Annotated in this window: 50 protein-coding genes, 1 pseudogene and 1 riboswitch (1 of these 52 running past the window's edge); of the genes and pseudogenes, 16 read left to right on the forward strand and 35 right to left on the reverse strand. The window is 71.8% G+C overall.

All coding sequences use genetic code 11. The features are described from left to right. Positions 1-157: 157 nt before the first annotated feature. Positions 158-1,252 carry an ROK family protein gene (locus tag AB0A95_RS04510; protein WP_357554179.1) on the reverse strand — a complete coding sequence of 365 codons (1,095 nt, stop codon included), beginning with the start codon at positions 1,250-1,252 and terminating at the stop codon, positions 158-160. 50 nt (positions 1,253-1,302) lie between these two features. Here AB0A95_RS04510 and AB0A95_RS04515 point away from each other — a divergent pair, with 50 nt between their 5' ends. After that, positions 1,303-2,520 (forward strand): MFS transporter, encoded by a 1,218-nt coding sequence (locus tag AB0A95_RS04515; protein ID WP_357554181.1) that lies wholly within the window; start codon positions 1,303-1,305, stop codon positions 2,518-2,520. Between the two features lie 26 nt (positions 2,521-2,546). Here the strand turns inward: AB0A95_RS04515 and AB0A95_RS04520 are convergent, their stop codons facing one another. Beyond that, positions 2,547-3,875 carry an alpha/beta hydrolase gene (locus AB0A95_RS04520; protein ID WP_357554182.1) on the reverse strand — a complete coding sequence of 443 codons (1,329 nt, stop codon included), beginning with the start codon at positions 3,873-3,875 and terminating at the stop codon, positions 2,547-2,549. A gap of 97 nt (positions 3,876-3,972) precedes the next feature. Next, on the reverse strand, positions 3,973-4,719 hold the full coding sequence (locus AB0A95_RS04525; protein WP_357554184.1) for a serine hydrolase: 747 nt from the start codon (positions 4,717-4,719) through the stop codon (positions 3,973-3,975). A 501-nt stretch (positions 4,720-5,220) separates the two neighbouring features. Here AB0A95_RS04525 and AB0A95_RS04530 point away from each other — a divergent pair. Next, positions 5,221-6,597 carry an FAD-dependent oxidoreductase gene (locus AB0A95_RS04530; RefSeq protein ID WP_357554186.1) on the forward strand — a complete coding sequence of 459 codons (1,377 nt, stop codon included), beginning with the start codon at positions 5,221-5,223 and terminating at the stop codon, positions 6,595-6,597. 49 nt (positions 6,598-6,646) lie between these two features. On the opposite strand, the gene AB0A95_RS04535 is transcribed toward AB0A95_RS04530, so the two are convergent. From AB0A95_RS04535 to AB0A95_RS04560, 6 genes are all read right to left on the reverse strand, one after another. After that, positions 6,647-7,123 (reverse strand): heme-degrading domain-containing protein, encoded by a 477-nt coding sequence (locus tag AB0A95_RS04535; protein ID WP_357554187.1) that lies wholly within the window; start codon positions 7,121-7,123, stop codon positions 6,647-6,649. A 36-nt stretch (positions 7,124-7,159) separates the two neighbouring features. Further along, a complete protein-coding gene (locus AB0A95_RS04540; RefSeq protein WP_357554189.1) occupies positions 7,160-8,620 on the reverse strand; it encodes an SDR family NAD(P)-dependent oxidoreductase in 1,461 nt (486 codons plus the stop codon). Between the two features lie 126 nt (positions 8,621-8,746). Next, positions 8,747-9,652: a siderophore-interacting protein gene (locus AB0A95_RS04545; RefSeq protein WP_357554190.1), complete on the reverse strand. Its 906-nt coding sequence runs from the start codon at positions 9,650-9,652 to the stop codon at positions 8,747-8,749. Positions 9,653-9,679: 27 nt separating this feature from the next. Continuing rightward, positions 9,680-11,746, reverse strand: coding sequence for an iron ABC transporter permease (locus AB0A95_RS04550; protein WP_357554192.1), 2,067 nt, complete (start codon positions 11,744-11,746; stop codon positions 9,680-9,682). Between the two features lie 2 nt (positions 11,747-11,748). Then, positions 11,749-12,732: an iron-siderophore ABC transporter substrate-binding protein gene (locus AB0A95_RS04555; RefSeq protein ID WP_357554195.1), complete on the reverse strand. Its 984-nt coding sequence runs from the start codon at positions 12,730-12,732 to the stop codon at positions 11,749-11,751. Between the two features lie 33 nt (positions 12,733-12,765). After that, a complete protein-coding gene (locus AB0A95_RS04560) occupies positions 12,766-13,599 on the reverse strand; it encodes an ABC transporter ATP-binding protein (protein WP_357554196.1) in 834 nt (277 codons plus the stop codon). Positions 13,600-13,712: 113 nt separating this feature from the next. Between AB0A95_RS04560 and AB0A95_RS04565 the strand changes: the two genes are divergently transcribed. Next, positions 13,713-16,910: a BTAD domain-containing putative transcriptional regulator gene (locus AB0A95_RS04565; protein ID WP_357554197.1), complete on the forward strand. Its 3,198-nt coding sequence runs from the start codon at positions 13,713-13,715 to the stop codon at positions 16,908-16,910. A 50-nt stretch (positions 16,911-16,960) separates the two neighbouring features. On the opposite strand, the gene AB0A95_RS04570 is transcribed toward AB0A95_RS04565, so the two are convergent. Next, positions 16,961-17,296 (reverse strand): cupin domain-containing protein, encoded by a 336-nt coding sequence (locus AB0A95_RS04570; RefSeq protein WP_357554199.1) that lies wholly within the window; start codon positions 17,294-17,296, stop codon positions 16,961-16,963. Positions 17,297-17,367: 71 nt separating this feature from the next. Between AB0A95_RS04570 and AB0A95_RS04575 the strand changes: the two genes are divergently transcribed. Next, positions 17,368-18,285: a helix-turn-helix domain-containing protein gene (locus AB0A95_RS04575; protein WP_357554200.1), complete on the forward strand. Its 918-nt coding sequence runs from the start codon at positions 17,368-17,370 to the stop codon at positions 18,283-18,285. 147 nt (positions 18,286-18,432) lie between these two features. Here the strand turns inward: AB0A95_RS04575 and AB0A95_RS04580 are convergent, their stop codons facing one another. Next, entirely contained in the window at positions 18,433-19,260 is an 828-nt protein-coding gene (locus AB0A95_RS04580; RefSeq protein WP_357554202.1) for an ABC transporter permease, read from the reverse strand. Continuing rightward, a complete protein-coding gene (locus AB0A95_RS04585; protein ID WP_357554203.1) occupies positions 19,257-20,237 on the reverse strand; it encodes an ATP-binding cassette domain-containing protein in 981 nt (326 codons plus the stop codon). The genes AB0A95_RS04580 and AB0A95_RS04585 overlap by 4 nt, the downstream gene beginning before the upstream one ends. A gap of 211 nt (positions 20,238-20,448) precedes the next feature. Here AB0A95_RS04585 and AB0A95_RS04590 point away from each other — a divergent pair, with 211 nt between their 5' ends. The 5 genes from AB0A95_RS04590 (at position 20,449) to AB0A95_RS04610 (ending at position 23,897) form a co-directional block, all read left to right on the forward strand. Beyond that, the gene (locus AB0A95_RS04590) at positions 20,449-20,991 is read left to right on the forward strand and encodes a DinB family protein (protein ID WP_357554204.1); all 543 of its coding nucleotides are present in this window, start codon (positions 20,449-20,451) and stop codon (positions 20,989-20,991) included. Positions 20,992-21,051: 60 nt separating this feature from the next. Beyond that, a complete protein-coding gene (locus AB0A95_RS04595) occupies positions 21,052-21,240 on the forward strand; it encodes a hypothetical protein (RefSeq protein WP_357554205.1) in 189 nt (62 codons plus the stop codon). 313 nt (positions 21,241-21,553) lie between these two features. Next, entirely contained in the window at positions 21,554-21,685 is a 132-nt protein-coding gene (locus tag AB0A95_RS04600; RefSeq protein ID WP_357554206.1) for a hypothetical protein, read from the forward strand. Between the two features lie 72 nt (positions 21,686-21,757). Then, a complete protein-coding gene (locus AB0A95_RS04605; protein WP_357554207.1) occupies positions 21,758-22,495 on the forward strand; it encodes a hypothetical protein in 738 nt (245 codons plus the stop codon). A gap of 4 nt (positions 22,496-22,499) precedes the next feature. Beyond that, complete coding sequence (locus AB0A95_RS04610; RefSeq protein WP_357554209.1) at positions 22,500-23,897, forward strand: serpin family protein; 1,398 nt, start codon at positions 22,500-22,502, stop codon at positions 23,895-23,897. 216 nt (positions 23,898-24,113) lie between these two features. On the opposite strand, the gene AB0A95_RS04615 is transcribed toward AB0A95_RS04610, so the two are convergent. The 11 genes from AB0A95_RS04615 to AB0A95_RS04665 form a co-directional block, all read right to left on the reverse strand. Next, positions 24,114-24,923 carry a methyltransferase domain-containing protein gene (locus tag AB0A95_RS04615; protein WP_357554210.1) on the reverse strand — a complete coding sequence of 270 codons (810 nt, stop codon included), beginning with the start codon at positions 24,921-24,923 and terminating at the stop codon, positions 24,114-24,116. A 51-nt stretch (positions 24,924-24,974) separates the two neighbouring features. After that, on the reverse strand, positions 24,975-25,742 hold the full coding sequence (locus AB0A95_RS04620; RefSeq protein WP_357554211.1) for an ABC transporter ATP-binding protein: 768 nt from the start codon (positions 25,740-25,742) through the stop codon (positions 24,975-24,977). Continuing rightward, complete coding sequence (locus tag AB0A95_RS04625) at positions 25,742-26,452, reverse strand: ABC transporter ATP-binding protein (protein ID WP_357554213.1); 711 nt, start codon at positions 26,450-26,452, stop codon at positions 25,742-25,744. Before AB0A95_RS04625 ends, AB0A95_RS04620 begins: the two co-directional genes overlap by 1 nt. A 29-nt stretch (positions 26,453-26,481) precedes the next feature. After that, entirely contained in the window at positions 26,482-27,501 is a 1,020-nt protein-coding gene (locus tag AB0A95_RS04630) for a branched-chain amino acid ABC transporter permease (RefSeq protein ID WP_357554214.1), read from the reverse strand. Further along, positions 27,498-28,394, reverse strand: coding sequence for a branched-chain amino acid ABC transporter permease (locus tag AB0A95_RS04635; RefSeq protein ID WP_357554215.1), 897 nt, complete (start codon positions 28,392-28,394; stop codon positions 27,498-27,500). Before AB0A95_RS04635 ends, AB0A95_RS04630 begins: the two co-directional genes overlap by 4 nt. Next, entirely contained in the window at positions 28,391-29,584 is a 1,194-nt protein-coding gene (locus AB0A95_RS04640; protein ID WP_357554216.1) for an ABC transporter substrate-binding protein, read from the reverse strand. Before AB0A95_RS04640 ends, AB0A95_RS04635 begins: the two co-directional genes overlap by 4 nt. Before the next feature lie 47 nt (positions 29,585-29,631). Then, positions 29,632-30,036, reverse strand: a complete 405-nt coding sequence (locus tag AB0A95_RS04645; RefSeq protein ID WP_088989969.1) for a roadblock/LC7 domain-containing protein — start codon at positions 30,034-30,036, stop codon at positions 29,632-29,634. Between the two features lie 16 nt (positions 30,037-30,052). Beyond that, the gene (locus AB0A95_RS04650) at positions 30,053-32,494 is read right to left on the reverse strand and encodes a nitrate- and nitrite sensing domain-containing protein (protein WP_357554217.1); all 2,442 of its coding nucleotides are present in this window, start codon (positions 32,492-32,494) and stop codon (positions 30,053-30,055) included. A gap of 253 nt (positions 32,495-32,747) precedes the next feature. Further along, a complete protein-coding gene (locus tag AB0A95_RS04655) occupies positions 32,748-33,230 on the reverse strand; it encodes a helix-turn-helix transcriptional regulator (RefSeq protein ID WP_357554219.1) in 483 nt (160 codons plus the stop codon). A 253-nt stretch (positions 33,231-33,483) separates the two neighbouring features. After that, positions 33,484-34,776, reverse strand: a complete 1,293-nt coding sequence (locus tag AB0A95_RS04660; protein WP_357554221.1) for a cytochrome P450 — start codon at positions 34,774-34,776, stop codon at positions 33,484-33,486. Positions 34,777-35,283: 507 nt separating this feature from the next. Beyond that, on the reverse strand, positions 35,284-37,638 hold the full coding sequence (locus AB0A95_RS04665; protein ID WP_357554223.1) for an AbfB domain-containing protein: 2,355 nt from the start codon (positions 37,636-37,638) through the stop codon (positions 35,284-35,286). A 366-nt stretch (positions 37,639-38,004) separates the two neighbouring features. Between AB0A95_RS04665 and AB0A95_RS04670 the strand changes: the two genes are divergently transcribed. Both AB0A95_RS04670 and pdxY read left to right on the forward strand, forming a co-directional pair. Beyond that, the gene (locus AB0A95_RS04670; protein WP_357554224.1) at positions 38,005-38,799 is read left to right on the forward strand and encodes a serine protease; all 795 of its coding nucleotides are present in this window, start codon (positions 38,005-38,007) and stop codon (positions 38,797-38,799) included. Between the two features lie 137 nt (positions 38,800-38,936). Further along, positions 38,937-39,788: a pyridoxal kinase PdxY gene (gene pdxY / locus AB0A95_RS04675; protein ID WP_357554225.1), complete on the forward strand. Its 852-nt coding sequence runs from the start codon at positions 38,937-38,939 to the stop codon at positions 39,786-39,788. Positions 39,789-39,852: 64 nt separating this feature from the next. Here pdxY and AB0A95_RS04680 read toward each other — a convergent pair whose 3' ends face one another. From AB0A95_RS04680 to AB0A95_RS04725, 10 genes are all read right to left on the reverse strand, one after another. After that, entirely contained in the window at positions 39,853-40,185 is a 333-nt protein-coding gene (locus AB0A95_RS04680) for a putative quinol monooxygenase (RefSeq protein WP_357554227.1), read from the reverse strand. Positions 40,186-40,195: 10 nt separating this feature from the next. Next, a complete protein-coding gene (locus AB0A95_RS04685) occupies positions 40,196-43,612 on the reverse strand; it encodes a DUF87 domain-containing protein (RefSeq protein ID WP_357554228.1) in 3,417 nt (1,138 codons plus the stop codon). Then, complete coding sequence (locus AB0A95_RS04690; protein WP_357554229.1) at positions 43,609-44,319, reverse strand: hypothetical protein; 711 nt, start codon at positions 44,317-44,319, stop codon at positions 43,609-43,611. The genes AB0A95_RS04685 and AB0A95_RS04690 overlap by 4 nt, the downstream gene beginning before the upstream one ends. Further along, positions 44,316-45,074, reverse strand: coding sequence for a DUF559 domain-containing protein (locus AB0A95_RS04695; protein WP_357554230.1), 759 nt, complete (start codon positions 45,072-45,074; stop codon positions 44,316-44,318). The genes AB0A95_RS04690 and AB0A95_RS04695 overlap by 4 nt, the downstream gene beginning before the upstream one ends. Further along, positions 45,071-45,520: a hypothetical protein gene (locus AB0A95_RS04700; RefSeq protein ID WP_357554231.1), complete on the reverse strand. Its 450-nt coding sequence runs from the start codon at positions 45,518-45,520 to the stop codon at positions 45,071-45,073. Before AB0A95_RS04700 ends, AB0A95_RS04695 begins: the two co-directional genes overlap by 4 nt. 99 nt (positions 45,521-45,619) lie before the next feature. Then, on the reverse strand, positions 45,620-47,038 hold the full coding sequence (locus AB0A95_RS04705; RefSeq protein WP_357554232.1) for a PQQ-binding-like beta-propeller repeat protein: 1,419 nt from the start codon (positions 47,036-47,038) through the stop codon (positions 45,620-45,622). A 143-nt stretch (positions 47,039-47,181) separates the two neighbouring features. Then, positions 47,182-48,228 (reverse strand): polysaccharide deacetylase family protein, encoded by a 1,047-nt coding sequence (locus tag AB0A95_RS04710; protein WP_357554233.1) that lies wholly within the window; start codon positions 48,226-48,228, stop codon positions 47,182-47,184. Between the two features lie 403 nt (positions 48,229-48,631). Further along, complete coding sequence (locus AB0A95_RS04715; RefSeq protein ID WP_357554235.1) at positions 48,632-49,231, reverse strand: histidine phosphatase family protein; 600 nt, start codon at positions 49,229-49,231, stop codon at positions 48,632-48,634. After that, complete coding sequence (locus AB0A95_RS04720) at positions 49,228-49,998, reverse strand: CbtA family protein (RefSeq protein ID WP_357554236.1); 771 nt, start codon at positions 49,996-49,998, stop codon at positions 49,228-49,230. Before AB0A95_RS04720 ends, AB0A95_RS04715 begins: the two co-directional genes overlap by 4 nt. Then, on the reverse strand, positions 49,989-50,192 hold the full coding sequence (locus tag AB0A95_RS04725; protein WP_357076097.1) for a CbtB domain-containing protein: 204 nt from the start codon (positions 50,190-50,192) through the stop codon (positions 49,989-49,991). The genes AB0A95_RS04720 and AB0A95_RS04725 overlap by 10 nt, the downstream gene beginning before the upstream one ends. 57 nt (positions 50,193-50,249) lie before the next feature. Beyond that, positions 50,250-50,325: riboswitch (cobalamin riboswitch) on the reverse strand. Positions 50,326-50,615: 290 nt separating this feature from the next. Here AB0A95_RS04725 and AB0A95_RS04730 point away from each other — a divergent pair. From AB0A95_RS04730 to AB0A95_RS04745, 4 genes are all read left to right on the forward strand, one after another. Next, positions 50,616-51,494, forward strand: a complete 879-nt coding sequence (locus AB0A95_RS04730) for an amidohydrolase family protein (protein ID WP_357554238.1) — start codon at positions 50,616-50,618, stop codon at positions 51,492-51,494. 306 nt (positions 51,495-51,800) lie between these two features. Next, positions 51,801-52,808 (forward strand): ABC transporter permease, encoded by a 1,008-nt coding sequence (locus AB0A95_RS04735; protein WP_357554239.1) that lies wholly within the window; start codon positions 51,801-51,803, stop codon positions 52,806-52,808. Between the two features lie 40 nt (positions 52,809-52,848). Next, entirely contained in the window at positions 52,849-53,901 is a 1,053-nt protein-coding gene (locus tag AB0A95_RS04740) for an ABC transporter substrate-binding protein (RefSeq protein WP_357554241.1), read from the forward strand. Beyond that, a complete protein-coding gene (locus tag AB0A95_RS04745) occupies positions 53,901-54,713 on the forward strand; it encodes an ATP-binding cassette domain-containing protein (protein ID WP_357554242.1) in 813 nt (270 codons plus the stop codon). Before AB0A95_RS04740 ends, AB0A95_RS04745 begins: the two co-directional genes overlap by 1 nt. Before the next feature lie 253 nt (positions 54,714-54,966). On the opposite strand, the pseudogene AB0A95_RS04750 reads toward AB0A95_RS04745, so the two are convergent. Together AB0A95_RS04750 and AB0A95_RS04755 are read right to left on the reverse strand one after the other, a co-directional pair. Next, positions 54,967-55,182 (reverse strand): annotated as a pseudogene (locus AB0A95_RS04750) (vitamin B12 dependent-methionine synthase activation domain-containing protein); the annotation flags it as partial. After that, the gene (locus AB0A95_RS04755; RefSeq protein ID WP_357554509.1) at positions 55,155-55,622 is read right to left on the reverse strand and encodes a hypothetical protein; all 468 of its coding nucleotides are present in this window, start codon (positions 55,620-55,622) and stop codon (positions 55,155-55,157) included. The pseudogene AB0A95_RS04750 and the gene AB0A95_RS04755, both read right to left, overlap by 28 nt. A 568-nt stretch (positions 55,623-56,190) precedes the next feature. On the opposite strand from AB0A95_RS04755, the gene AB0A95_RS04760 reads away from it, so the two are divergent. Continuing rightward, on the forward strand, positions 56,191-56,777 hold the beginning of the coding sequence (locus tag AB0A95_RS04760) for a hypothetical protein (RefSeq protein ID WP_357554244.1). It continues 850 nt past the right edge of the window; only the first 587 of its 1,437 coding nucleotides appear in the window; it begins with the start codon at positions 56,191-56,193; the stop codon falls past the right edge of the window.

Below are 56,777 nucleotides of genomic sequence, written 5' to 3' on the forward strand. Positions count from 1 at the left end.
ACGGCGCCAGCACAGCCCACTCGTGATTCGTCAGATCGCCTCGTGCCACAACGGGTCTAACGAGCGAGATTCATGATCCGCGAGACAGAACCTAGGGGCGGTGTCGGCGCGCGGGAAGCGCCGGGATCGACGTGAGGGCCAACCGCGGTGCCGGCGGTCAGGTCGGGGCAAGCTCCGGGATGCCGTAGTGCTGGTCGAGGATCTGCATGGCGGCGCCGGCGGCGATGGCGTCCGCGCCGAGGCTGGACAGGGTGACCCGCGTGCTGAGCCAGTTCGCGCGTCGCGCGTCCGCCTGGACGGCCGCGGTGACCGCCGGGAGATAGGTGTCCGGGTGTCGGAGGAGATCCGCTCCCGCCAGCACCACGTGGGCGAGGTCGAGGGTCTGGAGCAGGTTGACGACGCCCACCGCCACGACACGGGCCGCACGTGCCATGTCTCCGGCGTCGGCGGCGTGCTGGTGCACGATCTCCAGGCATCCGTGTCGGCCGCAGACGCAGCGGGGGCCGTCCAGGTCGACGACCGTGTGGCCGAACTCTCCCGCGTTGGTGTGCGCGCCCCGGTGGGCCGCGCCACCCAGCCAGAAGCCTCCGCCGATCCCAGACTCGATCATGATGAGTGCCGCGTCGCCGAACGTCGCGCCGTGTCGCCAGGCTTCGGCAGTGATCCCCGCGGTGACGTCCTTGTCGAGGTGGACGGGCAGGCCCAGGTGCTTCTCGGCGATCTCGCGCAGCGGCACGTCGTGCCAGTGCCGCAGGCCGTGCGCGCCGCGAACCAGGCCGTGGGCGTGATCCAGTGGGCCGATCATGCCGATGCCGACGCCGGTGAGTCGGCCGCGCAGGTCGGGGCCGCCGGCCATCGCGTCGATGCCGGACCGTAGGGCGTCGAGGAGCTGCGGCGGGGTGAAGTCGCCGGGCAGGGGGCTGACCGCGGAGTGCCGCACGGTGCCGGCGAGGTCGACCAGGACCAGCCGCAGCGTGCGACGGGCGACGTGGGCGCCGATCGCGTACCGGCTGTCGGGGACGAGTTCGTAGACGACAGCGGGCTTGCCGACGCCCGGCCGCCGGACGTCGGTGGGACGGATCAGTCCCGCGGCGCTCAGCCGGGCGATGACCTTGGAGACCGCCTGTGGGGTCAGGCCGGTCGCCTCGACAACTGTCGACCGCTCGAACCGTCGGGCGGTACGCCCCACCGCCATGACCAGCGCCTGGTTGTAGCCGCGCAGGAATCTGACGTCCGCGGTGATGCGAGTCATCTCACCACCCTATTACGCAACGCTGTTGCTAAATTTTCTCGGTGATCGGGATGAGCAGTGGTCGACGGGTGGCGGCGCTTGTCGCCCTGGCACTGGGCGGCGTCGCCATCGGCCTCACCGAGTTCGTGGCGATGGGCCTGCTGCCCGACATCGCGCGCGATCTGCTCGCGCCGCAGTACGCCCAGTCGTCGGCGGGAGCGGTCGCGCGAGCCGGCTGGATGATCACCGCGTACGCGCTCGGCGTGGTCGTGGGCGCGCCCCTGATCGCCGCGCTGAGCGCGCGCCTGCCCCGCAAGAGGCTCGTGCTCGGACTGCTCGTGCTCTTCGCCGTCGGCACCGTCGGGTCCGCGATCGCCCCCACCTTCGACCTGGTGCTGGTGGCCCGGTTCGCGGCGGCGCTTCCGCACGGCGCGTACTTCGGAGCGGCCGGTCTGCTCGCGGCGACGCTGATGGGCCCCGGTAACGAGGCCCGGGGGTTCGCCACAGTGCTCAGCGGCCTGACCGTGAGCAACGTGGTCGGCGTACCCCTCATCACGCGGCTCGGGCAGGCGGCCGGCTGGCGCGTCGCGTACCTGGTCATCGCCGGTGTGTTCGTGCTCACGCTGCTGGCGGTGCTGGCCGTCGTCCCGGAGGTGGCCGCGGCGGTCGACGGGTCGCCGGCCGCCGAGTTGCGGTCGCTGCGAACCCCGCAGGTCTGGTTGGTCGCCGCGACCGGTGCTGTCGGTTTCGCCGGGTTCTTCGCGGTGGACAGCTACATCGCACCGGTCACCACCGACGTCGCCGGGCTCTCCGCCGCGACGGTGCCGTGGGTGCTCGTCGCGGTCGGTCTCGGCATGACCGTCGGCAACGCGCTCGGTGGCTGGTTCGCGGACCGCGACCTGCGGCGGAGCATGGTCATCGGGTTCGTCGCGATGATCGTGAGCATCGCCGCGTTCAGCCTCGTCGCGTCGACCCGGGTCGGGTTGTTCGGGGGCGCGTTCCTGGTCGGTGCGACGAGCCTCTACCTCGGCCCGGTCCTACAGGCGCGCCTGATCACCGTCGCACCGGGGGCGCAGTTGATGGGTGCGGCGGTCAACCAGTCGGCCATGAACATCGCGAACAGCCTGGGTGCCGCCCTGGGCAGTGTCGCCATCGCCGCCGGGCTCGGTTATCTGGCACCCGCCCGGGTGGGAGTGGTCCTCGGGATCATCGGGTTGGCCCTGGGGCTGGTCAGCTTCGCCGTCGGCCGACGGACGCGCGAGCGGGTCCCGGCCACCGTCGCGGGCTGAGGTGGCCGGACCACGCGTGGCTCTGGTCAGAAGTCGTCGACGGTCACCGTCACCCGATGGCTGCTCGACCTCCAGTTGGGCACGTTGACCACCTCGTAGCCGCCACCGCGTTGACCCACTGTGATCCCGACGAGGCCGAGGTGCGCCGGAGTGGCCGGGATGAACAGGTCCACGCCGGTGATGAAGGTCTGGCTGAAGAACTCCGGCAACGGGGCGGTCAGCTCGGTCACGCCGTCGCTGCCGGCGTCGAAGGCGAAGATGGCGATCGTCCGCTTGACGCGTGGCGTGTTCGCCGCGTTCAGGACGTCCCTGCCGTTGATCCAGAGGCTGTCGCCCGCGTCGCCCTGGTCGCCCCACCACTCCTTCTGGCGTTGGATGGTCAGCGCCGTGTGCCGGTCGCTGGTGTCGACGAGCGCGCTGAGGCCCTCGCCGGGCACGCCCGTCGCCAGGCGCAGGAACGAGTCCGAGCGCAGGAACGGCTGGACGTAGAAGTGGTGCGTCGCCGCGTCCGGGCGCACGATCGCGAACTCGTGGCGGGCCGTGGCGAGGACCGGGACGGGGCCGAACGAGCCGTCGCCGCTCAGGGGGATCCGGTGCGCGGGCCGCTGTGACAGCCGGCCGCCGGTCAGCGAGTCGACCGGGTAGACCTCGAGTGTCGCGTCGGTGACGCCCGCGTTGCTCGGGAAGAGCACCGCGCGGCCGGAGACCTGGGCCGTGCCGAAGAGCTGCGGCACGATCCGCGTGGTGTGCGGCGCGCGACCGCGCAGGAATCGGAAGATCTCGCCGAACGACTCCGGCGACGACACGGTCTGGGTGTGCGACTGCTCGGGGAGGTGCACGTTCGTCGCGCCGACGATGGCACGCGACGGGTCACCCTCACCCCAGATCGCGAGGGTGGGCACACCGCCGGGCGTGGCCGTCGCGGTGCGTCCGTCCAGGTTGACGTAGTGCGCCACCCGGGCGGCGCGCGCCGGTGAGCTGTTGAGATAGCCCTGCGTGAGGTAGGTGCCCAGCGAGTGCGCGAGCAGGTCGACGCGATCCGCGCCGGTGGCCGCCAGTAGGCGGGAGATCCGCGCGTCGAGTCCCGCGTACACCTGGGGCAGGATCGTGGCGATGTTCGGTGAGTCGTACTCGTGGGCCTCGATGATGTCGATCGGGTAGCCGTTACTGGCGAGACGCTTGGCCTGGGTCTGGAACTGCGCGGCCGATCCGGCGCTGCCGTGCACGAAGACCACCGGACGGTACGTCGGCGCGGCGGCGGCCTCGGCGGGACGCGGGACCGGGGCGACGGACAGGCTGGCGGCGAGCGCGAGCCCGGCCAGTGCGCAGAGCGTTCTGCGGCGAGATGTGTGCATCGGTCCTCCACCTTGAGCGACGAAGTATTTGCACTACTAGCGCAATTATCGTGTCAGGGTGGGGGCCGGCGGTCCACACCTTCCGGTCGGCTCTCGGTCAGTTGACCTCCTTGGCGAGCAGGTCGCCGACCGCCGCGCGGACCGGATCGGGGTTCGACCAACTCCAGTTGGGGTGCGCGCGGTTGGTGAGCAGGGCGAGGACGAGCCTGCGGCGGGGATCGACCAGGAGTGAGGGGCCGGCGAAGCCGGTGTGACCGAAGGTCCGGGCCGAGCTGAGCCGGCCCATGAACCAGCTCTGGTCGAGAACGACGCCGAGGCCGTGGGCGGCGGTCCGGTGGGGCCGCTCCGGGTCGACAGCGGGTTTTCCGGCGTTGTGGTTGGCGAGCATCCGGCGCGCTGTCGCCGCGGCGAGGATCCGCTGGCCCTGGTGGGTGCCTCCGTCGAGGAGCAGCTGACCGATGACCGCGAGATCGGTGGCGGTCGCGAAGACGCCGGCGTGACCGGCGACGCCACCGAGGTGGTTGGCGACGTCGTCGTGGACGGTGCCACGGAGCAGACCCCGCGACGATCGGGCGTCGGTGGCGACGAGTCGACTGGCCCTGGCGGTGCCCGACAACCAGGTGTCGGGGTTGAAGCCGGTGTCGCGCAGGCCCAGCGGGCCGGCGAGGTTGCTGTTGAGCGCCTGGTCGAGCCGCTGGCCGGTGACCCTCTCGACGATCTTGCCGGCGACCATGAGCCCGACGCTGGAGTAGCGGAACGTGTCCCCGGGCACGGCGCCGGCGACCAGCCCGGTGGTGAGCACGGCGTTCCAGCGGGCCGTCGACCAGGACGACCGCGACGGCACCCGGGAAGCCCTTGTGCGCCACGGTCTGCGGTGTGGCGGGCAGGTGCTTGCGGAGCAGGGCCGTCACGCCCTGCGCGTAGCGGGCCTGGCCGGCTGGCCCGGCAGCACCACTCGGCGCCGCGGTGGCCCTCGGCGAGCCGGACAGGGCCGCGCCGTTGCCGGCCGCGCCGAACCCCACCCGGTTGCCGGCGGCGTCGGTCGCGGTCACCGCGTCACCGGGACCGCCCGGCCCCGGCTTCGGTCCGCCGTCCGCACCGCAGCCGGTGAGGGTGGAGGTCGCGGCGGCCAGGCCGGCCCCGAGCAGGGCACGACGCGCAACGGGCATGCCGGGAATCGTGACAGCTGACATCGACGTGCGCCAACCGAGCCCTCGACCGCTGGCACGTCTCTCCGGCCGTCAACACATGGTCACCATGCAGACACGTTCGGTAAATAGGCGGTGCCTGTGCGACGATCGGCGGGCGTCACACCGAACGACCATCCATACCCTTGGAGAGCACGATGTCCCTCAGCCGCGCCCGCGTCTTCGCCGAGCTGAACGCGGTGCGACCCCCCGATCAGCCCTCCCCGGTCCTGGGCAGGGCAGTCGTTGTCGGCGGCAGTGTCGCCGGTCTGCTGGCCGCCCGCGTGCTCTCCGACTACGCCGACAGCGTCGTCATCATCGACCGGGACGACCCGCAGGTGAGCGGCGCGCGTCCCGGCGTACCCCAGGGGACGCAGCTGCACGCGCTGCTGCCCGGCGGCTTCCTGCAGCTGGAGCGGCTGTTTCCGGGCTTCCGCGAGGCGGCAGTGGCGCGCGGGGCGGTCGAGGCGCCACCCCCGGCCAGGCGCAACTATCTCGACGGTCGCCTGCGGGTCGTCGTCCCCGACGACGCCGACAGCCTGGCGGGCAGCCGGCCGCTCCTGGAGGGGCTGATCCGCCAACAGGTGCTGCGACTGCCCAACGTCAAGACGGTCACCGCCCGTGCCACGGGTCTCGTGTTCGACGGCACCGTGGTCACCGGGGTCCGCTACGACGTCGGTGGGTCGCCCGGTGTGGAGAGCGGTGACCTCGTGGTCGACGCCATGGGGCGGTCGAGCAGACTGTCGGCCTGGCTGGAGCAGGCCGGCTGGGACCGGCCGGCCACGCGGCGGATGACCGTACACCTCAACTACGCGACGGCCCTGTTCCGCCGCCCGGACACGGCCGAGGCACCCCCTGTCGTCCTGGCGCTGCACACCCCGAAGATGTCCTCGGACGTGGCCGGCGCCGCGTTCTTCGCCATCGAGGACGATCGGTGGATGGCCATGATGGCCGGCTACGGTGACCATCGTCCCGGCGCCACCGCGGAGGACTTCGTCCGCCGACTACGGGAGCAGTTCCCACCCGAGTTCGGTGAGGTCGCCGGCCAGCAGATGCTCGGCGACGTTCAGACCTACCACCATGCCGACAGTCGACGGCGCGACTTCCACGCGCTGCGGCGGTTCCCGGGCGGGCTGGTCAGCGTGGGCGACGCCGTCGCGTCGTTCAACCCGGTGTACGGGCAGGGAATGACGGCGGCGGCCCTGCACGCGGCCTGCCTGTCGACGTACCTGCGCACCGGCCCGGACCTGACCGCCCCCGCGCGCGAGTATCTCGCGTTGCAGAAGGTCGTGGTCGACGCCGCGTGGTCGACGTCGACCTCCGCCGACCTGGCGCTGCCCCACGTCGACGGGCCCTATCCGCGCGGATATCGGGTCACCAGTTGGGCCAGCCAGCAGATCCTCGCCGCGACCGTCACCGACGTGGCGATCGCGCGACGGTTCAACGAGGTCGTCTCCATGCGGGAGCACCCACTCACGCTGGCCCGGCCCGGCGTGCTCGTCGGCGCACTGCGGGCCAACCGTCGCGCCCGCTGACGTGGGGCGGGTGTCAGAGCCCCCGGCCGGCCGAGGGCTCTGACAGGCCTTAGCGGGGCAGCTTACGCAGGATGTCGACGACGAATCGGTGGTCCTCCAGCTGGGGAAGTCCGGAGACACCGACCCAGCCCACCACGCCGGTGCCGCGTACGCGCAGCGGCACCGCACCGCCGGCCGCCGCGTACCGGGAGGCCGGCAGACCGAACTTCTCGGCCAGCGTCACCTGCTTGTCCTGGCACAACCGGGCCATGTAGAGCGACGAGTGCTCGAACCGCATCACCACCCGCCCCTTGCGGCGCAGCCATCCGTCGTTGTCCGCCGTCGACCCGGGCAGGCCACAGTGGAACAGCTGACGCCCGGCCCGCCACACGCCCACCGAGACCGGCAGCCGCTGGTCCCTCGCGGCGGCGACGGCGAGCTGCCCCAGCTCGTACGCGTCCGTCTCGGACAGGCCCGCGAGCTCCAGCTCGGTCTCCTCGCGCAGCAGCTCGTCCAGCGTCGGCCATGCTTCCGGATCAGTTGCCATGGGTCTTCTCCTCGTCGGAACTCATCGTGTCGGTGCTCACCAGGCGCAGGGCGCGTAGTCCTTCAGGAAGCAGCCGTACAGGTCCTCGCCCAACTCGCCGCGGACGATCGGGTCGTACACCCGGGCCGCGCCGTCCACCAGGTCCAGCGGGGCGTGGAATCCCTCGTCGGCCAGCCGCATCTTCGTCGGGTGGGGGCGTTCGTCGGTGATCCAGCCGGTGTCGACGCTCGTCATCAGGATGCCGTCGGTCAGCATCTCCTGTGCGCTGGTGCGGGTCAGCATGTTCAACGCGGCCTTGGCCATGTTGGTGTGCGGGTGCCCCGGCCCCTTGTAGCCGCGGCCGAACTGGCCCTCCATCGCCGACACGTTCACCACGTACTTGCGGCGGGCCGACGCGGCGGCCATCGCCGGCCGCAGTCGGCTGACCAGCACGAACGGCGCGGTGACGTTGCACAGTTGCACTTCGAGCAGCTCGACCGGGTCGACCTCCTGCACCCGCTGGACCCAGCTGTTGACCGAGTCGAGGTCGGGCACGAGACCACCGGCGTCGATGGCCGTGGACGCGGCGATCCGTTCCGGCGAGGCGGAGCCGCTGGTGAGTGCCAGCGCGGTGAGCGCGTGCGGGGTGAGCGCTGTGGACTGCGGCCCGGCGGTCAGGCTGCCCACCGGGCCGCTCGGACCGTCCGGCTTGGCGAACGTGATCAGCTCCGGCAGCGGACCGTCCGGCAGGGCCGCGGCCTCGGCGGCGATGAGCTGCGCGTACGCCCCGGGGGAGCGGCGAACGGTCTGCGCCGCGTTGTTGATCAGGATGTCCAGTGGGCCCTGGCTGCTGACCGAGTCGGCGAGGGCGATCACCTGGGCGGGGTCGCGCAGGTCGATGCCGACGATGCGCAGACGGTGCAGCCAGTCCCCGCTGTCGGGCATGGCGGCGAACCGGCGCACCGCGTCGTGCGGGAACCGGGTGGTCACCGTCGTGTGCGCGCCGTCGCGCAGCAGCCGCAGCGCGATGTACATGCCGATCTTCGCCCGGCCACCGGTGAGCAGCGCGCGCCGGCCGGTCAGGTCGGTACGGGCGTCGCGGCGCTCCCGGTTGAGCGCGGCGCAGGACGGGCAGAGCTGGTGGTAGAAGGCGTCCACCTCGCGGTAGCGCTGCTTGCACACGTAGCAGCCGCGGGGGTTGTGCAGGAAACCCGCGGTCTCGCCCGCGGCGGACGACGCGAGCGGGATGCCCTGGGTCTCGTCGTCGATCCGCCCCGGGGCGCCGGTGGCGGTGGCCTCCGTCACCGCCCGGTCGGCCGCGAGGATGGCATCCCGCCGTTCCTCACGCCGCCTCTGCTTGATCACCTTGTAGAGCCGGGCGGTGGCCCGCTGCACCCGCACCACGTCCGGGTGGTCGGAGGGCAGGGCCTCCAACGCCTCGAAGACACCGAGGCAGGCCTCCAGCCGGTCGCGGTCAATGCCGTCCTGACCGTTTTCGGTAATGTTGTCCACCGTCATGTGTCTGTGTCTCGTCCCGTTTCCCGTGCCGGATCCAGCCGGCCCGCCCCAACTCCGACCCGAAACTGTACGCACCAGGTGGCCCGCGACGCACCCCGCGTAGACAGGTCTCCGGCGGCGCCCGTCTCAGGCGTCGTCGGCGCGGCCGAGACGCCAGTAGCCCATGAAGGCCACCGCGCGCCGGTCCAGGCCCCGCTCGGTGACCAGGTGTCGGCGCAGGTTCCGGATGACGCCGGCCTCCCCGGCGAGCCACGCGTACAGCGGGGTCGCGGTCACCTCGTCGGGAACCTCCCACAGGATCTCGGTGTCGACGTCCACGTCCGCGACCGGCTCGGTGGCCGCCGCGTCCGGGGCCAGCAGTTCCCCCGCCGCCACGGTGACGGCGGGCACCAGTCGGCTGCCGTGGGCGTCGTCGCCTCGGGGCAGCCAGCGCACGTCGACGCCGGGGGGCGCGGCCAACGGCAGCACGTCGTCGCCGTGGGGCACCTCCAGCAGGACGACGCCCCGGGCGGTGCGGGGGAGTCGTTCGCAGATGCTGGCGATCGCCGGCACGGCCGTCTCGTCCCCGGCCAACAGCAGGCTGCTCCCGGCCGACGGCCGGAACTCGGCGCCGCCGTGGTCACCGTCGTAGCCGGAGTCCGGCCCCACGATGGCGATCTGGTCGCCCTCGCTCACCCGCCGCGCCCAGCGTGTCGCCGGCCCGCTGTCGCCGTGCAGCACCAGGTCGACGTCGACCTCGGCCAGGTGCTGTCGGACGGCCCGCACGGTGTAGGTACGGATCGGGGGGCGTCGGTGCTCGGGCAGGGCCCGCCAGGTCGCGTACCAGTCCGCATCCTGGGGAAGATCCACCCCGCGCTCACCGGGCAGCGGCAACGCCAGCTTGATCCGCTGGTCGTCACCGTTGTCGGCGAAGCGGTCGAGGTCCGCTCCGGTGAAGGTCACGCGGGTGAAGGACGGGCTGAGACGGCGTACCGCGCGGACGGTGACGACGAACACCCGGTACGGCGCGATGGGCAGGGTCTCGGTGGTCATGGTGCCTCTCTCGACTCGGGCCGGCGTCTACCGGGTGGTGCTCGCCACGGCGCGGGAGCGCCACAGCAGCCAGACGAAGTACGGTGCGCCGATCATGGCGGTGACCAGGCCGGCGGGGATCTGGGCCGGGGCGATGACAGTCCGGCCGAGGGTGTCGGCGATGCTGACCAGCGCCGCGCCGAGCAGGGCTGCCACCGGGAGCACCCGGGAGTGCCGCCCGCCGACGAGCGCCCGCGCGGCGTGCGGGGCGACCAGGCCGACGAAGCCGATGACCCCGACGGCCGAGACAGCGGTGGAGGTGAGCAGCGCCGCCGCGCCGAGCGCGATCAACCGGGTGCGTTCCAGCCGGACGCCCAGCACCCGGGGGGTGTCGTCGTCCAGGGCCAGCAGGTCGAGTTCGCGACGGGCGGCGACCACTGCCGGGGTGAGCACCAGCAGGGCGATCAGCACCGGCAGCACCTGGGTGGGCAGCCGACCGTAGGTGGAGCCGGACAGCCAGGTCAGCGCCTTGCCGGTGTTCCACGGGTCGAAGGCGACGACCAGGTAGGTAATGACCGCCATGCCGCCCTGCCAGGCGCCGAAGCCGATCAGCACCAGCCGGTCGGAGCTGAGCCCGCCGCGCCAGGCCAGGCCGTAGACGAGGGCGAACGCCAGCATCGCGCCGAGCCCGGCGACGCCGGAGACGGCCCACACCCCGGCCAGCGGCACGAACGTGAGCAGGGAGACGGCGCCGAGCCCGGCGCCTGCGGTGATGCCGAGGATGCCGGGTTCGGCAAGCGGGTTGCGGCAGACCGCCTGCACAGTGGTGCCGGCGACCGCGAGCGCCGCACCGGCCAGGACCGCCGCGGCGACGCGCGGCCACCGCTGGTCCAGCACAAAGGTGTACGCGGGCCCGGTGCTCCCGTTGACCCAGTTGACGACGTCGCCGAGCAGCACCCAGGTGTCGCCGGCGAGCATGCCGACCGTGACCGCGCAGACGGTCAGGACGGCGGTGACGGCGACGACGCCCCGGTGGAAGGCGGCGGTGCGGACGGCCGCGTGGCCGCCGGGCGGGCGGCGGGTGGGGCCGGCGTCGCGGTGCCGGCGTGCCAGCCAGATCAGGATCGCCGCGCCGAACAGGGTGGTGACCACGCCGGTGGGGATGTCCACCCCGGCCTGCCCACCCAGCACGGCGCGCAGCAGCACGTCCGAGCCGAGCACGATGATGACGCCGGCGATGCCGGACAACGGCAGCAGGATGCGGTGCCTGTGCACCCCCGGCACCACGGGCCCGAGCAGCCGGACGATCACCGGGGCGCACAGGCCGACGAAACCGACCGGGCCGGTGAGGGTGACGGCCGCGGCGGACAGCAGCACGGCCAGCACCATGACGGTGAGCCGGGTACGCCGCACGTCGAGGCCGAGCACCGTGGCGGTGTCGTCGCCGAGGGCGAGGATGTCGAGGCGGTGCCCGAGCAGGACCAGCACGACGATGGCGCCGGCGATCACCGGGGCGAGTTGGGTCAGCGCGCTCAGGTCGCTCTGCACCAGCGAGCCGTTGCCCCAGGCGAACAGCCCGATGGTGGCCTGCTCGAACAGGAGTAGCAGCAGGGTGGTCACCGACCCGAGCGCCAGCGCGGTCGCCGAGCCGGCGAGGATCAGCCGGGTGGTGCCGGCCTGCCCACCGGAGGACATCGCCAGCACCAGACCGGCGGCGGCCAGCCCGCCGCAGAAGGCGAGACCGCCGGCGGGCAGCGCGGGCAGCGAGACGCCGAACGCGGCCACCGAGACGATCGCCAGGTGCGCGCCGGCGTTGACCGCGAGGGTGTCGGGGGAGGCGAGCGGGTTGCGGGCGACCGACTGCAACGCGGCGCCGGCGAACCCGAGCGCGACGCCGATGGCCAGCCCGGCGAGCAGCCGGGGCAGCCGGGCGGCGAGCAGGACACGGGCCGCCTCGTCGTCGGTGCCGGTGGCGAGCCGCAGCAGGTCCAGGGCGCCGACGTTCGAGGTGCCCTGGGTGAGGTGCACCGCGCCGACCACGAGCAGCAGCAGGGTCGCGGCGACGAAGACGACGGCGACGCGGGGCGCGGCCGGGCGTGGGGGTGCGCTGAGCACGCTCACACCGCGTACGTCTTGACGAGTTCGTCGATGTACTGCTTGCCGGACAGCGGCCCGCCGAAGGTCCAGATGCCGTTGGGCATCTTGTGCAGGTTGCCCTGCCGCACGAAGGGCAGCGACTTCCAGATGGCGTTGCCGGCGAGACCGTCGGCGAACACGTCGTCACCGTCGGAGGCGCTGTAGAAGAGGCGCAGGTTCGGGTCCTTGAGCACCGTCATGCCCTCGACGTCGGTCTGACCCAGGCCCCACACCTCGTCGGTCTTGCCGGTCCAGGCGTTGGTGAGGCCGAGCTGGATGCCGATCTGGGAGACCAGCGCGCCCTTGCCGAACATCCGGATGCTGACGGTGCTGCCCTCCTTCCAGCCGTCGGCGATGGCGAACGGCCGGCCGGCCGCACCCGCGTCGGTGATCTTCTTCTTGCCGGCGGCGATTGCCGCGTCGAAGTCGGTGAGCAGCTTGTCCGCCTCGGTGGTCCTGCCGACCGCCTTCGCGATCATGGTGAGGTCGGTGCGCATCCGGCCGAGGTTGTCGGTGGCGTCACTGCCCTTGGCGACCACGACGGGAACGAACTTCTCCAGCTGACTCACCAGGCTGCCGCCCCGGTCGTCCTCCATCACGACGAGGTCGGGCTGGAGGGCGACGATCGAGTCGACGCTGGGCTCGCCGCGGGTGCCGACGTCCTTGACGCCCGGGTCGAGCTTCGCGGCGGTGACCCAGGTGCCGTAGCCCTTGGGGTCGGCGACACCGACGGGCATGACGCCCAGGCTGACGAGCATCTCGACCTCGCCCCACTCCAGCCCGACGACCTTCGTCGCCGGGGCCTTGAGGGTGACCTGTTTGCCCCGGCTGTCGGTGAGGGTGACCGGGCCGCCGGCCGCCGAGGGGGAGGTCTCGGGGGACGCGGCGGTCTCGGTGGTGCCGCAGGCGCCGAGCGTCAGCGCGGCCACGACGGCGAGAAGGGCGGTGAATCGGGTACGGGTCATGACGGGTCTTTCTTCTGCTGTGGATAGGGGTGTTCAGACCAGGGCGCGGATCTGGTGTCGCCCGACGGGGCGGGTGGTGACAAGTCCGCTGAGCGGATCGGTGGTCACCTCGATGCGGATCCCGTAGGTCTCGGTGAGGGCGTCCTCGGTGAGGACCGCAGCCGGGGTGCCGGTGGCACGGACCCGGCCCCTGTGCAACAGGACCACCTCGTCCGCCACGGCGGCTGCCTGGTTGAGGTCGTGCAGCACGACGCCGACGGCGACGCCGTGATCGTTCGCGAGGTCACGGACCAGGTCGAGGATCTCCACCTGGTAACGCAGGTCGAGAAACGTGGTGGGCTCGTCGAGCAGCAGCACCGGGGTGTCCTGGGCCAGGCAGGTGGCCAGCCAGACCCGCTGCAACTCACCTCCGGAGAGTTCGTCGACCGGACGATCGGCCATCGCCGCGACGCCGGTGACGTCCATGGCACGGGCGATGGCGGTCCGACCGTGCGGGTCCTCGCCGCGCCAGCGCCCCCGGTAGGGGTGGCGGCCGTACCCCACGACGTCACGGACGGTGACCCCGTTGGGCACCGGCCTGCTCTGGGCGAGCAGGGTGACCCGCCGGGCGAACTCCCGGGCCGCGAGGCTGGCGGCTGTGACGCCGTCGGCGAGGTGCACGATTCCGGCCTCGATCGGGTGCAGTCGGGCCAGCGCCCGCAGCAGTGTGGACTTGCCGCTGCCGTTCGGCCCGACAAGTGCGGTCACGGCACCCGCGCGGAGGTCGATCGCGGCGCCGTGCACCACCGGCACACCGTGATAGCCCAGGTGGAGGTCGACGCCGGACAGGCTGCGCTCCCCGTTGACCGACGCCAACTCGTTCTGCATGAGGTTAGGCTAACCTAACCGAATGATGGCCTGTCAAGCCGGTCGCGGGGCCGTGGCCAGCCTGGCGGACCGGTGGGCGTCGGGCCCGGGCGCGCGTGGGGGATGCTGGGTCAGTGCAGATCGCGACCCTCGGCCCACTCGCCGTCGACGGCCGTCCCGTTCGGGGTGAACGGCTCGCGACGGTGATCCGCGCCCTCGTCGACGCGCGGGGGCGGGCGGTCTCCACGAGTCTGCTCGTGGACGCCGTCTGGGACGGCACGCCGCCCGACGACGCGACCGGCGCCGTCCAGGCCCTGGTGTCCCGGGTGCGTCGTCTCGGGCTGCCCGTGGTCGCGGTGCCGGGCGGCTACCGGCTGCCCGCCGAGGAGGTCACCGTCGACGCGGTCGAGGCGCGGGCGCTCGTCGACCGGGCGCGCACCGTGTTCCACTGTGGCGATGTCCGTGTCGCCCGCGGCTTGGCCGATCAGGCACGTGCCCTGTTCCCCGCGGTCCCGGAGCTGGTCACCAGCGAGGACACCCGCCTGTTCGCGGATGTCACGGCGCTGCGCGCGCAGGCGGCACTCGCCGGTGTGGGTGCGTTCGACGAGGTCGACCTGAGCCGGCTCGTCGCGCGTACGCCCCCGGACGAGCCGTCGGCCGCCCTGCTCGTCCGGGTGCTCGCCGCCCAGGGCCGCGAGGCGGAGGCGCTGGAGGTGGTCGAGCGACTCCGGGCCGAGCTGGCCGACCGGTACGGCACCGACCCGTCGCCCGTGATCGCACAGGCCCACCTGGCGCTGCTGCGTGGTGAACTCACCGCCCCACCCGTCGCCGCGGCGCCCCGGCAACCGCTGCGGATCGCGTTGCCCGCCGCCTGGCGTCGGCCGATGACCGCCCTCGTCGGCCGGGAACGGGACGCCGTCGCCGTCGCCGACGCGCTCGCCGAGACACCCGTGGTGACGATCGTGGCGACCGGTGGCGCGGGCAAGACCCGGCTCGCCGCCGAGGTGGCGAGCCGCGCCGCCGCGGCCGGGCGGTCGGTGCGCGTGATCGAACTCGCCGGCCTGCGCTCGCCCGAGGAGGTGCTGCCCACGGTGCTCGCCGCGTTGGGCGGTGCGGACACCACTGCGACCGGCGCCAACCTGGGCCTGGAACGGCGGGTGCTGAACCCCGAGGAGCGGCTGCGCGCCGTCGCGCCCGACCTCGACGGGCTGTTGGTGCTGGACAACTGCGAGCACGTCCTCGACGCCGTGGCGGCCGTCGTCGCGAACCTGGTCGCGGTGACGTCCCCGGAGGTCGCGGTGCTCGCCACGAGCCGGGCCCCGTTGGGTCTGGCCGGCGAACTGGTGCACCGGCTGACCGCCTTGCCGGACACTGACGCGCTCGCGCTTGTCGAGTCCCGCGCGCGGGCCGGCGGTGCGGTGTTGACCTGGGACGCCGAGCGGGTGCTGGCCCTGTGTCACCGCCTCGACAACCTGCCGCTGGCACTCGAGTTGGCCGCCGCGCGGCTGCGGCACATGCCGATCGACGACGTGCTCGCCGGGCTGACCGACCGGTTCGCGCTGCTCGACGACGCCCTACGCGGCCTGCCGGAGCGGCACGCGAGCCTGTGGGCGCTTGTCGACTGGAGCAGGGAACTGCTCGCCGCGGACGACCGCGAGTTGCTCCAACGGGTCGCGGTCATCCCCGCGCCGTTCACCGCCGACCTCGCCGCCGCCGTCGCGCAGACTCCCGATGTGCGTCGTGGCCTGGCGACACTCGTGGAACAGTCCCTGCTGACACTTGTCGAGGGCGACGGTCCGCCGCGTTACCGGATGCTCGAAACGGTCCGCGAGTACGGCGAGGCCCGGCTGGACGCGGCCGGCGACCGGGATCAGGCCATGGCCGGCCTGGTCGGGTGGGCGCGGGAGCAGGCCGTCGCGCTCGCCGGCCGCTTCATCGGCCCCGGACAGGTCGAGGCGCTGCACCGGTGCGCCGCCGAGCAGGACAATCTGGTCGTGGCCCTGCGGTGGGCGATGGGAGCGGACGACGAGCCCGCCGCCGTCGACGTCGCCACCGCGCTGTTCCACCTCTGGTCGGTGCGTGGCCTGCACCTGGAGGTCCTGGCCTGGGCGCGCGGGCTGCTGCACATCGACGACCCACAGCGGCGGCCGCGCTCGGCGATCCAGCGGGGGGCGGCCAGCGGGCGGCCACTGCCCAACGCCGAGCGGCTGGCCTGGATGTGCCTGGTGATCAGCGTCAACGCCGGCGTCAGCGGCGATCTGCGGCCCGCCGTGCTCGCCCGGCGGGCGCTGCGGACGTTGCTGGCCGAACGTCCCGCCGGGGTGTCGCCCCGGCTGACCGCTCTCGCCTCGGCGCTGCCCGGCTTCGACGCGTCCGACCTGGAGCAGAGCCTGAAGAGCGCGACCGAGATGGTCGCGCACCCGGACCCGTACGTGCAGGGGCTGGGGCTGTTCGCGCGCGCCGCGGTCCGGGAGAACGGCGGCCTGCCGGAAGCGTCGATCGGCGACGCCGAGCAGGCGTACCACCGCTTCGAGGCGGCCGGCGACCACTGGGGCATGGCGATGGCGGCGGGTGCCGTGGGGCAGTTCCTGGTCCCGAGCGGGGATGCCCGGTCGGCCGAGTGGCTGACCCGCAGCGTCCACCACATGGAGTTGGTCGGTGCCACGCAGGACGCCCGGTCGATCCGGGTCCGACTGGACGTGCAACTCGCCCTCACCGGCGACGCGGAGGCGGAGCGGCGACTGGGCGAGACGGCCGCGCTGGGTCAGGCCGAGCAGATCGACGCCGCGCAGGCGCTGCTCGGACTGGCGCACCTCGCCTGGCAGCGCGACAGGTACGACGAGACGCTCGCCTACGCCGACGAGGTGACGCGCATCCTCGCCGGTTGGGTCGGGCCGCAGCCGCAGCCGCGCGTGATGCTCCGGGCCACGGCGGCGATCATCTACCTGCGGGTGGCCCAGGCCGGGCGGGTGTCGGGCAACGACGTCACGGCCCAGGCGACCGCGATGCTGTCGCTCGCCCGCGACGATGCGCTGACCTCGCGGGACCTGCCGGTGATCGGGGCGTGGGCGTCGGGCGGCGCGGAACTCTCGGCCTACCGGGGTGACGTCGACACGGCCCGCGAACTGGCCATCCTCGCCAAGCGGATCGGCACCCAGATCGAGATGTTCTTCCCCTTCGAAAACGGCGAACGGCTCAACGCCATCCTCGGCGACGAGGAGCAGCGTGAGCCGTTGCTGGCCGCGTGGCGTGAGCGGCCGGCCGCCGCGGCCGTCAGCCGGATCCGCGAACTGATGGACGACCTGCTCGCGTCGGAGCGACACGACGGCTAGGTCGGCGGGGACGGGCAGGAGCAGCCCGCCGGCCGGCACGAACGGCCGTATCAGCCGGCTGGGTAGAAGAGGAACAGCGTGCAGCCGCTGGTGGTGGCGGGGACGTGCCAGGAACCGGCCGGGGCGTGCAGGAACGTCCCGGCGGGATGGTCACGTGCCCCGTCGTGGAAGGTGCCAGCCAGCACGAAGACCTCTTCCGGGCCCGGCTCGTGGACGTCGCGGCGTGGCCAGGAGCTGCCCGGGTCCATTTCCAGTACGCCTGCGTGGGCGCCGTTCGGGCCGGTCCACAGCGGGCGGTGCCGGACCCCGGGGAAGAGTTCCTGGATCGGTGCCTGGTCGACGCGGGCGAAGGCGTAGCCCTCCTGCGCGAGAATCTCGGGATGCATGCCTCTCAGGGTGCGGGCGGTGATCCCCGCAGCCCAGAGCCCGTGCGGACAGCATGGGGTATTTTCCTGCCATGCATCGTGTGGTGGCGCTGGTCCGGCCGGTGCAGTCGACGTTCGAGCTCGGCTGTGCCGTCGAGGTCTTCGGCACGAAACGGGCCGGGGTGCCCCAGCACTACGAGTTCGAGGTGTGCACGGAGACGCCGGGTCTGGTGCCGACATCGGCCGGGTACGCGATGTCGGTGTCGCGCGACCTGGCGGCGCTGGAGCGCGCGGGCACCGTGATCATCCCGGGTTGGGCGCCCGTCGAGGCGCCGCTGTCGGATCGGGTGCACGACGCGTTGCTGCGGGCACACGCGCGTGGAGCGCGGCTGGTGACGATTTGTTCCGGAGTGTTCGCCCTCGCCCGCACCGGCCTGCTGGACGGCCGCTCGGCCACCACCCATCCGGGACGCGCCGAACAGCTCCGACGAGAGTTCCCCCGGGTCCGCGTGGAGCAGGACCGGCTCTATGTGGACCACGGTGACGTCGCCACCAGCGCCGGTGCGGGCGCGGGCATCGATCTGTGCCTGCACCTGGTCCAGCAGGACCACGGAGCGGCTCATGCTGCCCTCCTCGCCCAGCACATGGCGATGCCGCCGCACCGCGAGGCGCCCCCTGCGTCCGCGGGGGACGCGCTCGACGGACTGCTCGACTGGGCCGGCGCGCGCCTCGGCACGTCGTTGTCCGTGCAGGACATGGCCGCGTACGTCGGTGTCTCGCCGCGCACGCTGGCCCGGCGCTTCGCCCGCCACCTCGGCACGAGTCCGGGTGGCTGGCTGCTGTCGCGCCGAGTGGCCGAGGCGCGCACCCTGCTCGAGCACACAGATCTGTCCGTCGAGGTGATCGCGGCGCGCGTCGGCCTCAGCTCGGCTGTCAACCTGCGCCGCCGGTTCCACGCGCGGCTGGGCATGACCCCGAGCGCCTACCGGCGCGCAGCACGCGTCCCGTGACGACAACCGCACACCCCTGATCGGTACGCTCACGCCGGAACACGAGGTCGCCACCGCTTTGACGCGGCCTGCCGTCGGCGGTGCACCCAGCCGCACCGGCATCGGGCCACGGCGCCGGCAGGTCGAGGTGCCGACGCCGTGACCAGGTCAGATCTTCTTGCGGTACGCGCGCAGCGCCAGCGGCATGAACAGCGCCACGAAGCCGGCGCACCAGGCGAGCGTCCACCAGACGTGGTTGCCGAGTGGGGTGCCGAGGAACAGTCCGCGTACCGACGCCACCAGGTGGGTCATCGGGTTGACGTCCACGAACGCCTGCATCCAGCCGGGCAGGGTGTCGGCGCCGACGAACACGTTCGACGCGAAGCTCAACGGCATGATCAGCGCGAACATCACGCCCTGCACGGCACCCGCGGTGCGCACCTTCATCGACACCAGCACCGGCAGCCAGCTCAGGCAGAGCGCGAACAGCACCGCGAGCAGGCACCCGGCGATCGCCCGGAACAGGTCGGTCTCGATCCGGAAACCCAGCACGTAGCCGATCGCGAGGGTCGACACGGTGACGATGACGTACCGGACGACGTCGCCGAGAACCGCGCCGACAAGTGGTGCGGAGCGGGGGATCGGCAGCGACCGGAACCTGTCGAAGATGCCCTTCGCGATGTCGGTGTTGAGGTTGACGCCGATCGCGATGGCGCCGGTGGCGATCGTCTGCGCCAGGATGCCGGGCAGCAGGAACTGTAGGTAGTCGTGGGTCGAACCGGCGACCGCGCCGCCGAAGACGTACACGAAGATGATGAGGAACAGCACCGGTTGCAGTGTGACGTCGATGAGCGCCTCGGGCGTACGCCAGGTCTTGATCAGGCTGCGCTTGGCGAGCGCCAACGAGTGCCGGACCAGCCGGAACGGCCGCGGGTTCGGGGCCGTTGTCGACAGTGCCCGGCTCTTCGTGGGTGCCGTGTCGATCAGAGTGCTCATGCCGCGACCTCCGTGGGGCGGGTGGTGTCGTCGTCGGATGCCGTACGCCCGGTGAGGGTGAAGAACACCTCGTCGAGGCTCGGCAGGTGCAGGGAGAGTTCGGTGACCGCGATGCCGGCGGTAGCGAGCCGCGCGACGCTCTCGGTCAGGGCCGAGTCGTCGCTGACCGGCACCGCGAGCACGCCCTTGCGGATCTCGTCGGCCTGCGCGCCGGAGCCGACCTGGGTCAGGATCTCCGCGGTGCGGGGCAGTTGCGCCACGTCCGAGGGCCGGACCTCCAGGGTCTGCCCGCCGACCACCCGCTTGAGCCCGTCCGGCGTGTCGTGCGCGATGACCCGGCCGTGGTCGATCACCGTGATCGCGTCGGCGAGCGCGTCGGCCTCCTCCAGGTACTGGGTGGTGAGCAGGACCGTCGAGCCGTTGCCGACAAGCGAGCGGACCACGTTCCACATGTCCTCGCGCTTGGCCGGGTCGAGTCCGGTGGTCGGCTCGTCCAGGAAGATCACATCGGGGGAGCCGACGAGGCTGGCGGCCAGGTCCAGCCGCCGCCGCATGCCGCCGGAGTAGGTCTTGGCCGGCCGGTTCGCGGCCTCGGTCAGGTCGAACCAGTCGAGCAGCTCGGCGGCCCGCTTCCGCGCGCCGGTGCGCCCCAGCTCCAGCAGGGTGCCGAACAGCTCCAGGTTCTGCCGCCCGGTCAGGTCCTCGTCGACCGAGGCGTACTGGCCGGTGAGGCCGATGCTCTGCCGAACGCGCTCGGCGTCCCGTACCACGTCGAAACCGCCGATCCGGGCGGTTCCGCCGTCCGGGGCCAGCAGGGTGGAGAGGATGCGTACGGCGGTGGTCTTGCCGGCGCCGTTGGGGCCGAGCACCCCGAGCACCGTCCCGCGGGGAACGGCGAGGTCCACGCCCTGTAGCGCCCTCGTCTTCCCGAACGTCTTCACGAGGCCCTCGGCCTCGATCACCAGGTCAGCTGTCATGCGCCCAGCCTGCACGGCTCGGCTGACACCGCCCCGACACGCCACCGACACCGGCTGACACGGGCGGCGGGCGGGTCGGCGTGCCCCGCCCGGTGATCGACTCGACTTCGCGAAAGACGCGCTATCCACCTACCCGCGACACCGCGACATCAAGAAAACCGAGTCGATCAAGCCGCGTGCGCACGCACCCGCTGCGGCGTAGGTTGCGGAAGTGACAAGAAGCGAGCGAATCGCGGACCAGTTGGACCGGCACTGGCAGAAGAACCTGCGGCCGCGGCTGGACGGTCTTTCCGATGAGGAGTACTTCTGGGAGCCGGTGCGTGGCTGTTGGAGCATCCGTCCACGTGGCACGTCGGCCGCACCGATGTCGGAAGGTTCGGGGGAATGGACGATGGACTCCGCGTCCCCTGAGCCGGTGCCCGCGCCGGTGACCACGATTGCCTGGCGGCTGGCGCACATCATCGTCTCCTGCCTGGGTTATCGGGTCGAATGGCACTTCGGCGGCCAGGAGGCCGACTCTCTCGCCTACGCGGGGACCGCCGACGAGGCGCTGAAACAGCTCGACGAGATGTACGGGAGATGGGACGCGGGGGTCCGCGAACTCTCGGACGTTGACCTGGAGAATCCGCCCACAGTGGGTCCCGAGCGGTTTCCCATGGAGGGCATCGTCCTGCACGTCAACAGGGAGCTGATCCATCACGGTGCCGAGATTTCCCTGCTGCGCGACCTCTACCGCTGGCGGGACGGAGCGTGACGCTCCGTCGGGCGATTGTCCGCGGGTGAAGGAGGGCCGAGGGGCCGCACGGTGTCGAGCATGAGCGTGTCGATGGACGGCCCCGACGGCACCCGCGAACAGCCGATGGGCGGAGGCGGCGAGCGGCTGCACCAATGGCTGTTCCAGGTTGGCGGTGATCGCGCGCTGTGGCGGCAGACGGCGTCACCCCGGTCGGGGTCGACGCCGCGCGGGTACGAGAGCGTCATGCCACGACCGGCGCCGTGGTGATCGGCAATCGGACGTTCGATGTCGGTGGGTACCCGCGCTTCCACGTCCCGAGGTGACCGCGCGGCGTCGGCCGGTCCGCGGTGCGGACTCGACGTCCGCCGCGCGGAGCGGCCGACGCTCGCACGGCCGCGCCGATTGTCGACGTCGCGATATGCTGGCGTCGGCAGAGCGCCTGCCCGCGCCCGATGTGGTGGCCCACGCCCGACCGCATGCTGGGGCCAAGAGTCTCCGACTCCGCGCCGCTGTGTCGACTCCCGGCGTGCCAGCCACGCCGCCTGCTCGGTGGAGTGCGTGGGGCTGCACCGGAGGCGTCATGTCTGATCATCAACCACGGCGGGCCCCAGCCCCGGGACGTGCCCGCAAGCGCGCCATCCGGGAGCACGCCGCCCAGACCGGTGTCGCCTACTCGGTGGCCGCCCGCCACCTTGAGTCGGTAGGTCTGTGACCTGGCGAAACCCTCGCCAGGTACGGGCGGACGATCTACCCGATCGGGTTCGACCCGCGTCGCCAGCTGCTCGTGGAACGCCGCGAGCGGCGGTCGTTCGAGGCACGGGTGTCGGACACGCGGCGGGCGGCGATCCTGCCACCCGGTCGCGCGCAGCACCTCGTCGAGCGGTTCCCACCCAGCCGTGGGCGGACGGGCAGCGGAGTGGGCGCGCTCTACCACGGCGAGGGCCGGCAGGATCTGCTGGCGATGCTGTACATCGTGGTGGCGACAGAGTCGCCAGGGCTGCTGCCCGAGGTGGGGGATCTGGCCTGGATCGCGGAGCTGGGCGAGGACACGGCGCTCGACACTGCCTGCGCCGAAGTCGACCGCGAGGCCCGTCGACTGCTCGACCAGGAGCCGCTGGCGCTCTGGTCGGGCATCCAGGAGGCGTTGACCGTGGCCGAACGCAGCGTGGACGGGCAGATCCGCCAGGAGGCGATCCGGCAGACCGCGCTGCTGAGCACGATGATGACGCCGCGTCTGGGATACGCGGACGAGCCGTACGTGCCGGGGCTGCCCGTCACCGGTGCCCGGCAGATCCTCGACGCGCTGCTCATCGTCGCCGACGACGGACACGCGCCGGGCACCCGGGTACGCCTGCGCCGGACGCCGGACGACGCGGGGTTGGCCACGATCACCGGGGCCACGTGGGGGTCGTCGGGTCCGCCGGTGGGCTATCTCGTGTGGCCCGACGCGGCGACGGCGCCGCTGTTGGCCAGCCCGGACGACGTGATTGTCCTGGCCGATCAGGAGTCGCTGCCTCGGTGAGCTGGTGATCGACTCGACTTCCGCGAAAAACACGCGGTATCCCGATGCCCGCGACACCCCGACATCAGGGAAACCGAGTCGAGCAAGCCTGCGTCGAACCGGTGACGGAGTGATGAGCGGAGCTGTGTCCATGTCCATGTCAATGTCCCACCTAGCCACGAGCCTGCCCGCCCGGGTCAGCGCGGTCCTCCTTGCCGGCGCGGTCCTGCTGGCAGGTTGTGGCCGATCGACGCTGCCGGGCGACGCAGCGCGCATCGACGCGAAGCTCGTGGCCAATCTCGATCCCCACGATGCCCGTGCAGTGGGTCAGGCGGTCAACGCCTTCGGGTTCGACCTGTTCGGCGAGGCGGCGGACGGTAAGCAGAACACCATCACCTCGCCGCTGTCGGTGGCAGTGCTGCTGGCGATGGCCCTGGCCGGCACGAACGGCGACACGGCCACGGAAATGGCCAGGACGCTGCACCTCGACGACCGGCGCGATGTGAGAGTCGGCGCGCTGCTCCGGACGCTTGCCGATACCGACCAGGTCACGCTCTCGGTCGCCGACTCTCTCTGGGCCGATCGAGGCAAGCCGCTTGAGGAGGACTACCTGACATTCGTGCGTCGCACCTTCGGCGCCACTGTGGAGCAGGCCGACCTCAGCTCGCCGGATGCGGCCGACGCGATCGACGCCTGGGCCAAGAAGAACACCAACGGGCTCATTCGTGGCATCGCCGCCGATCTGGGGCTGCCCGACCCGGACGCGGTTCTCGTCCTACTCAACGCCGTCTACTTCCTTGGTGAGTGGAAGACGAAGTTCGACCGCGCCGACACCAGGCCGCAACCGTTCACGCTTCCCGACGGCGGGAAGGTCGACGTGGCAACGATGCACCTCAACGACGAGGCGTTCGGCTACACCCAACGCGACGGGTACCGCATGCTGCGCCTGCCCTACGGCAAGCACGGTCGGTACGGCATGGAGGTGCTGCTGCCCGACGAGCGGAACACACTGACCAACCTGCTCGGCTCGCTCGACGCCAGCCAGTGGCGCGCCGCCGTCGACAGCCTCACCGAACAGACCATCGACGAACTCGCCCTGCCACGCTTCGAACTACGGTGGAAGGGTGAGCTGAACGGTCCGCTCCAGCGGCTTGGCATGTCCAAAGCGTTCACACCGGGCAGTGCCGATCTCCGACCGATGTCCCCCCGGGCTACGTCGCTGGAGAAGGTCGTGCACAAGACCTACGTCAGGGTGGACGAGCGCGGCACAGAGGCGGCCGCCGTCACCGGTGGGGCCATGGTCACCTCGGCGCGACTGGACCGGACCGTGTTTCGCGTTGATCGGCCGTTCGCCTTCACCATCTCCGACCAGCAGACCGGCACCATCCTCTTCCTCGGCGCCGTCACTGACCCACGAAGCTGAAGTGGCGCCGTTGCGTCAGGTGGAACGGCCGTGCGTCAACCAGCACTGCCGCGCCGATCATGGAGTTGTGGTGGGTAACAGAACGACCGTAAAACCCCCAGAGTCGGCACCACAACTCCATGATCGCCAAGCCGGGCCCGGCCCGGGCGCTTCCTGTCCCGGGTTGACCCGCCGGCTACAGCCCTAACGCGGCGGTGTTGAGGTTGACGCCCTCGGCTACCGAGGGTGCGGACCACGGCCCCGCGTGGAAACGAAGTGGTACGACATGACGGCGAACCCGGGGTCACGCAGCAGCCGCCGGAAGGCGTTCAGTTGGTCGGGCGACAGCCCCGCGGCGAGCAGGTCCGGCTCCAACTGCCGGGAGTTCGTCTCGTAGAGCGACGCCCCGGTCGAACCACCGGCCCAGCTCTGCGAGTGGGTGATGGTGTCCACCTCGGTCAGACCGGCGAGGGCCATCTCGGTGTGCACGTCCTGCGCCCACCCCAGGTCGGCGCCGTGGGCCTCCAGGACACCCATCATGGCATCCATGACCTGCGCGAAGAGCTTCGCGGCGTCGTCGTTCGGTGCGGTCAGCACCCGCTGCGGGGCGGTGCAGTCGAACTCCTCGACCACCAGCCACCCGCCGGGTGCGAGCGCGCCGGCGAGCGTGCGCAGGACCCGCCGCCGATCGGGGAGGTGCAGCAGCACCAGCCGGGCGTGGATCAGGTCGAACGCGTCCCCGGGCGGCGGTTCGGTGCGCACGTCGTGCCGGCGTACGTGCAGGTTGCCGGACGCCGTGAGGTGCGTGGGGTCGATGTCGGTGGCCAGCACGTGGCCCTTGTCGCCGGTGGCGCGGGCGATCCTGCGGGCCATCGAGCCGCCACCCGCCCCGACCTCCCAGCAGGTCGCGCCCGGTCGCAGCACCGGGCCGGCCAGGCGACGCGTCGTGATCGGGTCCAGGAAGGACTCCAACGCCTGCATCTGGGGAACGGCGTCGGGGGCGCCGTTGTCGAACGTGTACGCGCCGTCGCTCGCAGCGGTTGTCATCGGTGTCTACCTCTCCGGGAAGGGTCGGGTGACTCGAGAAGGGTCGGGTGACTACGGAGTGTCGGCCCAGAGCCGAGGTGCCGCTTGGTTGGGTGGGGGCGCCGCGGCGGTGACGCTCAACATCGCCGCGAGTGGTGCCGGATCGACACGGGCCTCGGCCGTCGGCCGGTCGTAGACCACCCGGCCGTACTCCAGCACCGCCACCCGGTCGGCGATCTCGATCGCGTGCTGGAGTTGCTGCTCCACGAGCAGCACGGTCAGGCCGTCGGCGGCCAGACCGTTGACGAGTTCGCGGACCCGGGCCGCCAGGTCGGGTGACAGGCCCTCACACGGTTCGTCGAGCAGCAGCACCCGGGGTTGGCCGAGGAGCGCACGGGCTATCGCCAGCATCTGCTGCTCACCACCGGAGAGTTCGCAGCCGCGATGCCGCAGCCGCACCGCCAACCTGGGCAGCAGTTCGAGGGTGCGGGCCACCGTCCAGCCCTCGCCGCCGGGGGCGGCGGCCCGCCACGGCGCGGCCGCCAGGTGCAGGTGCTCGGCCACCGTCAACCGGGAGAAGACCCGTCGGCCCTGCGGGACGAGACCGACACCGGACTGGGCGATGCGGTGTGGTTGCCGACCGGCCACGTGCACACCGCCGATCTCGATACGACCGCTGGAGGCCCGCACCAGCCCGGCGATCGTGTGCACGAGTGTGCTCTTGCCCGCGCCGTTGCGCCCCACCACGGCCTGGATGCTGCCCGGTCGCACCCGTAGGCTGACCTCGTGCAGCACGATCCCTCCGGCATAGCCGGCGCACAGCCGATCCACCGACAACATCAGGCCACCCCGTCGGCGTAGGCCTGCCGCACCGGCGGCGAGGTACGAATCTCGTCCGGCGTCCCGGCGGCCAACGTCCGACCGTCGCGCAGGACTGTCACCGTGTCGGAGAGCGCGTACACCAGGTCCAGCCGATGTTCGACAAGGAGCACGGCGACCGCCCGGGGCAGCGCCTGGAGCACCTCGACCAGCCGGCCGACCTCGATGGCGGACAGCCCGGCGGCCGGTTCGTCAAGGAGCAGCAGGCGGGGGCGACCGGCAAGGGCCATGGCGATCTCCAACTGGCGTCGTTGCCCGTGTGCGAGGTGTCCGGCGGGTACCGCCGCGACGTCGGTGAGGCCCATCTGGTCCAGCAGTGCGGCGGCCTGGCGTGGCGCGTCGCGCCTCCGTCCGCCCGGCCACCACCCGCGCTCGGGGATGACCTGGGGCAGCGCGGCCACCACGACGTTCTCCGTCGCGGTGAGCGTCGCGAAGACCGCGGGTCGTTGGTGGATGCGGTTGATGCCCCGTCGTGCCCGGGCCGCCGGCCCGAGCCGACCGACGTCGCGTCCGGCGAGGCGCACGGTCCCGCGCTGCGGTCTCGTGGACCCGCCGATCACGTTGAGCAGTGTCGTCTTGCCGGCGCCGTTCGGGCCGATCAGTGCGTGCCGCTGGCCGTCGTGGACGCAGAGGTCCACGCCGGCGAGCGCGGCGAGCGATCCGTACCGCACGCTGACATCCTCGGCGCTGAGCAGGCAGGTCATCGGTGTAGCTCCGGGATCGTGGCCTGGTCACGGGTGGGTGGTGGCTCCGACTGGCGCGACGCGGCACGCGGTGGGCGCGACAGGCCCCGCGCCCGGATGCCGCCGCTGGGCAGCAGGTAGACCGTCGCCACGAACAGCACCCCCAGCACCAGCGGCGCGTGGCCGGGCAGCACCCCGAACAGCCAGTCCCGTACGGCGATGACAAGCGCCGCGCCCACCAGGGCGCCACCGACCGAGGCGGTGCCACCGATGACGACACCGAGCAACAGCAGTGCGGACGTGTCGAAGCCGAAGTCGGCGGGGGAGATGTACTGCTGGGCGACGACCAGGAGCGAGCCGGCGGCACCGGCTATCGCCCCGGCGGCCACGTGCGCGCCGGAGACGTAGAGCGGCACCCGGTGACCGCTGGCCCGCAGCCGCGTCTCGTCGTCCCGGCCGGCGCGCAGCAGCAGCCCGGCCCGGGTGCGCAGCAGCACCAGCACCGCGCCGACAAGCGTGGCCACGACGACCAGGGCGTACAGGTAACGCGCCTGGTCGCTGGCGAGCGGCGGGAGCCCCCAGAACGGGCGGACCGCCGCGATGCCGGCCAGCCCGTCCGTGCCACCGGTCACCGAACGCCACCGGCCGAGGACGGTGACGGTGAGTTCGCCGATGGCCAGGGTGATCATCAGGACGATCACCCCCCGGGCGTGCACGACGAGCGGCACGGTGAGCGCGGCCAGCACCGCCCCGGCGGTCGCCGCGACGGCGACCTGCACGACCCCGACGTCGGAGATCCGGCTGCCCACCACGGCGCAGGCGTAGGCGCCCGCCGCGTACGGTGCGGTCTGACCGAGGGTGGGCATGCCGGCGACGCCGGTGAGCAGCGCCACGCTCACCCCGACCAGGGCCAGCGCCAACGTCCGGGCGAGGATCGCCGTGCTGTAGTCGTCGACCACCCAGGGCGCCACGACCAGGCCGACCAGGACGAGTGCCGCGATGCCACCCCGCGCCCGCCGGAGCACCTCGCCGCTCATGCCGTCCTCCACCTGCCGGCCAGGCCACGGGCCCGCACGGCGAGCACCGCCGCCATGGCGGCGAACAGCAGGAACGGCGCGGCGGACGGCAGCAGCGCCACGCCCAGCGTCTGGATCTCGCCGACCGCGAGGGCCGCCAGCAGGGTGCCCCCCATCGACCCGAGACCGCCGAGGACGACGACCACCAGAGACAGCAACAGGACGGTGTCGGCGGTGTCCGTGCCGGGGCCGATGATCGGCGCCCCCAGCACCCCGGCCGCGCCGGCCAGCGCGCCGGCGGCGGCGAGCACACCGGCGCGGATCCGCGCGGGACTCACCCCCAGGCAGGCGACCATCTCCGGGTCGTCGACGGCCGCGCGGACAAGCATCCCGGCCCGGGTGCGCCGCACCGTCAGGTAGAGGGCGGCGGCGAGCACCGCGGCGACGACGATGAACACCAACCGGTACGCGGCGTAGCGGTGACCGGCGAGCACCACCGAACCCTCCAGGACGGCGGGCACCCGCACCTGCGGATCATCGGGCCCGAAACCGGCGACGAGTAGGCTGCCGCCGGCCAGCGCCACTCCGAACGTCAACAGCGCCTGACTCAGGTGGTTGCCGGTGGCGACCGGCGTGAGCAGCCCGGCCAACAGCGCCCCCGCCGCGGTGGCGGCCAGCACACCGACCACCAGCGCCAACGCCAGGCTGGCCCAGCCGCCGTCGAGCAGTGCCGCGGCAGCGTACCCGCCGATCGCGTAGAGCAGGCCGTGCGCCAGGTTGAGGATGTTGGCGACGCCGAAACAGAAGACCAGACCCGATGCGGCGACGAACACGAGCAGCCCGTAGGCGACCCCGTCCAACGCCGGAATCAGGTACGGGTCGATCCGGTTCGCGCCGGCCGCCACCGCGATCACCGGCCGACGGTCGCGAGGTCACCCACGACGGTGTTGGACAGCGCCCGGCCGTCCTGGCGGACCTGCCGCAGGTACCACTTCTGCACCGGGGAGTGCGTGCTGGTGGAGAACTGCCAGGTGCCGCGCGGGCTGGCGATCTGGCCGAGCTGGCCGATGGCCGTGTTGATGGCCTCCGGAGTCGGGTTGCTCCCGGCGGCGCCGATCGCCCGGTCCAGCACCGCCGCCGCGTCGTACGAGGCGAGCGCGTAGGTGGTCGGTGAGCCGTCGTGCTTGCCCTTCCACGCGGCCACGAAGGCGCGGTTCTCCGCGTTGTCCAGGTCGGGCGAGTAGTTGAGCACCGAGTAGATGTCCCGCGCCGCCTCACCCTGCGCGTTGAGCACGCCGCCCTCGGTGAGGAACCCGGCCGCGTACAACGGGAGGTCCTTGATCTCGGACTGCGCGTACTGCTTGACGAAGTCCACGGCGGCACTGCCGGCGTAGAACGTGTAGACGGCCGCCGCGCCGGAGGCCTTGATGCGGGCGAAGTACGGGGTGAAGTTGGTAGTGGCCGGGAACGGGGTGAAGGTGGTCTTGCCGTCGGAGTTGGCGAGCTTGCCGCCGATCTTGCCGAACGCGTCGGTGAACCCGCGCAGCTCGTCCCAGCCGCCCTGGTAGTCGGGGCCGATCGCGTACACCGAGCCCTGCACGTTGTCGCGGACGTGCTGGGCGATCGCGGCACCGGGCTCGTCGGAGAGGTACGAGGTGTGCCAGACCCGGGAGACGTCCTTGAGCTCCGGTCGCCCGTTGGAGCCGACAAGCGGCACCTTGGTCTCGTCGAGCAGGGGGGTGACGCCGGCGACCGAGCCGCCGCCGACGATGCCGGTGAGCGCCGCCACCCGGTCCTGCTTGAGCAGCTTGGTCGCCGCCGGCACCGCGGTCTGGGCACCGTTGCCCTCGTCGGCGACGACGAGGTCGACCTGTCGACCGCCGAGTTTGCCGTCGTGGGTGTCCAGGTAGAGCTGGAAGCCGTCGCGGATCTCCGTACCGACCGCCTGGTACGTCCCGGACAGCGACGCGAGCAGGCCGATCTTTATCGAGCCGCCGGCGCTCGTGCCCGGCGCGTCGTCGCCGCAGGCCGTGCTGGCGGTCAGGACGACCGCGAGCAGGGTGGCGGCCAGGGCATGGCTGCGCCGAAAGGTGGTGTGAGGCATGTCTTCTCCAGGGAAAGTGGGTCTCCGGCGTGGGGGCGCCGGGGCGGTCAGCGGCTGCGGGCGAGTGCCGCGCGGGCCGCGGGGGTCAGGGCGTCCCCGATCCGGTTGGCCAACTCGGTCATCTCGTAGGAGACCTTGCCGACGTCGCACTCCGGTGCGGCGAGCACCAGCAGCGAGGCGCCGTCGTTGAAGGCCATCGAGAACATGAACCCGCCCTCGAGTTGCGTGACGTTGGAGATCACCGCACCGGCGTCGAAGAAGGCCGCCGCGCCCCGCAGCAGGCTGACCAGCCCGCTTCCCGTGGCGGCCAACTGGTCGGCCCGGTCCGGGGGCAGGTCGCGGGTGGCGGCCACCATCAGGCCGTCACTGGAGATGGCGATCGCATGGCTGACCTCGCTCGCGCGCGCGGCGAAGTTGTCCAACAGCCAGCCGAGGTCCTGTTGGTCGCTCACATGGTCTCCTGTCGCGTCAGGTGTTGCCGAGGTTGATCGGGGTGCGCCTGCGGTTCGCCACACCGCGTGCGTACGCGGCCATCGCCGACGCCACCTGGGCCGGGTCGCGGTACTCGGACCGCTGTCGCTGTTGCGGCACTGTCACGCCGCCGGGCACGAGATGCCGTTGCGGCTCCCGTTTGGGCAGGCCGGAGGTGGTGGTCGTGGCGACTTCGGGGGCGTGTGCCTGGGCGGCGGTGCGCCAGGCGTCGTCGGCGGGGCTGGACCACTCCCGCTCGTCGGCGCCGTCGGCGACATCCGCCTGGAACCAGTGGTTGACCTGTTCGAAGATGAGCAGCTCCTCGGTGGGCGCCTCACCCCGGTCCGGGGGTGGGGGAGTCGGTCGGAACACCGGCGCCGCCGGCAGGGTCCGCTCGGCCGGCGCCGCCGGCAGGGTCCGCTCGGCCGGCGCCGCCGGCAGGGTCCGCTCGGCCGGCGGGCGTCCGGCGGTGGGCTCGGGGCGCTGCTGGTACGGCGGCGGGCTGGCCGTACGCGCCGCCCGCCGGGACAGCCGGCCGGGTGCGAGCAGGTACTCCTCCGGCGGCAGCGACCGGATGATCGCCGCCGGCAGCGTCGCCTCGGCGAGGGTGCCGCGGCGGGGACCCCGTCGCAGCTGGACGGTGGCGCCCAGCCGCTGTGCGAGCTGCCCCACGACGACCAGCCCCATCGCCCGGACGGCCGCGACGTCGATGGCCGGCGGGTGGGCCAGGATCTCGTTGAGCTGCTGCATCCGCTGCGGGGACAACCCCATCCCCTCGTCGCTGATCTGGACGATGACGCGGTCACCCAGGCTTCGACCGCTCACCCAGGTCTCGCTGCCGGGCGGCGAGTACGTCGTCGCGTTGTCCATGAGTTCGGCGAGCAGGTGCACGACCTCGTCGACGGTCTTCGCCGCCACGGCCACGTCCCCGTCGATCATGCCGAGCCGGATCCGTGCGTAGTGCTCGATCTGGGACAGCGCCGCCTGGAGCACCTGTTGCAGAGGGATGTCGCGCTGACGTACGCGACCCACGCCGACGCCGCCGAGCACCAGCAGGCTGGCGTTGATGCGTCCCATCCGGGTGGCCAGGTTGTCCAGCGTGTACAGCTGGTGCAGCCGGTCGGGGTCGGTCTCGTCCCGCTCGACCAGGTCCACCTGGGCCAGCACCGCGTCGACGAGTCGCTGTTCGCGGCGACTCAGGTGAATGAAGATGTCGGCGGTGTTGGCGCGCATGACGGCCTGCTCGGCGGCGGTCCGCACGGCGGCCTGGTGCACCGCGGTGAACGCCTGGCCCAGCTCCCCGATCTCGTCGTCGCTCGACGGTTCGAGGGCGGCGGTGGACTGCTGGCGGGCCAGCTCGTCCGGGTCGACGGCGGCGCTGCCCGGCTGCTGGAGCTGCGCCACCACGGCGGGCAGCTGTTCGAATGCCACGGCGTTGGCGGCGTCCCGGAGGCGACGCAGCCGGCGGGTGATCTGCCGGGCGACGGCCCAGGTCACCAGCGCGGTGAGCAGCAGTGCCAGCAGGACGCCGGCCGCCTCGGCCACGGCCCGGCGACGCTGGTTGGCGTGCGCGGCCCGGACGTCGTCGCGGACCGCGGCGTCGACCCGCGCGCGCAGGTCGGCCAGGCGGGCCGCACGCGCTTGTGTGGTGGACACCCAGTCGGCGGTCTCCAGTTGCAGTCGCGACCCCGGCTGGGCCCGCGACACCTCGTCCTGCATCCGTTGCAGCGCGAGCGCCTCCTTGCCGGTGCCGGCCTGCTCCCACCAGAGGCTCCACTCGGGCGGGGCCAGGGCCAGGAACGACAGGCTCGATTCGGTGTAGCTGGTCCGGGCCGCGGTGATGTCCTGCTGCGTGGCGGGGGTCAGCTCGCCGCCCGCGACCGCGCGCAGCACGGCGACCTGCTGTTGACCGATCGCCTCCGCCGTCTTCGACAGCGCCGCCGAGGCCCGGATGCCGTCGGCGAGTCGGGCGTCGACCACGCCGTGCGAGACGTTCTCCCGCAGGCTGATCAGGTCGGCGATGGCGATCCGGTAGCTGAAGGTCATCGCCGACACCGAGGCGTGCGCCGCCGTACGCACCTGGGTGCGCAGCGGGGCGAGGCTGGCCAGGGCCGCGTCGATGCGGCGCAGGAGGGCCCGGTTGGGGTCGGCGTCGGCGGACAGCCGGTCCCGCTGTGTGCGAAAGCGCGTGACGGCGTCGTCGGTGGCGGCCAGCTCCGCGCCGAAGGCGTCCTGCTGCTCCGGTGCGGGATAGGTGAGCAGGTCGGCGGCGGCGATGCGTTCGCGTTGCAGCCGGTAGGCCAGATCACCGGCCTCGGCACCGACCTGCGCGAGGATCCGCAGGTCGCTGGCACGGGCGGTCTGACGCGCGCTCTCGGTCAGTGCGAGACCGGCGAAGCCGATCACGGCGACGAGCGGTGCCGCGACGATGAGGCGCATCCGCCCGGCTATCTTCCAGCCGCGTCGACGGGTCGGGTAGGGTCTGGCCGCGTGGGACCTGGTGCTCGACGCCAAGATTAACTCCCACGACTCGTCGATGACGGTCTATCCGCACGTTGCCGAATGCAAGTCCCATTCGGCCGGAAGCCGCGCTCGTAGGCCAGACCTGGCCGTGGTACAAACTGCCCGTACCAGCATCTGTACCCAATGTCAGCGGCCGATGACACCGCGAGACGGGCCTGGGCGGGTGGTGTCAGCGCCTGTCGTCGAGGGGGTCGGCCGGCGGGTGTCGCCGCTGGGTGTCGTCCGGGTCGGCCGGCCCCTTGAGCACCTGACCGATCAGTTCCCGCAGCTCATCGATCGCGTCCACAACGGCCGCCGGGTCGCGCGCGTCGCGCCGGGCACGCTGGCGCGGCACCTGTCGATCCAGCGGACCCGGCTCCGCGGCGCGCGGGCCGCGGCGGCCGTCGGCGGCCAACTGCTCGGCCGCCACCTGCGGCCACAGTGCCGCGAGCCGGCCGCCGGTGCCGAGCACGTCGTCGCAGCGCTGCGCGAACTCGTGACTGCCGAACCGGCGACCCGACTCGACCGCCGCGACAGTTTCTCGGCTGAACCGCACCAGATCCGCCAGGGCTCGCTGGGTCAGGCCCCGTTTGACGCGGTAGTTGCGCAACTCCCAGCGGAACCGCTGACTGGCCGCAGGGTGCGCAGAGCTCGACGGGGACGTGTGCTCCATGCGCTCACCTTCGTGGCTACGGGAATCAGCAGTGGACGCCAGATCGGGATATGGCAATGAGCTGAACATTCATAGGGGGCAATTCTTAACCCAGGATGCGATGGGTGTGAAGACGTTCGCCGATCCGGATGTGGCGCAACGTGCGAAACATGCCCGCGCACCCGTGCCGGCACCGAGTCGCGCCGGGGGGCCGGCGACACGCGCGCTCGCGTACCCGGTCCGTGCGCAGGTGGCGGGCCGCGCCGGCCCACGGTCAGGCGACACGTGCCTCGGCGGGTGCCCCAGCCTGCGTCGCCGGCACGTCGGCGGGCCCGGTGACGTCGATTGTGGCGAGCAGTGTGCGGTGCGACCGAAACGCGACGTTGGGTTTGTACGAGCGCCGTTGTTCGGAAGCCAGGCGTAAGCCGGGAATGGATTCGGCGAGCCTGGTGAGGGCGATCTCGGCCTCGAGCCGCGCCAGTCCCGCACCGATGCAGAAATGTGGGCCGTGGCCGAACGACAGGTGGTTTCCCACATCCGACCGGTGTGGATGAAACTTCTGCGGGTCGGCGAAGACCGCGGGGTCGTGGTTTGCCGCGCCGATCAACAGCAGGCAGCGTGCCCCCGCGGGAATCGTCACCGATCCCAGCGTGACGTCCCGGCTGGTCACCCGGAGCCAGCCGTCGATGGCGGGCGCGAACCGGAGCGTCTCGGCGACGAGCGCGGGGACGGCCCGCGGGTCCGCGGCGATCGCCGACCAGTGCCGCGGACTGGACAGGGCCTGATCGAGAGCGTGCGCGAGCAGGCCGGCGGTGGTTTCGTGGCCCGCGACCAGCAGATTGAAGGCCAGGCTCGCCACCTCGGGCACCGTCAGCACCGTGTCGTCGCCGTCGCGGTAGGCCAGGGCGCGGCCGATGAAGTCGTCGCCCCGGTGTCCACCGTCCACGCGCAGCCGGACCAACTCCTCGCAGTAGTGCCAGAAGTCCAGGAGGCCCTGCGCCAGACGCACCTGCTCGGCCTCGTCGGGTTGCCCCCAGAGCAGGGCGATCTGACCGTCCGCCCAGCTCCGGATCCGCGCGATGTCGGCGTCGGGCACCCCGAGGATGTCCAGGACCACCAGCAGGGGAAGCTCGGTGGCGAACTCCGGGACCAGGTCGATCCGGTCGCCCCGGCGGGCGGCGAGCCGGGCCACCAACTGGTCGACCCGCCGGCGGACGATCGCACCGTACTCGGCCTCGACGCGCTCGGCGGTGTTCGCGAAGGCCGCCCGCAGGGCCCGGCGGGTACGGGGGTGCGCCGGTGGGTCGGTGGCGGCCGTGGTGGGTGGCGCGTCGAGCTGCGTGAGCACGCTCATCGCCGCCGGGCACACCTCGTAGACCGGGGCGAGGGTGAGGGCGTTGGCGAACGTCGTGGCGTCGGCGAGGGCGCGGCGGACATCGGCGTGTCGGCTGATCAACCACAGGCCCAGATCCTCGGCGTAGTGCACCCCGTCGGGGTCGTCGAGAATGCGCCGCCAGATGCTTGCCGGATCGGTGAGATAGGCCCCGGTGAACGGATTCAGCCGCATGGAACGCCTCCTGGTGAACGCGGCACGGGAAACCGGCAGCGCCCCCATTCAGCGATCCACGTCAGTTGGGCCGATAATGGCGCGCATCTGCCTCAGGCTCTTTACGGTGCGCTGAGTGGCCGCGCAAGTCAATATTGGTCAACATCTATTTATTGGCGGGTATAATTGCGTGTTGCAATGGACGGGACAGAGCGGCCCGATGCAAGTTGCGGCCCGGGCCTTGCCGGCGGTCCGGCCCGGGCCGGCAGGCCCCGTCCCGATGTCGCCGACAACCGGTCCATCAGGGATGGCCGTCGCGGAGACCGGCCAGGGCCGACAGTGGAATCGACTCCCCGCGCTCCCTCCTGAGGGGAAGAACGACCTCCGGTACGGCGGGTGACGCGCCGCCCGGTGGCCGGCTCCCGCAGGTGTGGTCGAACCGACGACGGGGCCCACCCGTCGCGGGGGCCCCAACCCGGGCTGGCGCCCCCGCGACGTCCTACCGTGGCGACCCGGCCGCGTGCGGGGTCACGGCGCCCACGGGGCGGCGACGGCCCAGGTGCTGTCGGCGGTCCACGACGTCGGCGTGTTGTACGCGTCGCCGTCGGCGCCGTCGCTGAGCCAGATCTCCGAGTTGTAGTGCCGCAGGTACCTGCCCCGGAAGTTGTACGACTCCAGCGACACGCCCGTGCCGGTCAGCCCGACGCGTGCGCACCAGGTGGCGTCGGCACGCAGGAGCGCCGACCCGTCGTCCGGCGAGTTGCGGACCCGGGAGTTCTGGTGACGCAGGTACTGCCCGGGAAAGTTGACCGACTCGAACGAGTAGCAGCCGGCATCGGCCAGCCCGGTCCGGATCGTGTACGTCGCGTCGGCCTTGAGCAGGCCGGGGCTCGCGGCGTCGACCACGTCGGTCCAGGCCAGGCTGTCCCGGTGGCGCAGGTAGCGGTTGGTGTAGCCGGGCGTGGTCACCCGCAACGACCGGCGGGTGTCCACCGGCAGGGCGACCGGCGCCGAGCTGCCGACCGTCTTCGACGCGGTGATCAGGGCGGTGTTGGCGGCGCGGACCCGCGCCTGGTCCATCTTGACCACCTGCCGGTCGTAGGTGAGGAACCCGTTCAGCTCCCCCTCCAGGTCGGTGATCTCGGTGTAGATCGAGGCGCTCAACCCCTTGCCCAGCATCAGGTTCTGACTGCCCTGCACCAACCCCACGTAGCGGTCGGTGAGTGCGGCAGAGCTGGTCTGCCACTCGTAGGCGAAGAAGCCGCCGCTCGGGCTGTACTCGTGCCCCGGCGTGTGCAGACCCAGGCCGCCGAACTCGCCGAGCACGGCGATCCGGCTGCTCGACGGCACTGGCGAGTCCGGCCCGAGGTAGACGTGCCAGTCGTCGATGTCGCCGTTGCCGGGGTTGCCGAGGGACTGGCAGCAGTTGTGCCCGCTGTGCGGGTTGACCAGGCGGGTCGGGTCCTGGTTCTTGATGTTCTGCGCGACCCGTCGGGTGTCGGCGAGGGATCGTTCGCCCCACCCCTCGTTGTAGGGCGTGTACGCGATCACGGCGGGCGAGCCGCGGTGCTCGTCGACGATCTCGCGAGCCTCGTTCTCGAACTGCGCCTGCTGGGCGTCGGTGGGGTTGATGTCCTGTGCGGTCAGCGACGGGATGTCCTGCCAGACCAGCAGGCCGAGCCGGTCCGCGTGGTAGAACCAGCGCTGTGGCTCGACCTTGATGTGCTTGCGCACCATGTTGAAACCCAGATCCTTGTGCTTGCGCAGGTCGAAGGCGAGGGCGGCGTCGGTCGGCGCGGTGTAGAGCCCGTCCGGCCAGAAGCCCTGGTCGAGGGTGCCGACCTGGAACACGAACTGACCGTTGAGTTTGGGGCGCAGCACGCCGTTGACCAGACCGGTGGTGATCTCCCGCATGCCGAAGTAGTGCAGCGTCCGATCCACTGTGGCGCCACCGCTGTTGCGCAGTGTGATCCGCAGGTTGTAGAGGAACGGGTCGTCGGGCGACCAGCGGCGCGCGTTGGGCACCGGCACGCTGAAGTCGGTGAAACCGCCGGCCGCCGATCCGACGACGGTGCTGCCGTTCAGGGCCTCGGCGAGAACGCTGTGGCCGCTCACCTCGCCCCGGGTGAAGACCCGGACCCGCAGGGTGTTGGTGGCGAGGTTCGGGTAGACGTCCACGCTGCTGATGGAGGCGGCGGGCACCGGTTCCAACCACACCGTCTGCCAGATGCCCGAGCTGGGGGTGTAGAAGATCCCGCTGGGTGTCTTGGTCTGCTTGCCGATGGCGGGCAGGCTGCCGTTCTGCCGGGTGTCGGTCGGATCCCAGACCTTGACGACGATCTCGTTCACCCCGGCGGTGAGCTGGGGCGTCACGTCGAAGGTGAAGGCGTCGTAGCCGCCGGTGTGTGCGCCGACCCGGACACCGTTGACCCAGACGGTGCTCTGCCAGTCGACGGCCCCGAAGTGCAGCAGGGTCCGCCGGCCCGACCAGTTCGCCGGAATGGTGACGGTGCGCCGGTAGAACAGGTAGTTGCGGTTGTCGTTGGCGGCTCGCTGGATGCCGGAGAGGGCGCTCTCCACCGGGAAGGGCACGTTGACCCGCTCGGGCAGGTTGGTGCCGAACTGCGGCACGTCGTCGGTGGCCGACTGGCGCAGCTGCCACTCGCCGTTGAGATTGAGCCAGTCCGGTCGGGTCATCTGCGGCCGCGGATACTCCGGCAGTGGCGTGCCGGCCAGGGCCTGGCTGGTCCAGGGAGTGGTCAGTGGCGGTGTCTTGGCCGGTGCGGCGTACGCCGGCGGGGCCGGGGCGGCGAGGACGCCGGCGACCAGGGCGAGGACGAGTAGCAGTGGCAGGGCGGGGCGGATGGGGACGTGTCGTGTCATGCCGTCTCCGGGGACGAGTCGCCCCGGGCGGTGCAGCCAAGCCCGGAGCGCGTGGGCGGTGGGCATCGGGCAGCGTTGACGAGGGACGGCGTCATCGACGGATGCCGGTGGGCTGGCCACGCGCCAGGATCGGCGCGTGCATCAACATCCATCACTGCTTGTGCACCGTTATAGGGCCGTGGCGCCCCTGTCGTCAACGCTCGTGCGCCGGGCGGTCGGTGTTCCGCGAGGCGTCGCGGCGAGAACCATAGCCTCGGTGGTACGACTCAGAGAGGATGACCTTCGAATACATGTCTTTCAATATGCTGACCGCTATCTCGAATCGGGTGCGCTCACGAGGCGTGCCATCCTGATGCGGAGGAATGCATGGCTCGCTGGCGTACCCTCACCGGCCTGTTGGCCACCGCGTTGGCCGCGCTGACCGCGGCCAGTCTCACCCTCGCCGCACCGGCCGCGGCGGCGGACAACCCCATGACGCCGAACGTCGTCGGCGGCACCCGCGCCGCCCAGGGTGAGTTCCCGTTCATGGTGCGGCTCTCGATGGGTTGTGGCGGGGCGCTGTACAGCCCTCGGCTGGTGCTCACCGCAGCGCACTGCGTCGGCTCGACCGGCACCAACACCAGCATCACCGCGACGCTCGGGACTGTCGACCTCCAGTCGTCCAGCCGGATCACCGTCCGGTCCAACTACGTCTACCGGGCCCCCGGCTACAACGGCGCCGGCCGCGACTGGGCGCTGATCCGGCTGGCCACCCCGGTCACCGGGCTGAGCACGCTGCCGATCGCCACCACCACCGCGTACGACAGCGGCACCTTCACCGTCGCCGGGTGGGGCGCCGCGCGGGAGGGCGGCGGCCAGCAGCGGTACCTGCTGAAGGCAAACGTGCCGTTCGTCAGCGACTCCACCTGCAACGCCAACTACGGCGGCGACCTCATCCCCGCCCAGGAGATCTGCGCCGGGTACGCCGGCGGCGGCACGGACACCTGCCAGGGTGACTCGGGTGGCCCGATGTTCCGCCGCGACGCCGGCAACGCCTGGATCCAGGTCGGCATCGTCAGCTGGGGCAACGGCTGCGCCCGACCCAACTACCCGGGCGTCTACACCCAGGTGAGCTACTTCGCCTCGTCGATCGCCTCCGCCGCGGCGAGCCTCGGCGGCTGACCGGACGAGCGGACGGGCGGCCCGGACGACGATGTCCGGGCCGCCCGTCGTGCCGTCGGGGTGGGCGGCGAGTGGGCCACCCGACAGATTCGGCGGGCCGCGCGTGCGGCACCGACCGCAGCGCCGATGATGGGCCGGTGAAGATCCTGTCCATCCAGTCGTCGGTCGCCTACGGTCACGTCGGCAACTCGGCGGCGGCTTTTCCTCTGCAACGCCTCGGGCACGAGGTCTGGCCCGTGCTGACCGTGCACTTCTCCAACCACACCGGGTACGGCGCGTGGCGTGGGCCGACGCTGCCGGCCGCAGACGTGGCCGAGGTGATCGCGGGCATCGCGGACCGTGGGGTCCTCGGCAGCGCCGACGCGGTGCTCTCCGGCTACCAGGGCGACCCGGCCGTGGGCGCGGTGATCCTGGACGCGGTGGAGAAGGTCAAGGCCGCCAATCCGGCCGCGGTGTACTGCTGCGACCCGGTCATGGGTGACGTCGGGCGGGGGATGTTCGTCCGGCCGGGCATCCCGGAGTACCTGCGGGACACCGTCGTGCCGCGCGCGGACATCATCACCCCGAACCAGTTCGAGTTGGACTTCCTCGCCGGCCGGACGACGACCTCGCTGGCCGACGTGCTCGACGCGGTCGACGTCGTGCGCGCGACAGGGCCCCGGCACGTCCTTGTGACAAGCGTGTTGCACGGCGACCTGCCACCGGGCTCGCTGGAGGTGGTGGCCGTCTCGCACGAGGGCGCCTGGGCGGTGACCACCCCGCTGCTGCCGATCAACCCGAACGGCGGTGGCGACGTCACCGCGGCGTTGTACCTCGCACACCTGCGCACCACCGGCGCACCCGCGACCGCACTGGAACGCACCATCGGCTCCGTCTTCGCCATCCTCGAGGCGACCCTCGCGGCGGGCACCCGGGAGATCCAGCTGATCGCCGCACAGGACGTGATCGCCGACCCGCCGACCCGGTTCACCGCCCGCCGGCTGCGCTGACCCGGCGGGCCGCGCCCCGCCAGCGGCGGCGGCCAGCGGCCCGGGACCGCGCCGCGAGCGGCGGTCAGGTGCTCTCGGGCACGGCCATCTCGCCCAGGAGCGACCAGTTCTCCTGCGGCACCGTCGCGTTGACGATGCGCGGCGTCTCGGCCAGGTGCGGCGGCAGGGTCTGCTGTGCCGTGCGGAAGTGGGCGGACCGCACGTGGGCCGCGCCGGCCTGGTCGTCGCGGAACGCCTCGACAAGCACGTACTCGGTCGGATCGTCCAGGCTGCGGGACCAGTCGAACCACAGGCAGCCCGGCTCGGCCCGGGTCGCCGCGGTGAACTCGGCGGCGATCTCCGGCCACCGGTCGGCGTGCTCGGGCCGGACCCGGAACTTGGCGGTAATGAAGATCATGGCCCTCAGGCTACCCAGCCGGACGAGCGCGGGCGACGACCTCCTCGGGGGTCAACGGGGCCTTCGGGTGGTGGGTGAGGCACAACGGGGTACGGACCTTGACGAACGAGAATCCCTCGCCCGCCGCGTAGAACTCACCGCTGTTGAGCAGGCCGATGTCGGCGAGTCGCCCGCCCTTGGCCTCGGCGAGCTGCCGGGCCGCGTCGATCTGCGCGGGCGCGTTGAGCAGCCCGAAGAACTGCGTCGTCGCGTTGCCGGAGATCTGGTTGTGCAGACCCTTGGGCGCCTGGGTGGCGAAGACCAACCCGAGCCCGTACTTGCGGGCCTGCGAGGCGAGCGCGATCGAGCTGGCGGTGCACGCCGTGGTGCCGGTCGACGGCGCGAGCGTCTGCGCCTCGTCCATCACGAACAGCCCGCCCAGCGGTCGGTCACCGGCGGGGTGCCGTTTGATCCACGCGAAGAGCGCCATCTGCAACTGGTTGACGAAGCTCTGCCGCTGGTGCTCGGAGGTGAGGCCGACGAAGCTGATCACCGACACCCGGGCTCGCCGACCCGGCGAGGGCGTCAGCAGCAGCCCCGGGTCGGCCGGCGCACCGACCCCACCGAAGAGCGGGTCGGTGACCATCGCCGCCTTGAGCGCCTCCGCCAACTCCTCGGCGAGCTTGCCGGCACGGGCCAGCCGGCTGACGCCCTCGGGCAGGTCGGCGAGGAACTCCGTGAAGCCGGGCAGGCCCACCATCCCGCTTCGCGCGTACGCCTGGAGGGCCTCGGTGAGGACGGCCTTGCCCTGCTGGGCGAGCCTGCTCGACCGGTCGACGCCGGCCCGTGGCGCGAGCGCCTCCACGGCCGAGCGGACCGCCTGGTCGAACTCGTCGGGCCAGTCCCGCAGCGAGGTGAAGTCGGGCAGTGGTTGGAAGCTCAGCGGCCGGCCGGCGGTGACCCGGGGCGTCCACACCACCACCTCGGTGTGCGCGAGGTAGTCGGCGGCTCGTTCGGCGTCGCCGGGGCCCCAGCCGCTCGGCGGTGCGGGCCACGGGTCACCGAGCCGGGCGAGGTCGTTGTTGGGGTCGAGCACGATCGCGGAGACCCCCTCGCGGGCGCACTCCTCGACCAGTCGACGGATCAGCACCGTCTTGCCCGAACCGGATCCGGCGAACACAACAGTGTGCCGGCGCAACGACTCCAGGGGCACAGTGAACGGGTGGCCGCCGTCGACCGTCCGCCCCAACCCGATGGCCCGGCCGCCCGCGCCGGCCACGGAGTCGACCTCGTCAGCGGGCACGGCCACTGCGGCGTGGCCGGTCGACAGGCCACCGGCGCCGTCGGGGGCCGGCCCACCTGTCGAACCCGCCTCGGCACCACCCGCCGGAGCCTCGGCGTCGCTCGACGCTGTGCCGACCCCGTCCGACGACGTCCGGGCATCCTGCGGCGGAGTTCCGGCATTGTCCGACGTCGTCCCGGTGCCGCTGGACGCTGTGCCGACCTCGTCCGACGTCGTGCCGGCGTCGTGCGGTGGAGTGCCGGCGTCGCCCGGCGGTGGCACCCCGTCGTCGGGAGGCGCCGGCGGCCCGCCGTCGCGGGGCCGTTCCGGGCCGGGCAGGACCGCCCGGAACAGCTCGGTGCCGCTGGCCGGACGACGGGCCACCAGCCACTCCTGCAAGGCAGTGGACGGCTCGGTCGCCATCACCCGCAGCGCCGCGAAGACCCGCAGGTCCGCCTCCGGCACCGCGCGCCGAAGGCCGCCGGCCGCGTCGAAACCGGCCAACACCTCTGTGGTACGCCTCCCGGTCGGCCACGGGCCGTTGCGCAGCAGGATCAGCCGCCGTTGGGGCAGGTCCCGGTCCAGTCCGGCGAGTGTGCACGCGGCCTTGACCCGGGCGGTCACGGCTATGGCGTTGGGGTGCGCGATGGCCCGGAAGCACCAGTGCGCCTCGTTCTCGGTGGCCTCGTCGAGCACCTCGATCAGCCGCCCGTGCAGCGCGGGCTTGCGCCCCGGCGGCGGATCGTACTTGTAGGTGGCGCCGGTCGGCGCCTGCTCGGCGATCCAGGCGGCCAGGCCGGCGGCGAGCAGTGCTGGCATGTGCTCGTCCTCGCGCGCCGGGTCGACGGCGGCCGACACGTCCGCGGCCTCGACCAGCTCGGCGAACCGTGCGTCCAGCTCGCGCAGACGGCGCTCGTCCGTCGTGGGGTCGCCCGGCGCGGCGCGCACGATGGGCGTCGTCGGCGTCGAGTCGGAGCCGTCGATGAGCCTGTCGAGTTCGACCACCTCGTCGCGGTCGCGACACCAGGCGACATGGCGGTCCACCCGACGCAGCAGGGCGCGGGGCGTCAGGGTGGGCGCGTCGGCGAAGGCGGCCGGGGCGATCGGCCAGGTGGGGTGGGGTGGGACGAAACGCGGACCCGCGAACGCGGCGGCGAGGCGCTTCGCCACGATCGCCTGCCCGATCTGCGGGGTGGGGATGCGGTCCGGCAGCGTCGCCGTACGGAACCGGTCACCGACCGGGGTGGGCGCCGTACGTGTCAGCAGCACCCACGTGTCCGGCAGGCAGGAGACGACGACGAGCGTGCGGCGGGTGATGTCGCGCAGTTTGAGCAGGCCGTCGGCGATCGGGCCGAGCACCTTGGCCTGGCCGTCCTCCAGCCCCTCGTGCTGGTGCAGCATCGAGGTGCTGGTCTGGGCGAACAGCGTGTCGAGCTGGTCCACGGCGATGACAGTGGGGTCCAGGGCCAGCGCCATCAGTCGGGAGATGTCCTGCACGATCTGCTGCGGGGTGCGGGTGGCGGCGCTCAACCCCCACGCCGCCCGCGCGGCCGGGTCGCCCGGTTCGGAGATCAGGTGGGCGTACCCCACGTCCTGTGCCTCGAAGTCGACGGCACCGTGCAGGACGAGCGCCCGAGCGGTGTCCTGGGTGTCCCGCCCGACCTCCCGATGGCGTTCGCGCAGCGCCCGGACGAAGGCGTCGAGCTGCGCCCGGGTCACCGGTGTGGCGCCGGCGACGGCGTCGCGTACCTCCACCGGCAGGCCGAGCTGGGGGGTGAGGCGGCGCAGGAACGTTTTCAGCTGGGTGCCCCAGCCGACGTGGGTGCGGCCCATCCCCTCCACCAGGGCCAGGGCGACGCTCTCCCAGAACGTCTTGCCACTGACCATGTCGACGAGGAAGAAGTAGCCGCCCTCACGCTGGATCCGTTCACGGACCGCCCCGAGCAGGTGCGTCTTGCCGGCGCCCGCGCGGCCCTGCATCGCCACGCCGAGCGGCATGCTCGTGTCGTCGGTGCGGGCCCGCGCCACCCCGCGCAGGATCTCCGCGACCACCTTCTCGTGCAGCTCCGGCACGTTGTGCGGGCTGGGTCGCCAGACGTCGTCCGGGGTGACCGCCGGGTTGAGACTCACCGCCTCCAGCGCGCCCCGCTGGTCGTCGGAGATCACGCCGGGCCGATCGCCAGGGCGTGGTTGTCCTCGTTCCCGATGCGGACGGCGGCGGCGCGGTCCCGTGCGGTCAGCGACTTGGTGTTCGCCACCGGGATGATGCGGACGTCCTCCCGGCCGACCATCGTCCGCAGCACGGCGTCCAGCGACGCCCGGTCGGTGTCCGCGAGCCGGTCCCGCACGTCGGCGAGGCCGACCCACGCGCCCGGCGCGGTCGCCAGCTCCCGGTACGCCGTCCGCACCAACGCCTCCACGTCCGTCGCGGTCCTGTCCGTCGCGGTCACGGCCGCGGTGGCCGTGGCCGGTGCCTCCGGCCGAGGCCCACCGGCCGCCGGGGCGGTGGCGTCGGTCTGCTTGAAGAAGTCGCCGTGGCTGACCCGGAGCCGGTCCAGCGAACGGTGCAGGTTGGACAGCACGACGAACAGCGAACGGGTCGTGGAGCCGCCCTGCTTCGGCGGCGTGCCGAGGTGCAGGTGACGGACCACCCGCCAGCCCTCGTCGGTCAGCTCGTGGGCGAACGGGCGGGTCTTCCGATCGGTCTCGACCAGGCCCAGGTCGACGAGCTTCTTGTTGTCCTTCCCGGTAAGCGTGAAACCGGCAAGCTCGTTCAGCTCGGTGTTGGTGAGTCGGCGCGCCTCCACCATCAACACCACGAGGGCGTTGATCTGGTTCGGCGTCAGGTGCGGGACGTCCGCCGGGCTGGTCATGATCTCTCATCTCCGTGGGGGTGCGTGCCGCCCGCGCGTCGGCGGGCGAGCAGCCGACGGATCCCGTCGACCACCGCCGGCGCGTCGGTGAGCACCTGCTCGTTGGTGAAGCGGAGCACGTCCAGCCCGAGGAGTTGCAACTGCACGTCCCTCCGCCGATCGTTGGCGAAAGCGATTCGCCCACGATGCTCCGGGCCGTCCACCTCGACCGCAAGACCCTCGGCGGGCCAAAAGAGATCCAGCCGGTACGACGCACCCAGCACGTGCCACTCGTAGGTGTGGTTCCACCGCCGGCCCCGCGCCCAGTCGTGTGGCGCGAGCGCGCGTTCCAGTGCCTGCTCGGCCGCGCTGTCGCGACGCGGGATGCCAGCGATCGGCGGCCAGGCCAGCACCGTCGAGGCCTGCTCGGCGGCCGTGGCCGTGTCTGCGGCCGTGGTCGTGTCTGCGGCCGTGGTCGTGTCTGCGGCCGTGGCCGTGGTCGTGGTCGTGTCTGTGGTCGTGGTTGTGTCTGTGGTTGTGGCCGCAGGCGGGTCGCCCGTGCCGGCCAGGTCGGTGAACCGCGCCGGCACCCGCATCGGCACCGACCGCACCCGGTCGGCGTGGCGCAGGGGCCCGCCGGCCAACCACACAGTGCAGCCGCCGTGCCGCACGAGCCACTCGGCGGCGGCCACGAGCGTCCGCTCGGCGTCCTCGCCCAGGTCGGGCAGGGCGAGGACGATGACACAACCCTCCCGGCCGTACGCCTCGGCGATCACCCGGGCGAGCCCGGCGGCGCGTACCCCGGGGCGAAGCGGGACCGGCCGGCGGCCTGACGCGGACCGTGCAGCGCACGCTCGGCGAGGTCCGCGAGAAACGGACCGAAGTGCGGGGAGCGGGCGGCGGCACGGGCCGCGAGGGCGCGCACCGCCGCCGCCCCGAGGTTGCCCTCGGTCTCGAGGCGGGCCGCGTCGGGCAGCCAACCCGGGAACATCGCGCACGCCGCCGTGTCCAGCTGGTCGAGCACGTCGGCCACGAGGTCGCCCAGCGAACCCACAGCCGTGGGCCGGTAGTGCACGACCACCGGCGCCGCTGGCGGCAACGGGTCGAGTGCCACCCGCAGCACCTCCGGGTCGACGGCCGGCAGGTGACTGACCCGCCGCGTGGGCGGGGCGGCCCACCAGGCCCGGTCGGCCGCACCGTCGGCTCGGACGGGGTGGGCCATGCCGGCACCCTATGACACCGACGAGCCGACAGGCGCCCGCTGCCCACCGCCCGCCAATGCCGCCCGCCGCCCGCGGACGCGGACGTGGCGTTCGTCGGCTCAGCGCAGGCGGCGGATGTCGCCGAACGCCCGGTAGAACCCACCCCGGCTGGACTCGCGGACCTCGGTCACCAGATAGCGGGCGCCCGGCTCGCGGATCCCCTTGGGAAACTGCACGCTCCAGTCGCGGCGGTAGCCGTCGGACACCACCTGGACCCGCAGCCGCCCCCGGTCGTCGAGGCACTGCACCACCACGCCCGCACCCGAGTCGCTCGTCACCTCGACGATCGTCGGCTCGATCGGCAGCGGCGCCTGGCGGGGGGCCTTGACGTCGCGGACCTCGGGGACGTCGCCGTCCTGGGCCGCCCGGATCGCCGGCTCACTCGCGTCGATGCAGGCCAGGTGGCCGCCGGTGGTGACGACGTAGAGCCGGTCGTCGTGGTACTGCATCGAGTACGCCGAGCCGCAGCCGGTGCCGAGCTTCCACAGGCGGGTGCCCGCCGCGTCGAAGCAGTAGATCGAGGACTGGCTGTCACCGGCGAAGACGTAGCGGCCGCCCTCGGCTGTGGCGCAGGAGAACACCGGGGCATCGCACCGGTAGCTGCGTTCGAATCGACCGGCCTTGGACAACCGCACCACCTCGCGGGTGCTGGTCCCGGCGAACACGCTGCCGTGCTCCTGCCAGCCGAAGAGCACCGAGCCGGTGCTGGTGTGCCACAACTCGCGACCGGTGCGCCACTCGTAGCCGGTCACACCCTCGGAATGACCCTGGTAGACGGCGTCGTCGTCGCACCGCACCATCCAGGCCGAGCTCCCGCGCCCGGGTCGACGCCACAGGAACTCGTCCTCGTGGTCGACGGCGGTGATCCCGCCGTTGGAATCCGACACACCCAGGACGCCGTCGTGGATGTCCAGCCAGTAGATGTCAATTTCCGGGGCGATCACGTACGCCACGCGGGGCACCTTGCCGGAGAGGTCGTAGACGTTGCCGTCGTCGCAGCCCGCGTAGACCCAGGCGTCGTCGGCGACGATGCACTTCACCCCGTCCGGAAGGCGGACCTGACCGCGCACCCGGGCGTCGTGGTCGAGCGTGGTGATCACGCCGTGCTCGTTGCCGACCATGCAGTGCTGCCCGTCGACGAAGATGCCGAAGGCGGGGGCGCCGGAGTCGTAGCGCCAGAGCACCGGGGCGGTGCGGGCGGTGGAGCGGGTGCTGACAATCTGCCGCCGGGAGACGGTGCGCTTCTGGCGGACCCCCGGAACCGCCGGTGAGTAACCCTTTCGGACCTTCTCCCCGATCTTCTTCGCCGCGGCCGCGCGGGCCCGGGCGTTGTCCGGGTAGGCGCTGGCCTTGACCTGCCCCTGGTCGCCGATCCGGCCGTAGCGCACGGTCAGTGTGGCGTTGTCGACGATGACCTCGTAGAACTTGTGCGCTCCGTCCACTTCGGACAGTTCGAGGTAGGTCGTCTCCTGGGACATGGGGGCCTCCGAGGGGGTCAGCGACCGGCCTGGGCGGGCCGGCGCGGCGACAGTACCCACACGCTAACCGCCGCCACCGACACAATCGGCGGGCGCCCAAAGTACGCCGGGCACCCGCCGACACCGAACCGGCCCGGGGGCGGTCAGCCCGTGGCGCAGGAGCGGATCTGCGGACGGGCGCCGCTGTTGCCGTTGGTCATCGTGGTGAAGCCGAAGGTGTTGCCGCTGCCGTTGGACCGCACGGTCATGACGGTGCCGCTGCTGTCCCACGTGGCGGAGCCGTTCCAGACGGTGGAGACCCGCTGCGGCGCGGTGAGTGCCACGACCACTGTCCACGTGCTGGCGCCGCTCACCGTCACCGACGTGTTGTACCTGTCACCCCAGACGTTCGTGGTCGTCGCCGTCGCGGTGCAACTGCCGTTGCCCGGCGGAGGAGTTCCCGTGCCCGGCGGCGGGGTGCCCGTGCTGGGCGGCGGGGTCGTGCCGTCCGGGGCGACAGCGCGGCCGGTGGACGCCGAGATCATGCCGGGGCACAGATTACGGCTCGTGAGGTTGGCCATGATCTGGGGAATGGCGTCGCGGGTGTTCTGGATCCCGTCGTGCATGAGGATGACCTGACCGGCCTGGAGGCGACTCGCGTTGGACACGATCTGGCTGACGCTCGCGCCGTTCCAGTCCTGTGAGTCCACGTCCCAGATCACCTGGCGCAGTCCGAGCGACGACGCGACGGACTGAAGAGTGGAGTTGGTCTCCCCGTACGGGGGCCGGAACAACTGCGGTCGCACGCCGGTGGCCGACTGGATCGCCGAGTTGGTCTGGGACAGGTCGGACTGCATCTGCGACTGGTTCATGGAGGTCATGTGGGCGTGGTTCCAGCTGTGATTGGCGACCCACATGCCGGCCGACACCTGCGCCTGTGCCGCAGCCCGGTTGTTCTGGACGTTCTGCCCGACGTTGAACATCGTGGCCCGTACGCCGTTGGTGCGCAGCACGTTGAGCAGCGCGCTGGTGCTGCCGGTGGGGCCGTCGTCGAAGGTGAGGCCGACGTAGCCGTTGCAGACGGCGGCGCTCGACGGGGCCGAGCTGGCGGCGAGGACGACGCCGCACATCGCGGCGGCGGTGGTGAGGGCGGCCAGCGCCGCGCGCAACCGCCTCGATCGCAGGGCCGTGCCGGGGGAGACCTTGCTCATCTGATGCCCCTTCTCGCGGGCCGGACGGGCTCTGGAACGCGGGCAGCACGGTCCGGACAGGTGGGTGAGTGGGGAGGCCAAACCGCAGTCAATCGCATTGACCTCGATGGATCGGAGTATTGCAGCGAGATTTCCGATGCGTCAACAAGTTCCGGAAGGCCTCCGGAACACCGCAACGCGCCCGTCCAGGACTGGACCTGGTGCTCCGGGAGCCTGGACGGCCGGGCGCTGCGATGGGTCGTTCACGTCAGTCGACGCATCGACGCCTGGGCTCGATCCGGAAAACAGCCGGAATTATCGGTGCGCCCGCGCCGGGGTCCGGCGTGCCGCGATCGACTCGGTATTGCGGAAGTCGGGGCATCGAGGAGGCGGGAATGCCCCGACTTCCGCGAACGCGAGTGGATCATGCCGGGGTGTGGGCTCGTGCCGCGCCCAGTCGTAGCTGCCAGCGGGCGCCCTGGCTGGTGAGCCGGACGATGGCCAACGGCTCGACGTCCAGCTGTCGGTACGTCGCGAGCGGCAGGTCGAGGGCGTGGACGATCGCGACCCGGATCACCAGCGGGTGGGTGACCGCGATGATCCGCCCCCCACCTGTGCGCTGCCCGTCCAGCCAGCGCCCGATCCGGTCCCGCAGTGCCGCGACGGACTCACCCCCGTGGGGTGCGGCATCCGGTGTGGACAGCCACTCGTGCAGTGCCTGCGGATGGTCGTGGGCGATCTCCTCGAATGCCCGCCCGGTCCAGTCGCCGTAGTCGCAGTTTGCCAACGCCGTCTCGACGGTAGGCCGCAGGCCGAGGGCCGACGCGGTCTGTGTGGCCGCCGCCGCCGGGCTGGACAGGCACGTGTCGTCGGCGCTGGAGTGCCCGCGCCGGTCGGAGCCGGCCCGGGCGAGGGCGGCACGCAAACCGCCCTCGTCCAGGCCCTCGTCGGCCCCGCCGAAGCGGGCCCGGCGCAGGGCGGCGGTGTGACCGTGGGCGACCAGCCGGAGGCTGGTGCCGGTCACGTGCTCGGCAGTGCGGTGGCGGCCCGGCGGCGCAGGTCGTGGTGCATCAGCGCGGCGAACAGCAGGCCGATCCCGGCCCAGAGCACCACCTGGGTGCCGAGCGAGGCCAACCGGAAGTCCCACAGCAGGGTCGCCGGGAAGTCGGCCGGGACCTCCTGGAAGGAGGGCATCACCACATAGGAAACCACGCTGACCAGCAGGAACCCGGCGGCGGCCGCGGCGGCGCGCTGCCACGCGGGCGCCTGCTCGCCGACCGCCCGGTAACCGAGGGTGCCGGCCCACACGGCCACCAGGCCAAGCACCACCATCAGCAGGTAGGTGACGGTGCGCTGGTTGATGGTGGCCGGGTCGCCGACGGCCGGCGGGTTCGCCGGATACTTCACGAACGGCACGATCACCGCGCCGAGCAGCGCCGCGCCGGCCAGCAGCAGGCCCGACCGGCCGTCGTCGTAGCTGCGCCGCCGACGGGACAGCAGCACGTACGCGGTGGCCAGCAGGCCACCCATCGCGGCGCCGAACAGGCCGGTGGCCAGGAACAGGCCCCCGCGCTGGCCGGTCCGGCTGACCAGGGCGTCCTCGTGGTCGTGCCCGCCGGTCGCGGGCTCGGCGTGCGTCGCCGCCTCCTCGATGGCGATGGCCGCCTCGACGCGCGGTTCGCCGGCGACGTAGGCGAATGCCCCGGCGAGCAGGCCGGCGATCAGGCCGGCGAGCAGCCCGCGGACGAGAACGGTGCGGAACGGGGGAGCGCTGGCGGACTTCAGTGGCACGGGACACCCAGCAGGTGCCGGCCGTCGTGCATCAGCTCGTGCAGGTACATCCCGCTGCGCGAGACGGCTCCCTGATCGAACGCGACGAGGTAGGCCAGCAGGCTGAGCGCCACGACGGTCGCCAGGACCGTCCACAGCAGACGAGTGTTGCCAGCGGGATGCACCAACGGCTGGCTTGACGTGGAAGTAGACATATGACACGAACCTCCCCGGGGATGACGCGTCCCCATCGCAAGGCTGCGGACGACCGAGCGTCCTGGCTCGCGGCCCCGATGACGTCGGGACCGCTCACAGTGGCGCGACCGCGCCGGATTCACACCGGCTTCCCTCGCGTCGCCGCAGATAGTGGGTCGACGGTATCGGTGCCGCCGCAGGCGGTCAACCCGGCCACGGGCCCGCAGGCGTCAGCTCCCACGGCGCGGGGTATCGACAAGCCTGGATGCTAAAGATATGATGGTTGGTTGCGTCAAGACACGCACTCCGCAGCCCCGCGAGCGGCCTGTTGCGGCTAACATGGTCAAACTCCGAATCGGTTCCGTAACACCGAGCCGACTCGGACATCTGACCAATGACTGGGCGGGGTGTGGAGTGTACGCGAGCATGTCAGGACATGTCCGATGACGACCAACGAGGCCGGGCCAGGACAGGGCATCGTCGACGCGCACCATCATCTCTGGGTCCGGGCCCGGCACCCGCAGCCGTGGATCGATCCGCACACCATGGCCGCGATCGACAACGACTTCACGCCACTCGATCTCGCCCCGGTGGCCCGAGCCGCCGGAGTCACCCAGACCGTCGTGGTGCAGTCCGTCCCCGTCCGGACGGAGACGCCCGAGCTGCTGGGCATAGCGGCCGACGACCCCCTCATCGCCGGGGTCGTCGGCTGGGTCGACCTGACCGCCGACAACGTGGGCGACCGTCTCGCCCGGCTCCGGGCGGCGCGCGGCGGAGAGCGCCTGGTGGGCATTCGTGACCTCGTCCAGTCCGAGCCCGACCCGGCGTACCTCGACCGCCCGGACATCCGGCGCGGCATCGCCGCGGTGGGCGCCGCCGGCCTGGCGTTCGACCTGCTGGTGCGCGACCACCAACTGCCCGCGGCCACCCGGCTCGTGCGTGACCTGCCCCAGATGCGGTTCGTCCTGGACCACCTCGGCAAGCCCTCGCTCGGGCGAGCCGGCCTCGGCGACTGGCCCCGCGACCTGCGGGCGCTCGCCGCCGAGCCCAACACGACGGCGAAGCTCTCCGGTCTGGTGACCGAGGTGGACGGCCCCTCCTGGACGACGGCGGACCTTCGGCCCGCCGTCGAGCACGCGCTCGACGCGTTCGGCCCGGACCGGCTGATGTTCGGCTCGGACTGGCCAGTGAGTCTGCTCGCCTCCTCGTACGCCCGCTGGGTCGAGGCACTCACCGTGCTGCTCGACCCGCTGGGCGACGACGAACGGGCGGCGATCTGGCGACGGACCGCCCGCCGGGCGTACCGGCTGGAGACGCCCTGACGCCTCGCGGCCGGACGGGTCCCGACTCGGCCCCTGTCGATGGGCTGCGGGAGTGCGAGTTTGGTCAGACCTATGCCTTCACCGGATCAGCTAACGGCGACAACATGCCCGTAAGACCTTGGCAACATGCGTCAATGCTGGCAAGGTAACGGCTGATCGAGGGAAACATCTGACCTATCCCGACGGGTGGCGCGGGCGAGCGGCCGCGCTCCCCGCCGGGCAGGCTGGGTGGCGGAGAGGTTCCTGTCGCGCTGGGGGTTCCCCCGTCGCCGCGCCGGGGCCACGCTTGGGAGGTCAGATCCGACGATGAGCACCGTCGAGGCAACCGCCGGCACGCAGCGCGGCGAACTCAGCGACTGGTTCCGCGAACGGATCTCCCACGCCGTTTCCGAGTTGACCGCGGCGACGGCGCTCGTCGTCCTGTTCGTCGCGTTGAGCTTCGCCAGTCCCTACTTTTTGACGGCTGACAACCTCTTCAACATCGGGGCGCAGACCGCGGTGATCGCCATCATCGCCACGGCGCAGACGATGGTCATCATCACGAAGGGCATCGACCTGTCCGTGGGATCGGTCGCCGCGCTCGCCGGCGTCGTGGGAGCGATGGTCGTCCGCGACCTCGGCTTCTCGGTGTGGGCGGCGACGGCTGTCGCGATCGGCGTCGGCGCGTTGGCCGGTCTGCTGAACGGGCTGCTGGTCACCGTGGCCCGGATCCCGCCGTTCATCGCGACGCTGGGCACGATGTCGGTGGGTCGGGGCCTGGTCTTCATCATCACCGGCGCGGTCGGCGTCTACGGCCTGCCCCGCTCCTTCCAGCTGCTCGGCAACGGGGAGATCCTCGGCATCCCGTTCGCCGTGTTGATCACCGTCCTCGTCGCGGTCGGGGTCGCCTTCCTGCTCTCCCAGACCCGATTCGGTCAGTACACCTACGCGATGGGCTCCAACCTGGAGGCGGCCCGCCGCTCCGGCATCCGGGTGGGGCGTCACCTGACCGGGGTGTACGTGCTGGCCGGTGTGCTGGTCGGGTTGGGCGGCATGATCGCCGCGTCCCGGGTCAACTCCGGCCAGCCGAACTACGGGATCTCGTTGGAGCTCGATGTCATCGCCGCCGCGGTCATCGGCGGCGCCAGCCTGTTCGGTGGTCAGGGCCGGATCGTCGGGACCATCATCGGCGCGTTCCTCATCGCCCTGGTGCGTAACGGTGCTGTCCTGCTCGACATCAGCATCCACTACCAGCAGGTGATCGTCGGCCTGATCATCTGGGCCGCCGTCTACTTCGACCAGTACCGCCGCCGGCGGCTGGAATCACGGGGTTGACATGCCGTTCCGAGAGTCCGAACGAGGAAGGACACACATCATGGCGCACACCACCACCAGCCGGCGGGCGCGACGGCCCGTTCTACGCGTACAGGCCGTTCTGGCCGCGGCCGCGGCGACCGCTCTGCTCAGTGCCTGCGGCGGGGTCGAGGTCCGCGACGGCGGCGACGACGCGACGAAGGCGGCGAGCGGTCCGTTGAAGCTCGCCGTCGTGCCGAAGGCCGTCGGTGCCGACTACTGGAACACGGTGAAGGCGGGCGCGGAGTGCGCCGCGCAGCGCGCGGGAGACGTCACCGTCCAGTGGGACGGGGTGACCGCCGAGACCGATGTCGAGGGCCAGGTCAACCTGATCCAGAACTTCGTCACCAAGAAGGTCGACGGCATCGTCTACGCGGCCACCGACTCCAGTGCGCTGGCGCCCGCCACCGACAAGGCGCTCGCCGCGAACATCCCGGTCGCGATGATCGACTCTGGCACCAGCCCGCAGCCGTCGAACGTGCCGCTGTTCGCCACCGACAACCGCGCGTCGGCCACCGAGGCGGCGAAGTTGCTCGCCACCGAACTCGGCCCCGGCAACCACCAGGTGGCGCTCGTCGAGTTCCAGCCCGGCTCGCAGACCAACACCGAGCGGGTGGACGGCTTCAAGGCCGGCCTCGCCCAGTATCCGAACCTGAAGCTGGTCGGCCAGCAGCCCAGCCGCAGTGACGTCAACGAGGCACGACGCGTCACCGAGAACATCCTCACGGCCAACCCCAACCTGGCCGGCGTCTTCGCCGCCAACGAGCCGAGCGTGCTCGGCGCCGCGCAGGCCATCCAGGCGGCCGGCAAGTCCGGCAAGGTGGTCATCATCGGCTGGGACGCCGCCCCGGACGAGATCGCCGGGGTACGCAGCGGCCAGATCTCCGCGCTGGTCGTGCAGAACCCGTTCAAGATGGGCTACTTCGGCGTCGACAAGATGGTCAAGCACCTGCGGGACAAGGCGCCCCTGGCCTCGGCGGACACCGGCGTCACGTTCGTCACGAAGGAGAACATCGACTCCGCGGAGATCAAGGCGGTGCTCGAGCCGAGTTGCGCCAACCCTCCGGTGCAGTGATGGGCGCGACCCCGACGGCCACCGCCGACAGCGACAAGCAGCCGACCGCCGACGAAGCACCGGTCCTCGAAGCCCGGGGCATCGTCAAGCGGTTCGGGCACGTCGAGGCGTTGCGCGGTGCCGACTTCACTGTCCATCGGGGTGAGGTCGTGGCGCTGATCGGCGACAACGGCGCCGGCAAGAGCACCCTGATCAAGACGCTGTCCGGTGTCCACCCGCCCGACGAGGGCGAGATCCGGGTGGGTGGTCGGACGGTCCAGTTCTCCACGCCTGTCGACGCCCGGCGCGCGGGCGTGGAGACCGTCTACCAGGATCTCGCCGTCGCCGACGACCTCAGCGTGGCCGCCAACCTCTACCTCGGTCGGGAGATCCTGCGCTCCGGGCCACTCGGCCGGCTGGGGTTGCTCGACAAGCGCGCCATGCGGCAGGGCGCCGCCGCGGCCCTCGACCAGTTGGGGGTGCGGATCCCCCGGGTCACCACCCCGATCGCGATGCTGTCCGGTGGGCAGCGCCAGTGCGTCGCGGTGGCCCGCGCCATCATCTGGGCGACGAACGTGGTCATCCTCGACGAGCCCACCGCGGCGCTCGGCGTCGTGCAGACCGGGCGGGTGCTCGACGTCGTCCGGCGCGCCCGCGACGCCGGCATGTCGGTGGTGCTGGTGAGTCACAACATGCCGCAGGTGCTGGAGATCGCCGACCGGGTCGAGGTGCTGCGGCTCGGCCGTCGGGCGGCCCGGCTTCGTGCGGACGAGGTCACCACCGACGACCTGGTCGCGGCGATGACCGGCAGCACCGGCGGGGACCGGGACTAAGGCCTGTTTCGTAAGAACTGGCCGGCCTGGGGCGGGCCCGGACGACGCCCGGCGGCGTTGCGGTTTCGTCCGGATACGACACGGTATCCGGACGAAACCGCTCCTTGCCGGCTCGCCTCCCGGACTCTGCCTCGGCTCGACCGCCGCTACGAAACGTGGACACTGGCCGTTACGGCAGGAACTCCCGGCGGCGGTGGCGCTTCGTCGTCACCGCCGCACCACGGCACTGCCTCCCGCCTGGCCGGTGCACCCGTCAGGACGGTTCATAGGCGAGGTTGGGTCGCAGCCACCGCTCGGCGTCGGCGACGCTGGTGGCGCGGCGGGCGGCGTAGTCCTCGATCTGGTCCTTGCCGACACGGCCTACCGTGAAGTATTTCGCGGCCGGGTTGGCGAAGATCAGCCCGCTGACGCTGGCTGCCGGCGTCATCGCGAAGGACTCCGTCAGGCCGATGCCGAGCTCATCAGACTGGTGGCGCCCCGCGGGGCGGTCATGGGCGGCCACTCGACGATCCGGCCAGTCGCGTCAAGCATCAGCGGCACACCGATCTCGCTGCCCGGGATGTCGCGTTTGCTCTCGACGCCGATACCGCCGCGCTTGCAGGCGCGTTCCAGACCGCCGAACGCCGCGGCGACGTACCCGCACTGATGCCGAAGGTCCGAGTCGGACAAGGCGCGAATGCGGTCCCGCACGGCGTCCAAGCTCGACCCGGCGAAGTATCCGGCGAAGTCAGCTGACGTCGTCGGGCAGTCCGAATCTGGTAGCCCACCACCATCATCACTCTTTCGACAGAACGTGGCTGCTGATGCGCTGATATGCACCTCTCCCGGTGAATGACTGTGCACTGATCGCGATTGCCGCATCGAACCAAACGACACCTTGACCCTGCCCGTCAAACGCATCTGCGCCAACCGCCGCCCCATTACGTTCACTCATCATCGATGATTTGGGAAGAGTCCATGGCGTTTGCTCTTGTTTGAATCCGTTCGAAACCCGGATGACTTTGGGTCAGACGACCGCCACAGCGCCGCACCGACGAGGGTGCCGAAACCTCATCGGTGCTGGTCACAAGCCACAAACGGCCGCAGCCAGCCACAGACACCGTCGTGTCTGCGGCTGGCTGCGGACCACTCTCCGCGCGGCGCTCAACCTCGCCGTCCGGGAAACGCTCCTTGGTTCCGACCTGATCCGGCACCACGAACTGAGGGGCCGAGGGGGTACCCCATCGACTCCCGGAGCGTCAAAGACGCCGATACCGCACCTCGCGGCTCATCCGGCGGTGAAGGGTGCGCCGGCAAGGACGTCGCGCGGGGCGGGCGGCACACCGACAGGCATTTCACCACGGAATGCCGCCGCCCGTCCCAACAAATAGTGTCGGCTTGAACACATGGCGATCAATATGGTTGATCGGGTCTGCTGCTACTGCGCGTCGATATTCCGCGACGCGCCACGGCAAGACCTACGCAAGGGAGAATGTGCATGCTTGGCAACGCGCGCCGAATTCGGCGCGGTCATCGTCTGGGTCTGGCCACTCTGCTCGTGAGCGTGTTGGTGGTGGTGTCGTCCGGGCAACCGGCCCACGCCGCCAACCTCGGCAGCGAGCCGACCCTGCCCTACGCGCAACCGAGCAACGCCAACCTGCCCAGGGCTGGCTGCGACACGACCGCCACCGACCCGAAGAATCCGCCGGTCAACAGTCCGGCGGCCCTGCAGGTGATCTACGCGTGGAACGACTCCACCGGCAACCAGTACTCGACGAACGTCGAGCACGCCGCCCGCGTGATGGACCGCGTCGACTGGCTGCTCGACCAGGCCAGCAACTACGACCAGCACTTCAAGTTCAGCTGCCGATCGACGACCACCAGCACGTACAACCAGTACGCGCAGGCGATCGTGACGCCGGAGAAGATCGACACACCGAACACCGACTACTGGTCGATCGCGAACGAGCTCACGGCCAAGGGGTACGACGACAGCAACCGCTGGTACGTGCTCCTGACGGAGTTCGCCGCGCCATCCGCCTCGGCATACTGGTGTCCGACCAGTGGCGGTGCAGGCTGCGTCTC

Origin of the sequence: Micromonospora sp. NPDC049230 (genome assembly GCF_040647875.1) — a bacterium.
Classification (GTDB): Bacteria; Actinomycetota; Actinomycetes; order Mycobacteriales; family Micromonosporaceae; genus Micromonospora.

What these genes read in the sequence shown, in the direction of transcription:
- AB0A95_RS04510 (WP_357554179.1), bottom strand. Translation starts at nt 1,252, where the DNA reads ATGACTCGCATCACCGCGGACGTCAGATTCCTGCGCGGCTACAACCAG.
- AB0A95_RS04515 (WP_357554181.1), top strand. Translation starts at nt 1,303, where the DNA reads ATGAGCAGTGGTCGACGGGTGGCGGCGCTTGTCGCCCTGGCACTGGGC.
- AB0A95_RS04520 (WP_357554182.1), bottom strand. Translation starts at nt 3,875, where the DNA reads ATGCACACATCTCGCCGCAGAACGCTCTGCGCACTGGCCGGGCTCGCG.
- AB0A95_RS04530 (WP_357554186.1), top strand. Translation starts at nt 5,221, where the DNA reads ATGTCCCTCAGCCGCGCCCGCGTCTTCGCCGAGCTGAACGCGGTGCGA.
- AB0A95_RS04535 (WP_357554187.1), bottom strand. Translation starts at nt 7,123, where the DNA reads ATGGCAACTGATCCGGAAGCATGGCCGACGCTGGACGAGCTGCTGCGC.
- AB0A95_RS04540 (WP_357554189.1), bottom strand. Translation starts at nt 8,620, where the DNA reads ATGACGGTGGACAACATTACCGAAAACGGTCAGGACGGCATTGACCGC.
- AB0A95_RS04545 (WP_357554190.1), bottom strand. Translation starts at nt 9,652, where the DNA reads ATGACCACCGAGACCCTGCCCATCGCGCCGTACCGGGTGTTCGTCGTC.
- AB0A95_RS04555 (WP_357554195.1), bottom strand. Translation starts at nt 12,732, where the DNA reads ATGACCCGTACCCGATTCACCGCCCTTCTCGCCGTCGTGGCCGCGCTG.
- AB0A95_RS04560 (WP_357554196.1), bottom strand. Translation starts at nt 13,599, where the DNA reads ATGCAGAACGAGTTGGCGTCGGTCAACGGGGAGCGCAGCCTGTCCGGC.
- AB0A95_RS04570 (WP_357554199.1), bottom strand. Translation starts at nt 17,296, where the DNA reads ATGCATCCCGAGATTCTCGCGCAGGAGGGCTACGCCTTCGCCCGCGTC.
- AB0A95_RS04575 (WP_357554200.1), top strand. Translation starts at nt 17,368, where the DNA reads ATGCATCGTGTGGTGGCGCTGGTCCGGCCGGTGCAGTCGACGTTCGAG.
- AB0A95_RS04580 (WP_357554202.1), bottom strand. Translation starts at nt 19,260, where the DNA reads ATGAGCACTCTGATCGACACGGCACCCACGAAGAGCCGGGCACTGTCG.
- AB0A95_RS04585 (WP_357554203.1), bottom strand. Translation starts at nt 20,237, where the DNA reads ATGACAGCTGACCTGGTGATCGAGGCCGAGGGCCTCGTGAAGACGTTC.
- AB0A95_RS04595 (WP_357554205.1), top strand. Translation starts at nt 21,052, where the DNA reads ATGAGCGTGTCGATGGACGGCCCCGACGGCACCCGCGAACAGCCGATG.
- AB0A95_RS04600 (WP_357554206.1), top strand. Translation starts at nt 21,554, where the DNA reads ATGTCTGATCATCAACCACGGCGGGCCCCAGCCCCGGGACGTGCCCGC.
- AB0A95_RS04615 (WP_357554210.1), bottom strand. Translation starts at nt 24,923, where the DNA reads ATGACAACCGCTGCGAGCGACGGCGCGTACACGTTCGACAACGGCGCC.
- AB0A95_RS04620 (WP_357554211.1), bottom strand. Translation starts at nt 25,742, where the DNA reads ATGTTGTCGGTGGATCGGCTGTGCGCCGGCTATGCCGGAGGGATCGTG.
- AB0A95_RS04630 (WP_357554214.1), bottom strand. Translation starts at nt 27,501, where the DNA reads ATGAGCGGCGAGGTGCTCCGGCGGGCGCGGGGTGGCATCGCGGCACTC.
- AB0A95_RS04640 (WP_357554216.1), bottom strand. Translation starts at nt 29,584, where the DNA reads ATGCCTCACACCACCTTTCGGCGCAGCCATGCCCTGGCCGCCACCCTG.
- AB0A95_RS04650 (WP_357554217.1), bottom strand. Translation starts at nt 32,494, where the DNA reads ATGCGCCTCATCGTCGCGGCACCGCTCGTCGCCGTGATCGGCTTCGCC.
- AB0A95_RS04655 (WP_357554219.1), bottom strand. Translation starts at nt 33,230, where the DNA reads ATGGAGCACACGTCCCCGTCGAGCTCTGCGCACCCTGCGGCCAGTCAG.
- AB0A95_RS04660 (WP_357554221.1), bottom strand. Translation starts at nt 34,776, where the DNA reads ATGCGGCTGAATCCGTTCACCGGGGCCTATCTCACCGATCCGGCAAGC.
- AB0A95_RS04665 (WP_357554223.1), bottom strand. Translation starts at nt 37,638, where the DNA reads ATGACACGACACGTCCCCATCCGCCCCGCCCTGCCACTGCTACTCGTC.
- AB0A95_RS04670 (WP_357554224.1), top strand. Translation starts at nt 38,005, where the DNA reads ATGGCTCGCTGGCGTACCCTCACCGGCCTGTTGGCCACCGCGTTGGCC.
- AB0A95_RS04680 (WP_357554227.1), bottom strand. Translation starts at nt 40,185, where the DNA reads ATGATCTTCATTACCGCCAAGTTCCGGGTCCGGCCCGAGCACGCCGAC.
- AB0A95_RS04690 (WP_357554229.1), bottom strand. Translation starts at nt 44,319, where the DNA reads ATGACCAGCCCGGCGGACGTCCCGCACCTGACGCCGAACCAGATCAAC.
- AB0A95_RS04700 (WP_357554231.1), bottom strand. Translation starts at nt 45,520, where the DNA reads ATGGCCCACCCCGTCCGAGCCGACGGTGCGGCCGACCGGGCCTGGTGG.
- AB0A95_RS04705 (WP_357554232.1), bottom strand. Translation starts at nt 47,038, where the DNA reads ATGTCCCAGGAGACGACCTACCTCGAACTGTCCGAAGTGGACGGAGCG.
- AB0A95_RS04710 (WP_357554233.1), bottom strand. Translation starts at nt 48,228, where the DNA reads ATGAGCAAGGTCTCCCCCGGCACGGCCCTGCGATCGAGGCGGTTGCGC.
- AB0A95_RS04725 (WP_357076097.1), bottom strand. Translation starts at nt 50,192, where the DNA reads ATGTCTACTTCCACGTCAAGCCAGCCGTTGGTGCATCCCGCTGGCAAC.
- AB0A95_RS04730 (WP_357554238.1), top strand. Translation starts at nt 50,616, where the DNA reads ATGACGACCAACGAGGCCGGGCCAGGACAGGGCATCGTCGACGCGCAC.
- AB0A95_RS04735 (WP_357554239.1), top strand. Translation starts at nt 51,801, where the DNA reads ATGAGCACCGTCGAGGCAACCGCCGGCACGCAGCGCGGCGAACTCAGC.
- AB0A95_RS04740 (WP_357554241.1), top strand. Translation starts at nt 52,849, where the DNA reads ATGGCGCACACCACCACCAGCCGGCGGGCGCGACGGCCCGTTCTACGC.
- AB0A95_RS04745 (WP_357554242.1), top strand. Translation starts at nt 53,901, where the DNA reads ATGGGCGCGACCCCGACGGCCACCGCCGACAGCGACAAGCAGCCGACC.